This window comes from Paraburkholderia sediminicola (genome assembly GCF_902859805.1).
GTDB lineage: Bacteria > Pseudomonadota > Gammaproteobacteria > Burkholderiales > Burkholderiaceae > Paraburkholderia > Paraburkholderia sediminicola.
Genome location: NZ_CADIKC010000020.1, coordinates 1 through 56,005 on the forward strand (window position 1 = coordinate 1; position 56,005 = coordinate 56,005).

Below are 56,005 nucleotides of genomic sequence, written 5' to 3' on the forward strand. Positions count from 1 at the left end.
CCCTTCCCATCCCGAACAGGACCGTGAAACGACTCCACGCCGATGATAGTGCGGATTCCCGTGTGAAAGTAGGTAATCGTCAGGCTCCCCTGCAGCATCAGAAACCCCACCACCAAAAGGTGGGGTTTCTGCGTTTACCGGCCATGAATTCAGCGCCAGGAATCTGACGTCCTAGCGAGCACACGCGCGGATTCTTAACCCGCGTTCCCAACCCGCGGGATAACGCATCTCCATTCCGAGAGGCGCGTCACGAAAAAACTGCCACTATCTGGCAGGCCATCGATACCGTCACAAATGGCCCGCCACTTCGTTACATCCACAGGCGCGGCCAACTCGTCAGCTAAAACACTGCGTCAGTGCATAGCGTCCTCACCATCCCCAATGCTAGCCGCACGAACAGGCGCCGCTTCATCGCCGGCATCCATCTGGCCAACTTCCGCAAGTAACGCTTCGTCGCGTGCAATTACCTTCGGTAGATGCGTGCGTAAAAATTCAACCCACGTCCGAGTCTTCGCATCGACGAACTTGCGTGACGGATACAGCGCGTAAACATTCATCTTCTGCAGCGTATATTCAGGCAGCACGCGGACCAAGGTCCCGTCACGCAGTCCGGCAATCGCCGCATAGAGCGGTACCATACCAATGCCCATTCCCTCGCGAATCGCGACGATCAGCGATTCCGCAATATTCACTTGGACGGGGCCGTTCACTTCCATCGTCTCGCTGCCATTGGGGCCGTCGAGCACCCATTCGTAGGCCGGAAATGCTGGCGTGTGCAAGATCAGACACTCGTGATGCGCCAGATCGCTTGGCTGTTGCGGCGCGCCATGAGCACGCACGTAAGCAGGCGATGCGCACAAGATGCTGAACGTTGTGCCAAGCGGCAGCGAAACGAGGTCGGAATTCGGCAGAGTCGAGGCGCCGATAACAGCGACGTCAGCGCTGCCTTCGAACAGGTCGGGCATGCGCTGTGACAACGTCAGCTCGACGGTCACTTCGGGATAAAGCGCGCGATACCGGGAGATGGCCGGCAGCACATAATGCTGGCCGATGCTGGCAAAGCTGTGCATCCGCAAAGGGCCAGCAGGGCGTTCGTGGGCGCAGCTGGCTTCTTCTTCCGCTGTGTCGACATCTGCAAGGATCTGCTGAGAGCGTTTCAGGTAACGCTCGCCCGCTGTGGTGAGCGCGAGCCGCCGCGTCGATCGGTTCAGCAAGCGGGTACGCAGATGAGCCTCGAGTTCCGAGACCGCGCGCGACATTGCGCCAGTCGTCGAATTGAGCGACTGCGCGGCAGCGGTAAAACTACCGGCTTCAACCACGCGCACGAACACTCGCATATTTTGTAGCGTATCCATCGATCCTTCTATTTCACGGCAGAAGCCGTATTGTCCGCCTGTCCCGCAAGCCCATTGTTGTTCATTCTGGAAGGGACGTTCCGCGGCCGTCCTATTAATACGCGCAGCACATGCTCTTACAATCGGCGCCTTGCCAGCCGGTGTGCATAGCGTTTGCCGGGGCTTCTTCTAGCGACAAACCGGGACGCGTTGCTTTCTGATGAAACGCCAACATGCGATCAAACCGACGGCGGATTTTCGCCGGCAGTGGCGCGTCATGTTGCCGGCGCTCAGTCCGGCCGTCCGCGACTGGGCGAACAGCGACGGTCTGATCTGGCTGCATCTGCTGAAAACGGTCACAGCAGGTTTGCTGGCGCTGGGCATCGCCATGTTGCTGGATCTCCAGCAGCCGCGAATCGCGATGACCACGGTGTTTGTGCTGATGCAGCCGTTCAGCGGCATGGTGCTCGCCAAGAGTTTCTACCGGATTCTCGGCACCGCAGTGGGGGCGGTCGCTGCCCTCGTACTCGGCGCGCTGTTCGTCCAGCAGCCTGAGTTGTACATGCTCGGCATGATTGGTTGGGTCAGCGCCTGTATCGCGGCAGCGGTCCGGTATCGGCATTTCAGATGGTACGGCTTTGTGCTGGCCGGCTATACCGCCGCTCTGATCGGCATCCCGAATGTCACGGCGCCTCACGACCTGTTTCTGGCGGCGCTCACGCGCGCAGCGGAAGTGGCGGTCGGTATCGTGTGCTCGAGCGCAGTCAGCGCGTTGATCCTGCCGCAGCGTTCCAGCCTTGCGCTGCGGCGCGCACTTCATCTTCGATATACAAATTTTACTGCGTTCGCTGCCGAGGTGTTGGCCCGTGGAATCGACCGTTGCCAATTTGAGCGGCGCTTTGCGGCCCTCGTCGACGAGATCGTCGGCTTCGAAGCGACGCGAACATTTGCTGCCTTCGAGGATCCAGCCATGCGTTCGCGCAGCCAGCATCTCGGTCGTCTGAACGGCGAGTTCATGGACGCGTGCGCGCGGCTGCATGCGCTGCACCAGTTGCTCAAACGTCTGCGCGTAAGCGGCCCAAGCTGGAGGGTCGACGCTATCACGCCGTACTTCAGCGAGCTGTCGGCGCTGCTGGAATCCACCCGGGATGCCGATGCAGCGCAAGTAGCCGCTGGTTTGCGGCTCTTTCAGGCGAGCTTGCCAAGGCGCGTGCACGAAACGAGATGGCCATTGGAAGCCGCGCCCGCTGAATCGCTAGCGGACTTCGATACTGCCGCGGAACTGCTATATCGATTTGTTGATGAATGGATCCGCTACTCCGAGACCTACGCGTCTTTGGCGCGACGCAAACCGGGAGCTGGACCGCGCACCGCCGGCCGCTACATGAGCAGGACGAACGGCTTCGTGGTCGCGTTTGCTTTCGCCAGGTCGGCGACGGTGATGGCGATCGCCGGCTGGTTCTGGATCGCCACCGATTGGCCGAGTGGCGGCCTCGCAGTGATCGGCGCGGCGCTGGTTTGTGCATTGACGTCGACCGCGCCGAACGCAGCGAAAATGGCCGTGCAGATGGCCGTCGGCGCGGTGCTGGCGACCATGACCGGCTACCTTTTTACGTGCTACGTGTATCCGAACATCGACGGCTTTCCGCTGCTTTGCGCAATGCTCGCCCCGGTGCTCGCACTCGGCGCCTTCATCGCATCGCGCAAACTCTCGGCAGGGTATGGCATCGGCTTTTCCGTGTTCTTCTGCCTGCTCGCCGGACCGGACAACGTCGTCACGTATGCGCCCGATCTGCTGATCAACAATGGTATAGCGATCACGGCGTCGCTCTTGCTTGCCGCGATCGTTTTCTCGGTGGTGTTCCCCGCGGATATGCCGTGGCTCACCGAGCGAATCAAGGGTGATTTGCGCGCGCAGGTCGTGTCTGCATGTAAGGACGAACTGCCCGGACTCAATCAGCGTTTCCAGTCGAGCACACACGATCTCACCTCGCAGTTGCGCATGCCGCTGACGCGGCGCTCCCGACACCGCCGTGATGCATTGCGCTGGATGCTCGTCACCCTCGAAGTGGGGCATGCCGTGATCGATCTGCGCAACGAAGCAGCGCGTGCGAGCTACGCGCAACCCCTCCATCCGCATTGGAGCAGCGGCCTCACGCGGACTTGCGACGACCTCGCGCGCCTCTTCGCGCGACCGGACGCGCATGCGCTCGAGCGCGCGCTCGTATCCGTGCGCTCGGCCAGGTGGATCGCGCAGGACCTGCTGGAAACCGTCCACGCCGACCGCGACCAGCGACACGACCTGCAACGCATCCTGAGTTGCCTGCACTTCATCCGCACGGCGTTGCTCGACAAAGACGCGCCTTTCAACACGCGTTGATCCGTGTCCTGGATCGGGCCTACGCCCGATCCTTCTGCCAGATGGAAAGGTCCCTTCTGTCCAGCCCCGTTTATCTGCGTAGGTGGCGGTCATATAGTTTCGTCACCGCCGCGCAGTCCTCAAAAGGGACTTCCTGCGGGACGGAATCGTAAGAACTGGAGAACGAAATGAATGTGTTGAAGATTGCCCTGATTGCCTGCACTTTGTCCGCTGCTGTCGCTCATGCACAGACGGAGCCTGCCGCCCCGGAACAAGAGGTCGCACAGGCGAATGCACCGCGCGCGAATAGCGTCGCCGAGCAACGCCGTGTCGCAGTACCGAAGGCCAAAGCTGAAGAGTGCGTCGGGCCTGTGAGTTTCTGCAATATTTTCTTCGGCAGCTAAGCAGCGCCACGCGCAACACGCAACACGCAACACGCAACACGCAACACGCAACACGCAACACCAGCAGTACCTGTAAGACCTGTCGCGAGAATGTTGCACGCGCGACGAAACGCCTGGCCGCGACGCCGTCCCATCGAGACGCCGCGGCTGGTGCGACAAGCTGGCTACTGAGCGAAGCACACCGCAGACGTGCGCACCGGTAGACTGGACGGGCGAATATGGAGAGACTCGATTTCATGTACCAGGACCGGATTCGTTGCTCCGCGCTGCGCGGAAAGATTACTTCAGCCGCCGAGGCGGCGCTTCTGATCAAGGACGGCATGCGCGTCGGCGCAAGCGGCTTTACGCGCGCGGGCGACGCCAAAGCTGTCCCGGTCGCACTCGCTGAGCGGGTCCGTCAGGAAGGCAAGCCGCTGCAAATTACATTGATGACCGGCGCATCGCTCGGTCATGACGTGGATCGCATGCTCACCGAGGCACATGTGTTGGCGCGCCGCTTGCCGTTTCAGGTCGACAAGACCCTGCGCGATGCGATCAACCGCGGCGAAGTGATGTTCGTCGATCAGCATCTGTCTGAAACTGTCGAGATGCTGCGCGCGAATCAGCTCGGCAAACTCGACATCGCCATCATCGAAGCTGCTGCGATTACCGAAACCGGCGGCATTGTGCCGACCACGTCAGTCGGAAATTCGGCCAGTTTCGCGATCCTCGCCGACAAGGTTATTGTCGAAATTAATCTTGCCCAGCCGCTCGCGCTCGAGGGACTGCACGACATCTGGATTCCGGGCCGCAGGCCGAATCGCGAACCGGTGCCGATCGTGCATCCGCGAGACCGCATCGGAACGCATGCCATTGAAATTTCGCCAGAAAAAATCGCGGCGATCGTGATCACCGACAAGGCGGACAGCCCGTCCACGGTGCTGCCCGCGGATGCGGAAACCGAACTGATTGCGCGCCACCTGATTGAGTTTTTCCAGCGCGAAGTGTCATGCGGACGCATGCCTCCGCAATTGCCGCCGTTGCAGGCGGGCATCGGCACGATTGCCAATGCGGTGCTGGCCGGTTTCGTCGATTCGCCTTTCGGCGCCTTCGAAATTTACTCAGAAGTACTGCAGGATTCGACCTTCGATCTGATGGACGCCGGCAAGGTGACGTTCGCCTCGGGTGCATCGATTACGTTGTCGGCCACGCGCCAGGCGCAAGTGTTCGGTGATCTCGAGCGCTATCGTGATCGCCTGGTGTTGCGCCCGCAGGAGGTCAGCAACCATCCTGAAGTGATTCGCCGGCTCGGTCTGATTGCGTTGAATACCGCATTGGAGTTCGACATATACGGCAATGTGAATTCCACGCACGTCGGCGGTACGCACATGATGAACGGCATTGGAGGCTCGGGCGATTTCGCGCGCAATGCGTCATGCGCGATCTTTGCGACGAAGTCGATGGCGAAGGGCGGCAGCATTTCGAGTGTCGTGCCGATGGTGCCGCACTGCGATCACAACGAGCACGATGTGGACGTGGTCGTGACGGAGCAGGGCCTGGCCGATTTGCGCGGACTAGCGCCGCGGGAGCGCGCTACGCTGATCATCGAAAACTGCGCACATCCGCTCTATCGCGATCTGCTTCGCGACTACTATCGGGATGCCTTGCAATGGGGTGGACAAACGCCGCATCGGTTGGACCAGGCTTTCACCTGGCATACGCGGCTGCGTGATACCGGCTCGATGTTGCCGGCAGTAGAGGCGCGTCTCTAAACACCAGGTAAAACCGGCGTCAGGTGGCATTCGCTCCCGACGCCGTAAGACATCAGGTGCTACGCTCAGGTGCCGCGCCGGACAAGCCGGATAAGAAACAGCAGAATAACGGCGCCGATTACGGCGGTAATGATCGAACCGATCCAGCCGCCGCCGAGCGAAATGTGCAGCACACCGGCAAGCCAGCCGCCGATGAATGCGCCGACAATCCCGACAATGATGTCAACGATCAGGCCGAAGCCGCCGCCCTTGACGAGCACGCCAGCCAGCCAGCCGGCGATTGCGCCGATGATGAGCCATGCAATGATGCCGTGTTCCATATTCGAGACTCCATGGTTGAGTGTGAAAAAATCACGGTGACAGAGCTTAGTCGAAGGTTATGGGACAGTCCATATTCAGGACGCGGAATTAACATTGTCTGAATCTATTGCAAGCTAAGTGTAGACGATGCGCGTGAATATGGGGAGCTTACGCAAGGTGACTCACTCCGGCGTCGGCTCCGCATCTTTGGCCGTCCAGCTGACGCTCGATACGCTCTTTTCCATGCTGATGCGGCTCGCCATCTGTTCGAGCTTCGGCTGGTCTTTCGGATGCAGCTTCAATGTCGCCGTAACGCGAATGCGTCCCGTATCGTCTTCGACGTCTTCGCTCGTCAGGCTCTGGAACGACAGCGGTGTCGAATACATTGAGTTGGATACCGCGGTCCGAATGTGAATCTCATCGGCCTCGCGGCAAACGATCGTCAGCACATACTCGCGCACGAGGTCGGCGTCCGAAACGGGCGCCGCGTTGATCGCACGGCTCACTTCACGCAGGACCGTATTGGTCAGCAGCACGACCGCGGTGCCGGCAAGGGCTGGGCCGTAGTGCCCCGCACCGCACAATACGCCGACCGCCGCCGAGCACCACAAGGTCGCGGCGGTGTTGATCCCCTGAATGGAGCCCTTGTCGCGCATGATCACGCCGCCGCCGAGAAAGCCGACGCCGGAGACGACATACGCGGCAATCTGCGTGATACCGGCGGTGCCGTTGCCGGTCAGCACGCCGAGCGTGACGAACAGGCACGCGCCGCTCGCGACCAGCGTGATAGTCCGCAGGCCGGCGTTGCGCTGGCGCATCTGGCGTTCGAGGCCGATCGCGACGCCGCAGCTGAAGGCGGCAAAGAGCCGCAAGACGAATTCAATTGTCATCGGTAAGAAAGGTTAAGGCGCGTGTTCGCACAGTGTGAACCATATGCGTGACAGCATCACGTATCCGCAGGCGGAACGCGAGCGCGGTCAGGCGTGACAAGGCATGCGAGCCGGGCTCGCGACGCAAAAGTCATGGAGCGTGCGCAAGGCATCGGGCCATGCGGCGCTTCACTTGCAGCAAGAGGGTAAAAGCGACGTGCACCGTCGGGCCCGAAGGCAAGACGGCGACAGACAAAGGCTGGCGCGGAAATCTTGCCGATCAGGCGATCGGGCGAATCGAAGCTCGACTGGTACTACTGCTACTGTCCAAGATCGTGATTCCGGTTAAATGAACTGGGCGAATTTTAGGCAGCTCTGCAAAGTTAAGTCAAGCCGGGATGAAGCAGGGCGGCGGAATGCGTTGTGGGTCGCTTGCTGAATTTTCCCCCGGCAAGCTCAGAATTTTCTCGCATAAATACGGACTCCGAATATTGACGAGGTCCGTCCCGGAAAACACACTGTTCACACACTTCGAAGCACGTGGTGCGGTTCCGGTGCTCAATTCACGTTTTATTTACCACGGTTTCGCCGAGAATTTTTTCGGTTGTCCTTGCCGTAGCTTGCGCATCCGATCCGCACCACGTCGGCTCTTTTCCGCTGTTCACCCCAATTGAGGAATGTATGAAAGATAAGGCTCTTGGCGTCATCGCCGTTGCATTGATTGCTGCGGCCCCGCTCGTGTCGGTCGCCGCTGGTTTGCCCGCGCCGTTTGAGGGCAGCAGCACGCTGCAGGCGGACGGAGTCGTGAAGTCGGTCGACCAGGCAAAACATTCCGTGACCGTGCTCGACGCACAGGGTGGTGAAGCTTCATTCACCATTACCGATACGAGCAACCTGGCGCAGATCAAGCAGGGTGGCAAGGTCCATATCCGGATGATGCGTAACGCCATGGTCAGCGTAACGCGCGGTGCCGACGGCCACGGCGCGGCTGTTGAGCCGGCACAGCAGAACACGGTACAGAACGTGACTGCCGAAGTGCAGGTGATCGATCATGCCTCCGGCATCATGGCCCTGAAGGGACCGAATGGCGCGGTGTTTCACATCCAGGGCCGCGAGCCGGCAAAGGTCGCCGATGTGACGCCGGGCATGCAAGTGTCGGTCGCGTACGCACCGCAGGTCAGCGTGGCCGTTGCGCCTGCTCAGTAACGCAAATTGGCTGAAGGGATGCGTCGGTGCCGAAGCGCGGATGTCCATTATGGAAGTCCGAGTTTCTTTTTTTTGCAGTGCAGTCCGCTATGACTTCAACGCGGTGATGTTCGGCACTCCAGTCCCGTGTCTTAGTCGGGCTCGCCGGGCACGAGGCGCAATCGCGTGATCTCCGAAGGGGCGCCCAGCCGCTTTGGCGGTCCCCAGTAGCCCGTGCCGCGACTTGTGTAAACCCACAGGCCGTTCAGCCGTGCGAGACCCGCCGTAAACGGCTGCTGCAAACGCACAAAGAAATTCCACGGGAAGAACTGACCGCCGTGTGTGTGGCCGGATAGCTGCAACGTGAAACCTGCGGCTGCGGCTGCTTCGGCAGAGCGCGGCTGATGTGCCAGCAGTACTTTGATCAGCACGTCGCCAGGCGCGCCCGCGAGGGCCGCAACCGGGTCGCTGCGATGCAACGGATCATGATGGCCCGCTGAGTAATCAGTCACGCCCGCAATAACGGCGCGCGCACCGTCGTGTTCCACGATCACGTGCTCGTTAAGCAGTACGTTTAACCCCAGGCGCCGGAATTCATCGATCCAGGCGTTCGCCCCGGCGTAGTACTCGTGATTGCCGGTCACGAGGAACGCGCCGTGACGCGCACTGAGTCGGGACAGAGGCTGTGTGTGCCTGGTCAATTGCGGCACGCTGCCGTCCACCACATCGCCGGTAACCGCGATCAGATCCGGCTTCAGACGATTCACCGCGTCGACGATCGCATCCACGTAACGGCCTTTGATGGTCGGACCGACGTGGATATCGCTGATCTGGACGATCGTGAAACCGTCGAGCGCCGGCGGCAGATCGTCGATCGGCACCTCGATCGTCACGACCTTGGCGCGGCGCCGTGCGTTGAACAGGCCGACGAGTGTCGAGAGCAGTGCAAGCAACGGTACCGCTGCCGCGGAGCCTATGCGCCAGTGCGCGATTGCTATCGTGTTCGGCCAGATTGCGTCGACGGTGAGCAGCGAGGCGAGCGCCAGATCGCGCGCGAACGTCAGAACCAGCAGCGACGAGAAGAAGCCCATCGCCAGCAGCCCGACCCACGCGAGGCGGTCGCTGAGCGGCTGCTGTTTGATAGTGCGCGCCAGCATGCCGAGCGGGATCAGAAAGATCGACAGCACCAGCCACAATGCGCACAGCCACCGGCCGGTGACGCTGACCGGCATATCGGGAATCAGACGAAAACCGACGTAGATATGCAGCAGGATGCCAATCAGGATGAAGCGAACAAGAAACGATGAGCGGCGCATAGAGAGGATAGGGGCGGGAAGGGGCCGGAAGGGGCCGGCACTAGCGGAGCAACGGCGGTGGCTCGCCAAGCGCAATCATGAAATAGCAGACGAGCCGGATCATTCTACCGAGATGTGCAACCCCTTGCCGAGGGCGCCAGATTTGCTTCCGCGCTGGCCGAGTTTGACGCGGCAAGCAGATCCCGCAACGCAGCAATTCTCGTTGCCGTATGCCGTCGTCTGAACTGCAGCGATGCTCTAATTAAATGGGCTTTGAATTGTGTTTCGCGTGCACTATTCTCAAATAGAACCGGCTCGTTTCAGGGCCATCGCGGCCCAGCGGCGGTTCGTTTTGTCCTCGGTTGAGGGTGAGGCAGGAGGCGCATCATGAAACTGCTTGGATCGGGCAATCACGTACGCCACGTACTTCATGGGCATCACGTCGGGCGAGAGGGCAGCCATGTCATGCTGCCGCTGGTCGGCATATCGCTGATGGCGCTCGCCCTGTACTTCGGCGTGCGCGACATCGACTTCTCCGAACTGGGAAAAAACGCGCTATTCGACGTCGTGATGGTAAGCGTTGCGCTTGGCATCGCGGGACTATTCGGCGTCGTCGGCGCGTGGTTACGTTCGAGTGGCGACGACGCCGATGAAGGCTTTTGCTTTATCGGTGCGGTGATCGGCGCAGTGGTGTTCTACGTGGCGCTCCTCAGATAAACGCACCGGCGGCTTAAGGGCTGTCAGACGATCTGGGCGGCTTCGTCGAAGGAGAAGCGCGGGCTGCGCGGAAACAACTTCGACGGGTCGCCGTAGCCCAGATTGATCAGGAAGTTCGACTTCACTGTCGTGCCGGCGAAGAAGGCCTCGTCGACCTTGGCGGCGTCGAAGCCCGACATCGCGCCTGTGTCCAGGCCGAGCGCGCGGGCGGCGAGAATCAGATACCCGCCTTGCAGCGTCGAATTGCGAAAAGCCGTATCCGCAATCGCCTTGTCGTTGCCGGCGAACCAGCTGCGCGCGTCGGCATGCGGAAACAGTTTCGGCAGATGCTCGTAGAACGCCATATCCATCCCGACGATCACCGTGACCGGCGCCGCCATCGTCTTCTCGAGATTGCCCGGCGACAAAGCCGGACGCAGCTTTTCTTTGCCCTCGGGCGTTTTCACATAGACGAAGCGGCCGGGGCTTGAATTGGCCGAGGTCGGACCGAGCAGCACGAGCTCGGTGAGTTGCTTGAGCACGGCATCGTCGACCGGTTTGGCCTGCCAGCCGTTATGCGTGCGCGCTTCGCGAAAGAGCAGATCGAGAGCCTGATCGGAAAGAATCATGGTGGTAGTCCCTTGAAGTAGCGGAGTGAAAAATCCGGATGACAGCGCAAGCCACAGGCGTGAGCGTTGTCGTCATTGCCGCCATAATAGCCAGGGTTCTAATTCGCGCACGTATCGCAGGCACAAGCACAAGCGCGAGCACAGGCGCAATCGCAATCAGGCAATTTCATGGCGGACCTTTTCGATGACCTTCCGGTGCCCGACGTGGACTGGTATCCCGAGTGGCTTGCGCCCGAGACCGCGGCGCACGCTTTAACGCAACTCATCGGCGAAGTGGAATGGCGCCAGGACATGATGGGCACGCCCGCCGGCCGTGTGCCGCTGCCGCGGCTGACGGCCTGGCAGGGTGAGCCGGATGCGGTCTACGTCTACTCCGGCATTCGCAACGTGCCACAACCGTGGACGCCGACCGTCGCCGAACTACGGGTCGCCGCGGAAGCAGCCTGCCACGCGCGCTTTAACAGCGTGCTGATCAACCGCTATCGCAGCGGCACCGACAGCATGGGATGGCATGCGGACCGCGAGCCTGAACTCGGCACCCAGTCGGTGATTGCGTCAATCAGCTTGGGCGTCGCGCGCACTTTCGACTTGCGGCACAACAAAACCGGCGCCGTGCAGTCGTTTTCGCTGAAGGGCGGCAGCTTGCTCGTGATGAAGGGCAACACGCAGGCCGACTGGCGGCATCGCGTGCCGAAGGAGCCGCGCGTGGCCGGCGAGCGGATCAATCTGACGTTTCGCTGGGTGACGCCGCGCGGGACAAACCGCTAGCGTTCTGGCCAGCCGTTAACCGTGCCGCTCTTGATCCGAAAGCCCAGAAACCCCAAAGCCCGGAACCCACTCGCTACCTGGCCCGAAGCCGCATCGACCACATCGAGCACGTAAGCGCATAAAAAGCATCTCCAACGCCACGCTCAATCGCCACAGACGTTCGAGCGAGCCCCGCAGCGTTGCCCACGTCCACGGCTACTGCCGATCCCGCCCGCTATACCAGAATTGGTATCGCGGACGCGAATCATATGATTGGACGGTTAACGCCCCAGACACTACGCTACATCACGATCCACGCACCGTGAGGGCCGCAAACACCGGGCGGGTTCGATGGATCGCCGACACAACAACGATCAGGAGACAGTCATGGCGAATACACGACGCGCCGCATGTCGTGCGTTGGGCGCGCTCGCGCTTTGCTCGAGCATCGGTGCGCTGGCGCTGACAGCGCCGGGCGCATACGCGCAGGACAAACAGATCACCCTCGGCTTCGCACAGGTAGGCGCCGAAAGCGCATGGCGAACCGCCAATACCGAGTCGGTGAAGTCCGCGGCGGCGGATGCGAAGATCAAGCTCAAATTCTCCGACGCGCAGCAAAAGCAGGAAAACCAGATCAAGGCGATCCGCTCCTACATTGCGCAGAAAGTCGATGTGATCGCGTTCTCTCCGGTTGTCGAATCCGGCTGGGAGCCAGTGCTGCGCGAAGCCAAAGCCGCAAAAATTCCGGTGATCCTGACCGACCGCAACATCGACGTGAAAGACACGTCTCTGTACGTGACGATGATCGGCTCGGACTTCATGGAAGAGGGCCGGCGCGGCGGTCATTGGCTGGCCGATCACTATAAGAATGATCAAGGTCCCATCAACATCGCCGAACTTCAAGGAACCGTCGGCTCGGCACCGGCCAACGACCGGCATTCCGGCCTGATCGAAGTGATCAAGAGCGATCCCAAATTCAAGATCATCGCATCGCAAAGCGGCGACTTTACGCTTGCCGGTGGCAAGCAGGTGATGGAAGCATTTATAAAAACTTATGGAAATAAAATAAATGTAGTTTATGCGCATAACGACGATATGGCGCTCGGCGCCATCCAGGCGATGGAAGAGGCCGGCATGCATCCGGGCAAGGACATCACCGTCGTCTCGTTCGATGCAACCAAGGGCGGCTTCCAGGCGATGGCCGCGGGCAAGATGAATGTCGATGTGGAGTGCAGCCCGCTGCTGGGGCCGCAACTGATGTCGGCGGTCAAGGATGTGGTGGCCGGCAAGCCGCTGCCCAAGCGTATCCTGACGGAAGAGACCGTCTTCCCGATGAGCGTTGCAGCGCAGACTTTGCCGACGCGCAAATACTGAAGTGGAGTGTGATGGCTAATTGATTAGCCATCCATACGATAGACGCAGAACGCAAACGAAGTACGGACAGATCGTAGGGGTTTCTCCAGTGGTGCCTGACCGCCTGACTGCTTCGGCAGCGGGCGGTCTCTTTTCCGCAGAATCAGATTGCGCCCAACGGAGCCAGTCTGAACCCACCCGACCAATGCACCGCCGATCGAGCGAGGTCTATGACGCATTCCGCATCGGAACCCAATTCGCCGGCCATCAAGGCCGTCACAGGCGACGCTCGCAACGGCGCCGCCTCAAATACACTTGAACCTATTCTGGCCACCACCGGCGTCAGCAAAACGTTTCCGGGCGTAAAAGCGCTGCAGGGAGTCGACTTTCGCCTGTTCCCCGGCGAGATTCACACGCTGATGGGGCAGAACGGCGCCGGCAAATCCACCCTGATCAACGTGCTGACCGGCGTAGTCGCGCCTGACGCCGGCACGATCCGACTCGGTGGCGAGATCGTCGCGTTTGCGTCGCCGCAGGAGGCGGAAGCGGCCGGCGTGCGCACGCTGTATCAGGAAGTGAACCTGTGCCCGAACCTGTCGGTGGCGGAAAACATCTTTGCGGGCCGGCAGCCAAAGCGTTTTGGCGCGATCGACTGGCCCGACATCAAGCGGCGCGCGCAGGCAGCGCTTGCTCGCCTCGACGTGACGCTCGACGTCACGCGATCGCTCGACGCCTATCCGATTGCCGTGCAGCAGATGGTGGCGATCGCGAGAGCACTCTCAGTCGACGCTCGCGTGCTGATTCTCGACGAGCCGACCTCCAGTCTCGATGACGGCGAAGTTGCTCAGCTGTTTAAAATACTTCGGCATCTTAAGCAGTCGGGAATCGCCATTCTGTTTGTCACACATTTTATCGAGCAGACCTACGCCATCTCCGATCGCATCACGGTGATGCGCAACGGCGAGCGTGAAGGCGAATATCTCGCGCGGGATCTGCCGGCCGATCAACTGGTCGCGAAGATGGTCGGTCATGAGCGCATGAGCGCGCGCTTGCGCGAAGCAGCACATGACGGCCACGCTGTTCATGAAGGACCTCAGAGCAAGGACGCGGTTCAGCCGTTCGTCGAATTGCGCGGCGTCGGACGGCGCGGCACGTTACAGCCGATTGATCTCGACGTGCAGCCGGGCCAGATTCTGGGCCTGGCCGGCCTGCTAGGCTCGGGCCGCACGGAGACCGCCCGGCTGTTGTTCGGGGCCGACCGCGCCGACAGCGGCACTATCCTGATCGAAGGGCGGCCTGTGCGGCTGCGTTCGCCTCGGGACGCGGTGCGCCACGGCATCGGCTATTGCGCGGAGGACCGCAAGAAAGAGGGCATCGTGGCCGAACTGTCGATCCGGGAGAACATTCTGCTGGCGTTGCAGGCGCGGCGCGGCTGGTTACGCAAGATCAAACGGCATCGCGCACAAGAAATCGCGGACATGTGGATCGAGCGCCTCGGCATCAAGGCAGCGGACGCCGAACAGCCAATCGGGCTGCTCTCCGGCGGCAACCAGCAGAAAGCGCTGCTCGCGCGCTGGCTCGCCACGAATCCCAAACTCCTGATTCTCGACGAACCCACTCGCGGCATCGACGTTGCCGCCAAGTTCGACATCATGGACCGCTTGCTGGCGCTATGCGCGAACGGTCTGAGCATCCTGTTCATTTCGTCTGAGATCAGCGAAGTGCTCCGCGTGAGCCACCGCGTAGCGGTGCTGCGCGACCGTCGCAAGATCGCTGAGGTGGCCGGCAAGGCTTCGAACGAAGACAACATTTATCGACTCATCGCGGGGAGCGGCGAATGAAGCTATCGAACTGGTTCGTGCGCGATGGTGCGGAGCGCCCATTGATCTGGCCGTGCGTCACACTGGTGCTCCTGTGCGCCCTGAACCTCCTGGTGAATCCAGATTTTCTTTCTTTGAGGATGCTCGACGGCCACCTGTTCGGCGCGCCGATCGACGTGTTGAATCGCGCCGCGCCGCTGGTGCTGGTTGCGACCGGCATGACGCTGGTGATCGCCACGCGCGGCATCGATATCTCGGTCGGCGCGGTGGTTGCGATCGCCGGCGCCGCGGCGGCCACGATACTTGCGACGCAAGCTGCGCCGAGCGCCGGATTGATCGCGCAGGCGCTGGTCGCGGCGCTGATCGTCGGTGTGTTGAGCGGCATGTGGAACGGATTGCTGGTGTCGTTCGTCGGCATGCAGCCGATCATTGCAACGCTGATCCTGATGGTCGCGGGCCGTGGCATTGCGCAATTACTGACGGCAGGGCAGATCATTCCGATCGGCGCACCGGGTTACCTGTTCGTCGGTGGTGGGTATTGGCTTGGCGTGCCGTGTTCAGTGTGGATCGCAAGCGTTGCGGTGCTCGCCACTGCCGGGCTCGTTGAAGGCACCGCGCTCGGACTCTTCATTCGTGCAATCGGTGTCAATCCGGTGGCGACGCGTCTCGTCGGCCTGCGCTCGAAAGCACTGGTATTCGCGGTGTACGGCTTCTCGGGATTGACAGCCGCGATGGCGGGCATCCTCATCAGCTCGAACGTGCGCAGCGCCGATGGCAACAACGCGGGCCTGCTACTCGAACTCGATGCGATTCTGGCCGTGACGCTCGGCGGCACATCGCTGCTTGGCGGCCGCTTCAGTCTCGCCGGCACCGTACTGGGTGCGTTGATCATCCAGACGCTCACCTATACGACTTATTCGATCGGCGTGCCGCCGGAAGCGACGCTCGTCGTCAAGGCGGCCGTGGTGCTGGCGGTGAGCGTGATCCAGTCGCCCTCGGCGCGCTCGCTCGCCATGTCGCTCTTCAGGCAGCGCGGGGTGGCACGATGAGACGACTCCTCGAGGCCTGGGCGCATATCGTCGATCCGCGCACGTTGCCGATCGCCGTCACTGTCCTGTTGTTTTGCGCGCTGTTCGGTTTCGGCTCGGTGATGTACACCGGCTTTTTCTCGTGGCAAGTGCTGCTCGATCTGCTGGTCGATAACGCTTTCCTGCTGATTGTCGCGATCGGTATGACGTTTGTGATCGTGTCCGGCGGGATCGATCTGTCAGTGGGCTCGGTGGTGGCGCTGACCACCATCGTCGAAGCGGTGCTGTCCGAACATATGCATCTGTCGGTCTGGGTGATCGTGCCGATCGTGTTGCTGATGGGCACCGTGTTCGGCGCGGTACAGGGAGCGCTGATTCACTTTTTCCGCTTGCAGGCGTTCATCGTCACGCTGGCGGGCATGTTCTTCGCGCGCGGCTTGTGCTTTCTGATCACGACGCAGTCGATCACGATCAATGACCCGACGTTCCAGAAGATTTCCGCGTTCCGGCTCAATATCGGCGTCGGCTCGGTGACGGCCAATGTGCTGATCGCCCTCGTCACGCTTGCCGCGGCGATCTATGTCGCGCATTTCACGCGTTTTGGGCGCAACGTGTATGCGATCGGTGGCAATCCGCGCTCGGCGTTGCTGATGGGCTTGCCGGTCGCGCATACGCGGATCGGCGTGTATGCGCTGAGCGGCTTCTGTTCGGCGCTCGGCGGCGCGGTGTTCACGTTCTACGTGCTATCGGGATATGGGCTGCAAGGGCAGGGTATGGAGCTCGACGCGATCGCCGCGACGGTGATCGGCGGAACCTTGCTGACGGGTGGTGTCGGCTACGTGATCGGCTCACTATTCGGCGTCGGCATTCTGGGCACGATCCAGACGCTGATTACCTTCGACGGTACGCTCAGTTCGTGGTGGACCCGCATCGTGATCGGCGCTTTGCTGTGCGCGTTCTGTCTGCTGCAGCGGCTGATCGAGCGGCATGCGAAATCAGTGGGGCGTCCAGGTGGCACCGGCGCTGTTGTGACGCCAGGCCGTGAGCACGGCCGGGGCGATGCAGCTACGGCGTCCGATTCACATGTGATCGGACGCGCGCCGGAGCAGGCGTTATAGCGCGGCTTGGGCGTTGAGTTCACGCCCGCGGGTTTCCGGCAGCGTCAGCGCGGCGAGGATCACGATACCGTAGGCCGCGGCGGCGAATACACCGATCGCGTGACCGAGCGTCATAGTCTGCGAGACGTAGCCGATCAGGAACGGAAACGTCGCGCCGACCGCCCGCCCGAAGTTGTAGCAGAAGCCCTGGCCGGAGCCTCGAATGCGCGTCGGGAACAGCTCGGTGAGGAACGCCCCCATCCCCGAGAAAATGCCGGACGCACAGAAGCCGAGCGGGAAACCGAGCACGAGCATCGTGAGGTTATCGAGCGGCAGTTGCGTGTAGATCAGCGCGATCGCACACGAGGCCAGCGCGAACGTGATGAACGCGCGTTTGCGGCCGATCTTGTCGCTGACGTAAGCGCCCGTCAGATAGCCGCAGTACGAGCCGACGATTACCACGCCCAGATAGCTGCCGGTGCCGATCACGCTCAGATGCCGTTCGGTCTTCAGATACGTCGGCAGCCAGGTGGTCACCGCGTAGTAGCCGCCTTGCACGCCGGTCGCGAGAATGGACGCACGCAGCGTCGTCCAGACGATATCGCCGCGGAAGATATCCAGCAACGAAGGACGCGTTTGTGCCGCGGCCTGCGCTTCCTTCTGCTGCCGATGCACCTCTGGCTCTTCAACGAAGCGGCGGATCCAGATCACGAACGGCGCCGGCGCAATACCGATCGCGAACAACGCACGCCACGCGTAATCGGCCGGTATCCATGAAAACACGGCCATAAACAGCAGCGTCGAGACGCCCCAGCCTATCGCCCAGCCTGCCTGTACGAGACCCACCGCCTTGCCGCGGTCACGCGGGCGGATGACTTCGCCGATCAGCACTGCGCCCGCCGTCCATTCGCCGCCAAAGCCGAGCCCCATCAGGCCGCGCGCCCACAGCAACTGCGAGAAGTTCTGCGCCAGCGCGCAAGCCAGCGTGAAAACCGCGAACCAGAGAATCGTGATCTGCAAGGTCTTCACCCGGCCGATGCGATCCGACAGCACACCGGCTGCCCAGCCGCCGAGCGCGGAACTCAGCAGCGTGACCGTTCCGATGAGACCCGCATCGCCGCGCGTGATGCCCCATGTCGCGATCAGCGTCGGAATCACGAAGCTCAGGAATTGCGTGTCCATTGCGTCGAGCACGTAGCCGATCTTGCAGCTCCAGAACGCACGCTTCTCGCTAACGGAAATCTGCTGATACCACGCAAACGGGTTTTTGCCTGTGCCGGGCGCGCTGTAGCGCTCGGTGTCTGCGGTCAACTGCGCTTCGGTTTTCATAGCCGGGCTCCGGTCGTAGTCAGTGGCCGCGTCTTGCCGCGCGGCTTGTAGTGGGACAACTCAAAAACGCTGCGGCTAGAGCATCGCCAGCGTGGTGTTGGGAATGTCGGTAACGAGCATGTGTCCTGGCTTGTGCGCGATTGCAAACGGCAAACGCGCGCTTTCTATCGCGGCTTGCGGCGTGACGCCACAGGCCCAGAACACCGGTAACTCGTCGCTGCGCACCTCGACTGCGTCGCCGAAATCGGGCCGCGTAATGTCGCGAATGCCGATCAGCGACGGATCGCCGATGTGAACCGGCGCGCCATGTACTGCGGGAAAACGGCTGGTGATCTGGATAGCGCGGATCGCGTCGGCGGCTTTCATCGGCCGCATCGAAACTACGCGATTCCCGCTGAACACGCCTGCGGCCACGTTACGTTCCCGCGTGCGATACATCGGCACGTTGACCTGCTGTTCGATATGGCGCAGCGGAATACCTTCGCGCCGCAACATTTCTTCGAACGAAAACGAGCAGCCGATTGCGAACACCACCAGATCGTCGCGCCACAGTTCGTCGAGACTCCGGACCTCCTCGGCACGTTCGCCGTGGCGGTACACATAAAACGCGGGGACGTCATTGCGAATGTCGAGATCGGCGCCGAGCGACGGGACGCGCCATTCGCCGGGTTCGCCGATGCCGAGCAACGGGCAGGCCTTCGGATTGAGCGTGCAGAAGCGCAGGAAGTCGTCGGCGTATTGGCTGGGCAGGATGGCGAGATTGGCTTGCGCATAGTCGCCGCAGTAGCCCGCAGTCGGCCCGGACAGGCGGCGGCTGCGAATCTGCTGACGAAACTCGGATGGCGTGTAGGACATGAACGGCTTGACTCCAACTAGGTCCGGGTGACCGATGGGAGCCAGATTAGTAACGCCAAAAATATCCATCCAGCGAGTTATTCTTGTGTTTCGTTAAATTAAACTTAACAGCATCGCAGGCGATTTTGCGGTGATGATCGAGTCTTTCGCGGCGCTGTTGGAGAGCTAATGCAATGAATACCCGCTTTGTCGAAACGTTTCTGACGCTCGCCCGTCTAGGCAGTTTTCGCGCGACTGCCGCTGCCATGCACGCCACGCCCGCTGCGATTTCGCTGCGTATTAAAACGCTTGAAGCCGAGTTGGGCGTCGAGTTGATCGAGCGCGACGCCGCCGAGTTTCAGCTCACGGCGCATGGCGAACGGCTGCTCGCGCATGCGCGCTCGGTGGTGCAGGCCACGCGCTCGCTGCAACTGGCCGCGCAGGACGAAACCCAGGTGACGAAGCGGTTGCGGCTCGGCGTCATCGAAACGGTGGTGCACAGTTGGCTGCCGGACTACATCCGGATGCTGAACGCCGAGTACAAGCGCATCGTCGTGGACCTGACGGTCGATTCGAGCGCTGTGCTTGGGCCTCGTTTGCGGGCCGGCGAACTGGACCTCGTCATTCAGGTGGAGGAAACCGGCGAGCAGGAAGCGTCGATCGTATCGACCTTGCTGGCGAGCTATCCGGTGCGCTGGATCGCGCGCAACGATCTGATTCCGGCGAGCCGCGCGAAGCATGTGCAGACGGTCTTGCAGAAACCCGTGCTGACGTTCGGCCGTGGCACCGCACCGCAAATCGCCGTGGAAGCGATCGTGGAGATGCTCGCGAAGCGCGCCGGTGTGCCGCTTGCGGATACTCAGGTGACCTGTATGCCGTCGGTGGCGGTGATCGTGAAACTGTTGCGCGATGGCTATGGAATTGCGGCGGTGCCGGCGCTGTTCGTCGAGCCGTTTCTGAGCAGCGGCGAACTGGGGCAATTGCAGGTGCGTCCGCTACCGCCGCCGATCGACGTTGCAATGATCTATCGCGACGACGCCGACGTCGGCGTGCTGGCAGCATCGCGCGTGGCGCGCAGCGCGTGTGATCAGTATGCGAAGGCGATGGGGCGTCAGTTGATTGAGAGGCGGTGAGGCGGGGCTCGAGTCAGCCGAATGGCCGCGTCTTAAATTCCATCCATACCGAGCCGCCTACGCGTCGTAGCGACCAGCTTGTCGAACGAAAAGGCGCTTGTGGCAAGCGCGATGGCGTCGGGAAAATTCTCGCGCGCAATGTCCGTCAGCACCTGGCCCGGCGGCGCTTCGATCAGCACGCGGGCGCCCATTTCCTGCATAACGGTGAGCGCATCGAACCAGCGTACGGTGTAGCGCATATTGGTCGCGAGATCGTCGCGAATGGCCTCTGCCGTATACAACGGGCGGCCGCCGCGATTGCCGATATAGGTAGTCTGTGGCGTGTGGAAGGGGACGTCTTTTGCGTACGCAACGAGCTCGTCGGTGGCATGTGCGAGCAGTTCGCAATGTGACGGCACGCTTACCGCAAGACGGACGGCCTTGCGTGCGCCTGCCGCCAAAGCGCGTTCGATAAACGTGTCCAGCGCGCCATTCGCTCCCGCCATGACGATCTGACGCGGCGCATTTACATTGCCAACGTAGACACGTTGATCGCCCGCATCTGCATGTTGAGCGGCGAGTGTCTCCAGTTGGTGCTCGGTCAAACCCGACACGGCCGCGAGACCGTAGCCGGATGGGTACGCCGTCTCCATCAACTCGGCGCGCTTGCGAACCATCTTTAACGCGTCGTCAAAGTGAATCGCGCCGCAACTGACCGCCGCGGCATACGCGCCCACCGATAGGCCTGCGCTGATCTCCGGCGTGAGTTGTTCATCCGCTAGCGCCCGCGTGATCGCCACGCCCGCGACGGTCAAGCCGATCTGAACAGCTACGGTTGAGCGCAGGGCGTCTGGCGTATCGAGGGCGAGTACGTCGATGTCGAGTACTTGAGACGCTTCTTCGAGGGTGCCGGTCACAGCGTGATGTTGCGGCAGACGGTGCAGAAATCCGTCCGACTGCGCGCCCTGGCCCGGAAACAGAAGGGCCAGCATCAGGCATTGCCGTGAGCGGGCGCCCACGGATCGGTGACCAACTGCGGCCCGAGAGCATGGCGCACCATGACGCGTGTTTTGTCCGCAGCCCACTCGGCCAGCGCAACGCCGCCTGCGGGTGTTTCCAGTTGCGCATCCACACGAATGCCGGCATGTTGTGCGATTGCTTGCAGATAGTTCAGCAACTGAATGGCGGCGTGATGCGAGAGCTTTTCCGGCGCGCGAATCAGCAGATCGAGATCGCTCGAAAGAGTGACCGTGGGAGTCTGCGTTGCCAGTTCGAAACCTGCGCTGCCGGTTGGTCCCCAAACGAATCCAGCCAATGCGCCGGCTGTATCGCGTTGTAGTGCGGCAAGGGCCGCGAAAGCAGGCAACGCATTGCGCGACTCAAGCGGGCTGCGTCGCGCCAACGTTTCCGGCGGCACGGCAATTTCAATATCGTCCCGATGCGCCCATGCACCGTAACGCTGCGACCGCTCGGTGCCGCGCAAGCCGATCGCCACGAAGCCGTCGGCGGCCAGTGCGCGTCGTACAACCGCATACGGCGTGCGCTCGAAAGCCCCGCGAACCCATGCCGGCTCGCCGTCAAAATGTGGCAAGCGGTGTAAGCGCAGCAGATCATGCGGCTGCCAGCGCGTGTCGCACGACAACGCGTGATCGGCTGCAAACGGCGGCGCTGCGCAGGCCTGCATTACACGGCATCCCATTGTTCGGCGAGACGCCGCCGCACTTCAATCGACGCTGCGCGATTCTTTTGAGCCGCGGCCGATTCAAGACGATGCGATAAATCGCGACCGCCAGCGCGCGCGCTGTGGATCTGTTCGGTCAATACCTGACGCACGCGCTCGATTTGCGCGGCATCGGGTGCGTCGGCGTCGACGCCTTCGATCAACTGGTCGAGCAGGCCAAGCTTGGCGAACGACGTCATCGAATAGGACATCGGCACAATGGTTTCGCCGAGCGCGTCGAGTGCTTCGACGGTGCGCCGCGTAACGCGTGCGGCCGCTTCCTTGCCCATTGCGTGAACCATCGTGCCCGGCGCGTCGAGCGCGACGATCCGGTTTGCCTGATAGCCGTGCGCGAGGAATGCGCCCGACATGGCGGGCCCGACGATCAGCGCGATCACCGGATGCCCGGCCTCGCGCGCCGATGCATAGGCATCGACCGCAGCCGCGCAGGCGAGGTGAATGCCGAGCATCTCTTCGCGGTAACCGTACGCCTGGCTTTTCACATCGACGATCGCGACGATCGGGCGGCGCGTACCGCTCGCTTCGTCCTGCGCGATGACTTCGCGTACAGCGCGTGCGAGCAGCCAGCCTTGTTCGAGACCGACCACGTTATCGGTCGCGCGCGGAAAGCGGTTGTCGGGATCGGGGACGACCGCAATGAAGTGCGCGGTCTCGCCGCCGAGCGACGCGTCGCCGCTCCATACGGGCGCTTTACCGGACGCGTTACCGGACGTTTCGCCGGCAAGTGCATGGAACCAGCGTGCGCCGCGGCTGAGGGTGGCATCGCTCATGCCTGCTCCTTGCGCGCGTTGTTCTGCGCATGTGGGTTGTACACGTCACGCATCGTTTCCGGCGTCACGCTGGCCGGGTCGATTCGCGCGAGGCGGTTGAGAAAAACGTCGACCTGTTCGCTGCGATGCGCGGCCGGTAGTCCTTGAATGAAGGCTGAGCGCACGGCGGCGCGCACCGCGTCGGCATCGTCGTCGACCAGTTGATCGGCGAGCGAGGTTGCATCCCGTTGTTCGCCGCCGATCAGTTGCCACACGCGGCGCCGATCGCTCGCGTCGAGCTCTTCGATACCGGCTTCCTGTTCGATCACTTCAGGGCCGTTCATGCCGAGCCGCCCCTGTTTCGTCACAACGAGATACGAGCACAAAGCCGCTGCAAGCGACATGCCGCCAAAGCAGCCGACCATCCCCGCGATCACGCCAACTACCGGTACATGCCTGCGCAACGCGACGATCGCGGCCTGAATTTCGGCGATCACCGCAAGGCCGAGGTTAGCTTCCTGCAGCCGCACGCCACCGGTTTCGAACAGCACGACAGGGCGGACGATCTTGCCGCGTTCGCAGTCGCGCAAGGCCATGTCGAGCGCGGCGGCGATCTTACTGCCGGACACTTCGCCGATACTGCCGCCCTGGAACGCGGACTCGATTGCCGCGACCACGGCCGGCTCGCCGTCGATGGTGCCGCGTGCGATCACGCAGCCATCATCTGCCTGGCAGACGACCCCTTGCAACGGCAGCCACGGCGATTCGATCTTGTCGAACGGTCCGAGCAGTTCGCGGAACGTGCCGGCGTCGAGCAGCGAGCGGGCGCGTTCGCGGGCGGACAGTTCGATAAAGCTTTCGCGCAACATCGGCGCGGGGTGTGCGGTGGCGACTGTGGTCATGCGGCGTCTCCCCGTTCTGCCGCTTCAATGGCCTCCGCGAGCCGCAGCGCGACGACGCCCGGTGTCGCACCGAAGTCGTTGATTTCGATTTGCGCCGCGCCGTCGTAGCGCGTGAAGAAGCGGTCGAGCACGCTCTTCCAGATGTGGCTGTAGCCATCGACGCTAGTCCGCACGACCACATGCGCGCTCAGGGCCGCGCTGTTTTCGGCTGGCGACAGGAGGACTTCCAGATCGCCCGAACCGACCACGCCAACATGCGCGCGAGTCGTGACGGCGCGTTGCGCCGGATAGTCGAAGGTCAGATGTTCCATGAGGCTGAGCTCCCGCCGGCGTCGTGATGCGCCAGCATATCGAGAAAGAGGGTGGCGGCGAGCAGATCGGCTGCGCCACCAGGGGATGCGTTGAGCGACAGCAATGCGTGTTCGAGCGCGACGAGCGCGGTGTGCCCATCCGGCGTCGAGCTGCCGCCTGCTTGCAGTACGCGGCGCGCGCCGTGTTGCGCGGCGTGCAAACCGGGCAAACCCGCGCGATGCAGCAGACAGGTGTCGTCGAGCGACACCATGATCGAGAGCAGGGCGTCGATGCGCGCGGCGTTTTCGTCGACGCCTCGGGCTCGCGCTGCGAGTAAAGCGGGCAAGCCGATCTCGATGACATGCGGGAAACCGTCTTGTGCTTCACGGCGCGCTCCGCCGACCTGATAGCGCTGCCGCGCGCGCTCGCCGTGACTATCGGCGGGGGCGGCGAAACGATCGGGGAAACAGGCAGTTTGTGCGGCGAGGGTGCAGACATGCGATGCGTTCAGACGCGTGGCGTCGCCTGTCATTGCAGCACCCGCTACCAACAGGCCGACGATCCAGATTGCACCGCGATGCGCGTTACTGCCGCCGGTGGCCTGCAGCATGTCCTGTTCGCCGACGCGGCCGATTTGCGCGAGTTCGGCACGCAACAGCGCGGACGGTTCAGCGCGGCGGCGCGCTGTGCGTGCGAGCGCCGCAAAGGTCGGTTCAAGCGCGTGTGCCGAGCGCAGCATGGTGGCGAGATCGAGGTCGCGATGCGCACCGCTGCCGCGCCGGTCGACCAGCGCGGGTTTCGGCGTGAGTTGCGCTTCTTCGATCAGCGCGGACACCGCGAAGCGCGCGAGTTGCGCATCGGACGGTGCTGTCCGTACCCTAAGCGCCTGCCTTTCTACCGCGCCTGCCGCGTGCAAGAACGTGGCGCTCTGGCGTGTCGGGGCGATGCGCGAGAGCACGTCGACCTCAGCCACTGGTTCGGCATACGTCGTGGACCTGACCGTGCCCGTTTCTCTCCCAGTCAGCGCGGCAGCACGGGACGCGAGTTCCGCCTTCGCGTCCGGCATGGCGTCGGCCTCGCACTCGCACTCGAGCAAAACAGCGGGCGCCATCGTTACCAGCTCCTGAAGCGAGCCGGTGGCTCGTACAGGCCGCCCGACCACGTCACCAGATCGTCAATGCTGCGTGCGGCCAGCAATGAGCGCTTCGCTTCGCCGCGACGAATGCCGAGATCTTCCGGATACGCGACGATGCCGCGCCGGCGCAATTCTGCGGTTTTCTCCGGCTTCGCGCGCAGCCCGATCGGCGTGACGCCGGCTACTGCAGCCAACGCCGCACGCCGCTCGTCGATCCCTTCGGCCTTGTGCAAATGCGCGATGCCTTCCTCGGTGACGACATGGCTTACGTCGTCGCCGTAGATCATCACAGGCGCGATCGGCATGCCGCTCTTCGCGCCGACGGCGACCGCATCGAGTTCATCGACGAAGGTCGGCTCGCCGCCCTTCTTGTAGGTTTCGGCCATCTGCACGACCAGCTTCTGTCCACGCGATACCGGCCCCTGATCCTTCAGCAGCTTGAGCCATGCTTCGCTTGAATGACGCCGTCCGCGCGGATCGTGGCCCATGTTCGGCGCACCGCCGAACCCGGCGAGACGCCCACGCGTCACCGTCGACGAGTTGGCGTCCGCGTCGATCTGCAAGGTCGAGCCTATAAACAGGTCGACGCCGTATTGCCCAGCCAGCTGGCACAGCACACGGTTCGAGCGCAGGCTGCCGTCGTTGCCCGTGAAAAAGACATCGGGACGCGCTTCGATGTACGCCTCCATGCCGACTTCGCTGCCAAAACAATGGATGCTGTCGACCCAGCCCGATTCGATCGCGGGGATCATGGTGGGATGCGGATTGAGCGTCCAGTTGCGGCAGATCTTGCCTTTCAGTCCGAGCGATTCACCGTAGGTGGGCAGCAGCAACTCGATCGCCGCGGTATCGAAGCCGATGCCGTGATTCAGCGAGCTCACGCCGTACGGCTCGTAGATGCCACGAATCACCATCATCGCGGTGAGCACCTGCAGGTCGCCGATATGGCGCGGGTCGCGCGTGAAAAGTGGCTCCACGGCGAACGGCCTGTCCGCCTCTACGACCACGTCGACCCACGAACCCGGAATATCGACGCGCGGCAGTTCATCGACGATCTCGTTGACCTGCACGATCACGATGCCGTGCCGGAACGCGGCGGCTTCGGCGATGGTCGGCGTGTCTTCAGTGTTCGGGCCGGTGTACAGATTGCCGTGACGGTCCGCCTTTTCCGCGCACAGCAGCGCGACGTGCGGCGTGAGATCGACGAACATCCGCGCGTACAACTCGACGTACGTGTAGATCGAGCCGATTTCCAGTTGCCCGTCTTCGAGCAGTTGCGCGACGCGCAAACTCTGCGGTCCCGCGAACGAGAAATCGACCTTGTGCGCGATGCCGCGCTCGAACAGCGTCAGATGTTCAGGACGGCCGATGCTCGATATCAGCAGATGCACGTCGTGGATCTTTTGCGGATCCACCTTGGCGAGCGCGCGCGACAGGAAGTCGGCCTGTTTCTGGTTGTCGCCTTCGAGTGCGACGCGGTCGCCCGGCTGAATCAGTGTTTCGAGGGCGTCGACGATACGGTTGGTCGGCAGGACGCCGTCTTCCAGCCACGGTGCGATGGCCGCGAGGCGACGGTTCTTCTCGTCGCGGCGCGTGGTCCAGGAACGTGCGTTGGTGGAAGCTTCGGTGGCTTCGGCGGATCGGTTCATCGGCGGATTCAGCTCCCGGTGGTGGTGCGCGTGCGTCTGGCGCGCGGCTTGGGTTGATTCGCAAGCGCGGCTTCCGCCTGCGCGCGGTCGGTCAGGAAACGATGGAGCAGGTCGCCGGTGCCGAGCAGATGCGCGACAACCAGCGACTGTGCAGCGGGAATATCACGACGTTCTACGGCGTCGAGCAAGGCGGTGTGTTCGTTGTCCGACTCGCCCTTGTACGACGGCAAACCGAACTTCAGGCGCAGATAACGTTCGCCGCGCCGATGCAGCGTGCCGATCATGTCCTCGAGCTGCGGACGGGCAGCGGGCGCATACAGGCTCATATGAAACGCCTCATTGCGCCCGACGTACAACGATGGGTCCGACTCGCGTTCCGCGGCGCGGCAGAGGGCGGCGGATTCGCGCAGCGTGGCGGCGGTGTGCTTCGGAATCGCGAGGCCGATAGCGAGGCTCTCTAGCGCGGAGCGAATCTCATAGATTTCGCGCGCTTCATCCGCTGACAACGGCGCGACGGTCGCACCTTTATGCACGGCGGCTCTCGCCCAGCCTTCGCTTTCGAGCTGGCGCAAGGCCTCGCGCACGGGAATTGCGCTGACTGAGAAATGCCGCGCGATCGCGTCCTGCCGCAGCGGCGCGCCAGGCGCCAGCGTGCCGTCGACAATCGCCGCGCGCAGCGCCTCTGCGATCACGCGGGACGTGCTCTCACGGGGCGCTGCCGCGGGTAAAAGCGGGCTGCGCGCCGGGGCGTCCAGGGGAAAACCATCTATTGCGTCGCTCATGATATTGAATATTATATATGAAATTGCGCACTTAACAGACGGGCAAATCCGGAAAGTTTTTCACCGCCCGGCGGCCTGCGATGTCCTCTCATCGTTATACGAGGCACATCGATCCACTAGCAAGCGCGCCATCTCGTCGTTCCCTTTATGTAAGCCAAGTACGTCAACCGCAGGGCCGGAGGAGCATGATGAATTCACTAACCGACCGCACGCCGGTCGTTCGGCGCCGCACGCCGCTCAATCGTTCGCAGATCGCAGGATTTTGGGGAGCGTGGGCCGGCTGGACGCTCGACGGGATGGACTCGTTCATCTACGCGCTCGTGCTGACGCCGGCGTTGACTGAACTGTTGCCGCGCTCCGGGTACGCCGCGACGCCCGCGAATGTCGGCCTCGCCGGTTCGATTCTGTTCGCGCTGTTTCTGGTCGGCTGGGGGCTGTCGTTCATCTGGGGACCGCTGGCGGACCGCTTCGGCCGCACCAAGGTACTGGCAGGCACCATTTTCACGTTCGCCATTTTCACGGGACTTGCGGCGACCTCGCACAACGTGTGGGAGCTTGCCATCTATCGCTTCATTGCCGGGGTCGGCATTGGCGGCGAGTGGGCGTTGGCGGGGACGTATGTGGCCGAGTCATGGCCGGAAGATCGCCGCAAGATGGGCGCGGGCTATCTGCAAACGGGCTATTACGCCGGGTTCTTTCTGGCGGCCGCGCTCAACTACACGATCGGCGTGCACTACGGCTGGCGCGCGATGTTCCTGACCGGCGCGGTGCCGGTCGTGGTCGCGATTCTGGTGCTGCTGCGTGTGAAGGAGACGGAGAAGTGGCAGAAGGCGGAAGCCGGCACAGTGCGCACCAAACCGCTGCGCGAAATTTTTGGACCGACGTATCGGCGCCGCACATGGGTCGCGTGCATTCTGCTGACGATCGCGATTATCGGTTTGTGGGCGGGCGCGGTGTACGAGCCATCGGCTGTGATCCAGCTGGCGACGAAAGCCGGCATGGCGAAGAACGATGCGATCCGGACCGCGTCGCTGGCAACCGGCCTGCTGTCGATTTCGACGATTCTCGGCTGTCTCGCGTTGCCGCCGCTGGCGGAGCGCTTTGGTCGCAAGAAGACGCTGGCGTTTTACTTCGCGGGTATGGCGGTGGCGATTGTCGGCAGTTTCGGCTGGGCGTTTTATTTGCCGAATGGGCTCGCGCCATTTATTGCGTGGCTTTGCGTGCTGGGTTTCTTCGGCGGTAATTTCGCGCTGTTCAGCTTGTGGCTGCCTGAGCAGTTCGAGACCCGCGTACGGGCCACGGCGTTTGCGTTCTGTACGTCGTTCGGACGGTTCGTCGGGGCTGGCGTGAACTTTTTGCTGGGCGCGGCGGTGTTGCATATGCATACGCTGGGCGTACCGGTGGCGCTCACGGCGCTGGCGTTTATCGTCGGTCTGTTCGTGATTCCGTTTGCACCGGAGACGAAGGGAGAGGTGTTGCCGCAGTAAGGTTGGCCGTTTGGCTGAGTGGCGGGCGTGGGCGGCGGCAGGCATGCTTTCTATTGGTTAGACGACGCGTTCCTCCGCCGTTTTGGGTTTGTTGATTTGTACGGTAATCTGTACAATGATTGCTGTTGCGCAGATATGTTTTTTCTTCTGGGCCACCGGTTCATCTGCCAGCCGCCACGGTGCAAGAAATCAACTCGGCGGTGGAATCGTGTCTAACTTTTGACAGGAGCGACTGGAGGGAAACCTCTCAGATCGATAAAACGAATGAACGTCCTTACTTACAGCGAGGCGCGTGCCGGCTTTAAGCAAGCGATGGACGACGTCTGCCGCGATCACACGCCCATGCTGATAACCCGACAGGGCGGAGAAAATGTGGTCATGGTTTCGCTCGAGGATTTCAATGCGATGCAGGAGACCTTGTATCTGTTGAGTTCGTCGAAGAACGCCCAGCGGCTCGCTAAATCTATCGCTCAATTGAACGCCGGCGGTGCGACTGCGCGCGAACTGCTGACCGATGAACAAACAGAAAAGCCGCAACGAGGAGGCCGCAAAGGCTGATAGTGTTTTTATGTTCACCGACGACGCGTGGCACGACTATTTGTATTGGCAAGCTACTGACCGAAAAGTCTTGCGTAAGATCAACACGTTGCTAGAGGAATGTCGGCGCGATCCTTATCGCGGTACTGGAAAACCAGAGGCGTTAGTTGGAAGCTTAAGCGGGTTCTGGTCGCGACGTATTACGCACGCAGATCGTCTGGTCTACTTGCCGAGAGACGGAAAGATCTACGTGATTGCCTGCCGTTTTCACTACGACGACTAAAGCAGGAAACCGGGCACATGGCCCGGTTTCTTCGTTTATGGCATCAATGCGTGCAGCACACGCCACGCGTCACACCCCTCACATATGCCACCTTGCCGACACCGTCAGCGTACGCGGCGCGCCCGGCATGTTGTACATATCCGCGTTGCCATGCGCCGCGATGAAATATTTGCGGTCGAACAGATTATCCAGCGTCAATGCAACGTCCACATTCTTGCCGTGATACCCCGCGCCGAGATCGAACGTCACGAACGAAGGCAACGTAACCGCGTCGCTCGCCGAGGTATAACGCGCCGACTGGAACTGCGCACCGCCTGCCGCGTAGAACCCGTACTTCAGATCGCGCTTGATCCACACGCTCGCGCTATGACGCGGCATCAATCCCGGCGTGTTGTTGTGCAGCACCAGCCCGGCTGAACTCGCTTGCGGCGAGCCGTCCACATTCCCGTTCAGGTACGCATATCCTGCGTACACGGACCACTTCGGCGCGATTTCACCCGTTGTGGATAGCTCCAGCCCGCGCACGTGCTGCGTGCCGATCGGCAGCGCGTAAGTCGGGTTGGACGGATCGGCGATCTGCTGATTGGTCTGCTTCATATCGAACAGCGCGACACTCGCGCTTGCGCGGCCCAGATCGAATTTCGAGCCGATTTCGAAGCTGGTGGTCTTTTGCGGCGCCAGCGCCGAACCGTTGGCGAACGCGCCGCTGCTGATCAGCGTATCGGCGAGCGGCGAGAACGACTGGCTATACGACGCGTACAGCGACACCCAGTCGAGCGGTTCGTAAATCAGACCGACACGCGGACTCCACGCGCGATCCGTGCGGTCCAGATTCACATGAGCCGAGGTGTAGTCGTTGCGGGTCTGCGTCAGGTAGTCGAAGCGCAGGCCGGCAAGGATCTTCCAGTGTTCAGTCAGCGAGATCAGGTCCTGCGCGTAGACGCCGGCGAGTCCCAGGACGGTCGATGCATTCGTCTTGGCTGCCGTGCCCGGCTTCACACCCGGCAAATCGATGAGTTGCGGATCGTACAGGTTGTACGTTGCGACCTTGTTGGTCGAATAGATGGTGTCGAATTTCTGCTGTTGTGACAGCTCGACGCCGTATAGCAGTTCGTGCTTCATGCCGAACAGCGTCGTTTTCTGCGTCAATTCGAACAGGCCGTCCACGCCGTGATCCTGGCGGAAGCGGGTGCTTTGATCGAGCGTGACGACCGGATTCGACGCCGTTTTGATCGGCTCATACGTCACGTAGTTTTTGCGTTCGAGCGAGAAGTCGTACGCGCGCACCGCAGTGTGCAACGACAGCGAATCGTTGAAGCGGTGATCGAGCGACACAGTCGCGCTCTTCGCATCCACGTCGTTATAGGAGGTGTTCGCTGCGTCCGCCGAACCGTAATACGTGTTGATCGGCACATTGACCGAACGGCCGAGATAGGCGGGCAAGCCCTGATCCGAGGTACGGCGGTCGTGCAGATAGTCGGCTTCGATATTAAGGATGGTGTCCTTATCGATGCGGAATTGCGCGGACGGCGCCACTGCCTGTCGATTCAACTGGAACTGATCGCGAAAGCTGTTCGAGTTTTCGGCAGCGCCGGTAATACGAAAACGCGCCGCATCGTTCGCATTCCAGCCGAGATCGAATTCGCCGCGCCGTTCGCCTTCGGTGCCGAGCGTCACGCCCACAGCCTGCTGTGGATTCGCCGTCGGCTTCTTCAGTACGCGGTTGATCAGGCCGCCGGCCGAGCCGCGTCCATAGAGCACGGCCGCCGGTCCCTTCAGCACGTCGACGCGTTCGACGTTCGACAGATCACGGTAGTAGAGCGCGTCGTCACGAATACCGTCGACGTATTGATCGGTGATGTTGTTGAAGCCGCGCAGGGTGATCTGGTCGCGCTGACCATCGCCGACCGAAAAGCCGATGCCCGGTACATTGCGCAACGCGTCCTGCAGCGAGGTCGCGTTCTGTTCGTCGAGCAGTGCGCGCGGCACAACGTTGACCGTTTGCGGCACGTCCATGAGCGACATGTTCATCTTCGTCGCGGTATTCGAGGTGCTCGAATCGTACGAGCGATCGGCCGCGGCCTGGACTGCGATGGCAGGCAGCGTGCTGTCGGCCGAGGCGGCAGCGGATGAAGCTTCCTGCGCCAGCAAAGGTTTAGCGCTGGCAAGAGAGGTGGCGAGCAGCAGCGCCCGGTAAGTATTCTTTTTGACGTTCATGGCGACGTTCTTCGAGTATGGATCGGTGGTGTTTTTGGTTTTGGCGTACAGCGGAAGCGGTGCTACAAAAACGCGAGGCGGGCGCAAAACGAGGCGCAAAGCGAGGCACAAGCAGATGCGCACGGCAAGGCAAAGCCCGCGTGGTCGGTCAGGCGAGACGAAGTGGCAATTTCCCCTGTTGCTGTTGAATGAATTCGAAAATCGAAACGGCCGGGGCGCCGTGCGTCAACGCGAAATGCGCTGGCGTGACATCGGCTGCCTCGGAATGGCATGTCGATGTGGGGATGGGAGGTGCTGCAGAAGCCGGATCAGTGCCCGGCTTGTAATATTTTGAAAGTATAAACGAGAACGATTCTCGATTGTGCGGAATGAATGGAAAATGTGGGTTTTTTGCAGGGATTTTCGCGGTGAAACGAAAGCAACAGCCGGGAACGCGGGCCTTCGTGAGGAGCCAGTCAGCGGCCTGCGCCAGGCGTGCAACCCACTCGGCGCGGCCGGCCTACTGCTTAAGGCTCAATCGGCGTGACGCCGTGCACGTGCGCCGGGGCGCAACATCGAAAGCAGCGGCCAGCCGAGATTCACGCCGAGACTCGCGATGACGATCAATGCCATGCCCGCGAGTTGCGGCAGCGAGAGCGCCCGTCCATACACAACCGCGTCGACCACGATCGCCGTCAGCGGATAGACGAACAGCAGCACAGCGATGATCGGTGTGGTCAGTTTCGGCAGCGCGCCGTAGATCAGCACATACGACAATCCGGTATGCAGCACGCCCATGCCGACCAGCCAGAACCACTGCATCGGCCCGATATGCACGGCGGTAAGCGGCGCAATGAAGGGCAGGCACACCACGCCGACCGCGCATTGGGCGAGCGTCAGCAGATGCGGCCGCAAATTGCCGAGTCCTTTGGCAATCAGCGTGACGCTCGCATACAGCACCGAACCCGCCAATGCTTCGCCGATACCGATCAGATAGCTCGAATGCCCCTGTAGATTCGCGGTAGCCGCGACGCCCGAGGCCAGAACAAGCCCGACGAACGCCGTTGCGATCCAGCCGAGCCGGTCGACGCCGAGTCGCTCGTTGAACAGCGCCGCGCCCATCAGCACGACCCAGAACGGCTGCACATGAAACACCACGGTCGCCACCGCAATGCTGGTGCGGTGAATTGCATCGAAGAAGCCGACCCACTGCGTGACCATCAACACGCCGGAGATCAGCGCGAGCGCGACGGTGCGGCGCGTGAAATGCGCACGCGTGAAGAAACCTTTCCACGCGCAGTACGCCGCGAGCGAGAGGAAACCGAACAGGCAGCGAAAGAACACCAGCGTCAGCGCGCCGAGCCGCGCTTCCTCGACGAAGATACCGAGCGTGCCCATCAAAAGCCCGCCGCTGGCCAGCGTAATGGCGCCTTGTTGACGTTGGGTGAGGGACATGCGAAGCGGCTCCGGAAGTGGGTCACAGAAGGTGGAGCCACAAGTATTGCGCGCCTTGCGCGGCATCGACAAACGAATTAAATTGAGAAATTCCATAAGCTGGATTGATAAATCATGCACCCCGAATTCGACGTCGATTTATTGCGAACTTTCGTCGCGGTGGTGGAAACGGGCAGTTTCACGAAGGCTTCGACGACCGTGCATCGCTCGCAGGCGGCGGTCAGCATGCAGATCAAGCGGCTCGAAACCATGCTCGGCACCACGTTGTTCGCGCGCAATACGCGCAATCTCTCGCTGACGCGGCCCGGCAATACGCTGCTCGAATATGCGCGGCGTGTGCTGGCGCTGCATGAGGAGGCGTGGTCGGCGATCGTGCGGCCCGAGGTAACCGGGCGCGTGGTGCTGGGCGCACCGGACGATTACGTGTCGTCGCTGCTGTCGCCGGTGTTGCGGCGCTTTTCGAATCTGTATCCGCACGTGGAGATCGAGATCGTCTGCGCGCAGAGCACGTCGCTCGCGCCGATGCTGGCGGACAACAAGATCGATCTCGCCTTCGTCACGCGTGACCGCAAACTGCGCGGCGAATTCGTGCGCAGCGAGCCGATGGTGTGGGTGGGGGCGTCGGTGGATACGCCGGTGTTGGCGGCATCGCCGTTGCCCGTGGGGCTTTACGAGCCTGGTTGCGTCGCGCGCCAGCATACGCTGGCTGCGCTGGACGGCGCGCGTATCCGCTATCGGGCGGCGTTCAGCAGCGCCAGTCTGATGGGTTTGGTCGCGACGGTGGACGCGGGGCTTTCGGTGATCGCGCTCACGCGTTGCAGCGTGCCTGCGCGGCTGGCGATTCTCGGCGAAGCGCAAGGCTTGCCGAAGATTGCGCCGCTGGAAATCGTGGTGGCGCGCAGCGCCAAATCGGATCGTCCCACGTGCGATTATCTGGCCGCGCAGATGGTGCAGGATTTGTCGCTGCGTGCGCAGGCGCGCGGAGCTTGACCGCGCCGCTCAGCCTCGCGGATAAGCCGTCACCTCGCCATCCACCGCAAGCCGCACGTGTTCGCCCGGCCGCGGCGACAGATAACCCGGCACGCGAGCGCGCACCACGGTCCGTGCGCCGGACTGCAATTGCAGCGCGACGCCCGCGTCCTGCCCCTGAAAGATCACCTCCTGCACGACGGCGTCATGGGACGCCGCGCCATTCGGCATCGTTTCTTCAGCACGCAGCAGACGGATCTGTTCAGGCCGCACCATCACGTCGACTGCGCCATTGGCCATCGGCTCGCACAGCGGCAAGTCGCCAAGCTCGCAGTCGACGCGATCCTGCTTGACCACGCCCGGCAACAACACCGCTTCACCGACGAACGACGCGAGTTCACGCGTCACCGGCCGACGGTACAGCGTTTCCGGCGTCGCTGTCTGGATCAGCCGGCCGTTCCACAGCACCGCGACCTCATGACCGAGCGACAGCGCTTCCGATTGATCGTGCGTGACGAGAACGGCAGTCGCGCCCGCCGCGGCCAGGGCGCTTGCCACCGCTTGCCGCGTTTCGAGCCGCAAGGCGGCGTCGAGCGAGGAGAAAGGTTCGTCGAGCATCACCAGCGTCGGCGACGGCGCGAGTGCGCGAGCCAATGCCACACGCTGCTGCTGACCGCCCGACAATTGCTGCGGCGCACGCGTGCCGAAGTTCGCCGGCAAGCCGACCAGCTCCAGCAATTCAGCCACGCGATGACGTGCGCGCCGCTGCGTCCGCGGCAAGCCGAACACGATGTTGTCCGCCACGGACAGATGCGGAAACAGCGCGCCTTCCTGCGGCACATAGCCGATGCGACGCTGCTCTGAAGGCATATGCAGGTTGTCGCCGGCTACACGGCGGCCGTCGATTTCGACGCTGCCGCTATCCGCGCGTTCGAAGCCGCACAACAGACGCAGCAAGGTGGTCTTGCCGCTGCCGGACGGTCCGAGCAGCGCGAGCAACGTGCCGCGCTCGACGGAGAGATCGATGCCGTGCAGCACCGGATGGCCGTCGAACGATTTTTGCAGGCCGCGGATACGAAGTTCGCTCATGAAAATCCGATGTCTAGGAGCAGGGCGATAGTGTGCAACGTTTAGTTGCGTTCGCCGAGTAACGCCGACTTGCCGAGCAACGCGAACAGGAGGCCCGAGGCGAACAGCGAAATGCCGGTGAGCAGAGCGGCATAGGGCGCTGCGGCGGCAAATGCCATCGTTGAAGTATCGGCCCAGACCTGGGTCGCGAGTGTTTGCGTGTCGATGGGAGAGAGCAGCAGCGTCGCATTCAACTCGGTGACGACCGAAATGAATACCATCGCCGCAGCCGCGCCTAGACCAGGGCCTGCGAGTGGCAACACCACACGGAACAGGGTCTGCGTCCAGGTCAGGCCGAGGGCGCGTGCTGTCTCTTCAAGGCGCGGCTGCGCCTGCATGAAGGCGGCGCGCACGCTCACCAGCGCCACCGGCATGAACAGCATCGCGTAAGCGATCACCAGCAGCGTCGCGCTTTGATAAAGCGGTTGCAGCGCGTGCACCGCGAGCGACACGATGGCCAGCGCGATCACCAGCCCGGGTATGCCTTGTGCCAGAAACACGGTGCGTTCGAACAGCGTCGCGAAACGCGTTGGATAGCGCACCAGCAGAAACGCGAGCGGCACGACCAGCAGCGTGGTCAGCAATGCAGCGGCGAGCCCGAAACCGAGCGACGAGATCGTCGCGTTGAACAGCAGTTCAGGCGACACGTCGGCCGGGGTGACGGCAGCCGCGCCCGGTTGCGTAAGCCAGAAGCCGATCATGCCGAGCGGCACGCCGAGCGTCGCGATCGCCAGCGCGGCAAAACCGGCGACGACAATCCAGCGCCATGCACCAAGGTCGTAGCGCAAGACCGCGCGACGTGTGCCGCGATCGACGCGTTCATAACGCGCCGCGCCGCGTACCCGAAACTCGAACGCCAGCACGACGAGGCAGATCACGATCAGCAGGCACGCGAGCAGCGAAGCACCGCCGCCATCGAAACTGGTGCGATATTCCGCGTAGATCTGCGTGGTGAAGGTGCGAAAGCGCAGCAGCGTAAACGCGCCGAATTCAGACAGCACACCGAGCGCCACCAGCAGCATGCCGCCGAGCAGCGCAGGGCGCAGTTGCGGCAGCACGACGCGAATGAAGGTGGTCCAGCGGTTGCAGCCGAGCGCGCGCGCGCTTTCTTCGAGCGCCGGGTCCATGCTGCGCAACGCTGCGGCCACCGGCAGATAGACAAGCGGGAAATACGCGGAACTCAGCACCAGCAACGCGCCGTTGAAGTCTTGCAAATCCAGACTCAACGACACCCAGGCATAGCTCGAGATGAAGGCCGGCATCGCGAGCGGTGCAGCAGCGAGCACGGCCCAGACGCGACGCCCCGGTAAATGCGTGCGTTCGACAAACCAGGCGGCCGCCGTGCCGACGGCTGCGCAGACGAGCGTGGTCGATACGGTGATCAGCACCGTGTTGACCAGCAACTCGCCGACCAGCGGCCGGAAGATCAGATCGACCGCTTCGTCGATACCGAAGCTCGCCGCACGCCAGAAGGTAAACGCAATCGGCAGCAACACCAGCAAAGCGCTGAGTGCTGCTGCCGCAAACAAACCGCGCGGCGCGCGCGAACGGGCGCGCGCCGGGGCGGGGGTCACAGCCGGAGGCCCGGCTGACACGGCATCGCTCATTTACAGCAGACCTGCCTGACGCAGCAGTTTGCCTGCCTGGCTGTCGTCGCCGAGTTGCTGGATCGTCAGCGCCGGTGGGCTCAGTTCAGCGAAAGGCTTGAGGATCGGGTCCGGTGCAACGCCTGCGTGCAGCGGATACTCGAACATGACGTGACTCTTCGCCATCAACTCCTGTGCGCGTTCGCTGACCAGATAGGCCAGAAACTTCTGCGCGCCGTCCGTGTTGTGGGCCGACTTCAGCACCGCTGCGCCCGACACGTTCACCATCGCGCCGGCGTCGCCGTTGCCGAAGTGATAGATCGCGCTGCGGGTTTTGGCATCGCCGATTTCAGCGTGCAGACGCGCCCAGTAGTAGTTATTGATGATGCCGGTCGCGACGCCGCCGCGATTGACGGCTGCCACCACGCCTTCGTCGTCGTCGAAAATCTGCGCGTTGGCTTTCAGGCCCTTCAGCCATGCGACGGTTTGCGCTTCGCCCTTCAACGCGAGCACGGCGCTCACCAGCGGCAGGAAGTCGCTGTCGCTCGGCGCAATGCCGACCTTGCCTTTCCATTCCGGCTTGGCCAGGTCAAACAGCGATTGCGGCAGTTGCGATGCCTGCAACTTGGCCGTGTTGTAAGCCAGCACGCTTTCGCGCGCGGTCACGCCCACCCATGCACCGGTCGGCGAACTGAAGCGCGCCGGCACGGTGGCGAGCGTCGAGCCGTCTACCTTGTTCAGCAGGCCTTTCTCTTCGAGCAGCATCAGCTCGGGCGAATTTTCCGTGAAGTACACGTCGGCGGGCGTTGCTGCGCCTTCCGCGACGATTTGCGCGGCCATCGCCGGACCTTCGCCGTTGCGGATCTTCACCGAAATGCCCGACTGCTTTTCGAAGTCCTTGGCGAGCAGATTGACGACCTGCTCGTGCTGCGCGTTGTACAGCGTGATCGACGCAGCGTGTGCCGTCGACGGCACGGTTGCGAACGCAGCCAGCGTGAGGGCGGCGGCGCTGCTGACGAGGCGCAGGCGGGTGCCAAACCAGGAATGAGCCATGATCCTAAAATCCGTTAGTGATGTTGTTGTTGGTCTTCGAAGCGCCGCCAGCCTCACGGCCGGCGGTTGACTGCGGCCTGTATTACGTCTCGAACAATCCCGCGCCGATATAGGAACCCGGCTTCGCGCCCGGTGGCACAGCGAATACCGCGCTGCCTACGTGCGTCGTGAACTGGTTCATCATGTCGAACTTCGCGAGCTTGTCGTTGATCGGAATGAAGCCGGTACGCGGGTCGCTCTGGTGAGCGACGAAAATCAGCCCCGCGTCGTATTCGGTTTCCTGACGCCATGGCGGCCAGCGCTCGATGTAGAAGTTCGTGCCGTCGTTGTACGAGTACGAGCGGCGCAGAATCTGCGCACCGTTGTTGCTCGCCTGATTCGACAGACGCACATGCGAGTTCTCCGGAATCACCGGATTGCCGTCCTTGTCCTCTTCCTTCAGGTCCACGGCGTCGAACTCGTTCTTCTTGCCGATCGGCGCGCCGCTGTATTTGTGGCGGCCGAACACCTGCTCCTGGAAGTCGACTTCCGTGTTGTCCCAGTGTTCGAGCGTGATGCGGATGCGCCGTACTACGGTGTAGGTGCCGCCTTCCATCCAGGGTGCGTCGGCGGTGGCGCCGGCCCAGACGAATTCGTTCATCAACTGCGGTTTCGCGGTCGACGGATTGTTGGTGCCGTCCTTGAAGCCCATCAGATTGCGGGGCGTCTGACCGCGCGGACCCGACAGGAAACCCGATTGGCCCCAACGCATCGCTGCGGTGCCGTACGCGAGACGCGCCAATTGCCGGACCGCATGAAACGCGACCTGCTGATCGTTCGCGCAGGCCTGGATAAACAGGTCGCCGCCGGTTTTTTCGGCGATGAGTTGATCGCCGTTGAAGCGCGGCAGATCGACGAGCGCGGCGGGGCGGCGCGAGGCGAGGCCGTAGCGGTCCTTGCCGTCTTTCGTAAACAGGCCCGGGCCGAAACCGAACGTGATCGTCAGACCGCATGGGCCCAGGCCGAGCACGTCGCCGGAATCCGGCGCGGCTTTGGTGTTGACCGGGCTGTAGGCCGTGTTGTTGGCCTTGGGGTCGGCCTTCGCATCGGCGTTCGTATCAATCTTGGTGTCGGTCAGCGCCACTTTGGCCGCGACGCCGGTCGGCAGCGGCGCGGCCGTGGCGCCTTGCGTCAGGCGCGCGGCAGCGTCAGTCCAGGCGCGCAGCAGCGCGATCACGTCTTCGCGTTTCTCGGTCGTCAGATCGAGTGCGGCGACATACGTGTGACTCTGCTGCGGCGTGACGATGCCGCCTTGATGCAAACCGTAGAACGGCTCGACCGCCGTCTGCGGATCGGCGCCGTGCGCCGGCGTCTTGCCGAGCGCGGCCTGGGCGACGCCGGTCGCACCGAGGCTCGCGCCCGCTGCGACCGCCGCACTGCCGGCCTTCAGAAAACCGCGCCGAGAGGGCCGCGGGGGTTGATCGTTTGCCATGGTTCCTTCACCTTCATTTGGCCGTGGGTGTGCCTGAGTTGCGTTCCGGCTCGTTGGCCGGATCTGCGTCTGTCTTTGCTGCTTTTACTTCGCGAGCACCAGGGTGTTCACGTCGTCCTGCACGTAGTAGAAACCGTCGCCTTCAGGCGTCATTGCGAGACCGAACAGGTCGCCATTGCCCGGGGGCGATTGCGCCTTGTCGGTGTCGATCCAGCGTGCGTAGATCTGCTTGCCGCTGGCCGGATCGATTTCGACGATCTGGCCGTTCAGCGCGTTCGTGACGAGCAGGTGGCCGTTCGGTGCGGTGACCATTGCAAGCGGACGGTGCAGCAGACCGTCGGCGGTCAGCTGGCGGCCTACGCCCGCGCTGGTGTCGCGCGTCATCGGTTCGTCGATTTCGGTGATGCGGTTGCCGATTGCATCGGACACGTACAGCAGTTTCTGATCGTTCGAGAGCGCGAGTCCGGTCGGGCCGACGAGGAACACGCCCTTATCGGCCTGCGCGCCGAAGCCGCTGCCCACCACGGTTTCCTTCCTGACGACGGGCGGCTTGCCTGCCGGCACGTCGAGGTCCAGACGCAGCACGGTGGCCTGCTTGAACACCGGCGGATTGCCGTCCGCACCGCCCACGCCGAAGCCGGCGTTGCTGACGAACAGCGTCGCGCTGGTGCCGTTGTCGACGACCGCCATGTTGCCCCATGGATCGTTGATATTCGGGCTGCTGATGGTCGACGCAACCTTGCCGTTCGGATCGATCACGATCAGGCAGCCGGCGCCCTTGGTGCCGGTGGTGCCGTCATTGCTCGGCGTGCTGCCGACAATCACGTAGCCCGACTTGAGCATCGTCATCGCGGTCGAGAGACCAATGCCGCCCGGGCATTCCTTCAGATCGCGCGGCACTGTGGCGAACACCGTCATCTCTTTGGTGTCCGGGTGATAGTTGATGATCGTGCTGCCGGTGCCCTGCAGATTGGTCGAATTATTGAAGTTGCCGACCAGGACGTCGCCTTGCTTGACGCTGCCTGCCGTGACCGGAGCGACCACCACCGCGTACGGATTCTGGTCGCCGTTCCCCGGCACAGTGTTAATCAGCGTGGTGTGATGCTTGACGGTTTCGAGGAAACCTTGCGGCTCGGCGTGCGCGACGCTGGCCGTTGCGAATGCGGCAGTGCTGACTGCGGCGGCGATCAAGGCGCGCGCGGCGCGCGGCGAAAACTTGCGCGTGGGATTGTTCATGAGTGGGCCTCGGTGCCTGCGCACAAAGCGGTAGTTGCGGTCATGATCGAAAGCATGGGATTCGATGGGTTTTGAGCGTGTGTGGTGATGGCAAACGGCATCAGAACGTAATGTTGGTCCGCACGCCGATGACGAACGTGTTGCGCAGCGGCTGCGTCGGATCGCTCGGGTTCTGGCCGGCGCCGGCATTGAACGTGTATTGCGCGTCGGCCTGCAGTTGCCACCACGGGTTGACCTGATACTGGTACGTCGCTTCGAGCGTGGTTTCGCTGGTGCGCACACCGTAAGGGCCACCGCTAAATGCCAGGTTATCCTGATCAAGACCATTCGCGTGGTTGCCGATCTTGATGTACGTGAGGGCGATGCCGGCGCTGTCGTTGTCGCGCCCGGCGAACGGCGCCTTCAGCACGACGCCGAGGTTGGCGGCAACGCTCACCAGGTTGCGGTCGCCCGGCGCGCCCATCACGCGCGCGAAGACGTTGAGGCTGCGCGGTTCGTCCGGATCCGGGCGCCAGATCATCTGGTCGGCAACCGCGTAGAAGCTGTAGTCGCCGTGATGATTCTGCGCAACGCCGGTACTTGCCGGGTTCGCAAGCGAGAGGCCGGTGTTGTCGTAGCGCAGATCGGCGAAGCTGCCGTTGTTGTACCAGAGGCCGACCTTGTAGGTGCCCGGCAAACCGCCGCCGCCTGCACTGACCATTTCGCCGTCGGCCGGCTGGTTGATCGCGTACTGCAACTCGCCGATGAACAGCGTGCCGTTGTGCAGGTTGAAGTTGGTACCGCTCTTGTTGTTCGGGTTGTTGCCGAGCGGATCGCCGTCGAATACGCCGGCGAGCGCCGTCAACGAAGGCGTGATCTGTCCGCGCACGCGCACACCGAGGTCGGCCAGCGGATAAGCGGGGCCGCCGGAAGGCATGTCGTAGGACGGCAGGGCAGGCCAGCCGAACATCGTGTTCACGAACAGCGCCGAATTCGTGCTGGTGATGAATTCCTGGTCGATACTTTGCTGACCGACTTTGACGTCGATACGCTTGTTCAGGAACGACTGCTGGTACCACAGTTCCCACAGGCGCGTGGTGTCCTGGGCTTCGATGCCGCTCGCCGTATTCAGCGTGCCGAGCTTGTTGGCGCTGAGGTTGGCCCCGTGGATCTGCAAGGCGCTGACGTTGAACAGGCCGCCCGGCAAACCGAACGCCTTTTGCGTGTCCATCTGGACGGTCGCCGTGGTCAGGCCATCGTAGTCCGCACCGCGCGCGAGACCGCCGCGCACATTGGCGAGCACTTCGCTGGTTTCAGTGAGTGCGAACGTCACGCCGTATTTGCCCAACCAGGGGCGCAGACCGCCAATGTCGCCGAGCATCGTCTGGCGATTCCAGAAACCGGTCCACTGATTCGTCTGCGTTGCCTTGATGTTCAGGTCGGCTTCGGGCGCTTCCGGTGCGGCATCGGGATTGGCTTCCGCCATGGCTGCGCCGGCGGTCAACGAGGCCCACGCGAAAGCCGTGCAGAGCGCGGCGCGGCGCAACGAAGGCAAACGCGAACGGCGCGTGGCGCCGCCGTGCAGGGCGGAGTCGTGAAGCGAACGCGCCTGAACGGCGGGCTCGACGGAGTGAGCGAACTTCATCGAAATCCTTATTTGTGTTGTATCGACTGATCTGACTATCGCGGCATAACGTCACCAGGTGCCTGCGATGTGCCGCATCGGTTCGCGACGCCTGATGCGGCAGATGGCGAGATCGTACGCATGCGGAATAGGTGCGTCAACACAAATGAGAACGATTCGCATCAATATTACTGGGATGTAATTTTGAGCTTTACGTACTGCTACTAAAGGTTCTTTGGATGTAAATAAAACAGAATAAATACGTAATGTAGTTGTATGGTTTCGATCATGTCGGACTGGTGCCGGAGCCCGGCTCCAGGGCAGACATCAAAAGACGCTATGATCATCTTCCGAAGCCGCGCCGCAGCGCGACAGCCTTAAGTGCCTGGCGCCCAACACCATACCGGGACGACACCGATGTCACACACAGTGAATCTGGATAACTATTTCACCCGCATAGGCTACAAAGGACCTCGCGCGGCGACGCTGGAAGTGCTCCAGGAACTCCACAAGCTGCACCCCAGAGCGATTCCCTTCGAGAACCTGAATCCGCTCACACACCGCGCGGTGAAACTGGATCTCGAATCAGTCGAACAAAAGCTGATCGCGCAAAAACGCGGCGGCTATTGCTTCGAGCAGAACGCACTCTTCGCGAACGTCCTGACGCAGTTGGGCTTCAACATAACGCCACTGCTAGCCCGCGTTCTGTGGGGCCGCGAATCCGGCGCAATCCCGCCTCGCACGCACATGGTGTTGCGCGTCGACATCAAAGACGAAGCATGGATCGCCGACGTCGGTTTCGGCAGCGTGACATTGACAGCACCGTTGCGCCTGATCGCCGGCACCGCGCAGCCGACGCAACTGGGCACGTTCCGTCTGGCCGATGCATCGCACGACGCGCTCTACCTCGAAGTCCAATCGCACGACGACACGTGGGCTCGCGTCTACCGTTTCGATCTGCACCCGGTCGAATGGATCGATTACGAGACCTCGAACTGGTACACCTCCACTGCACCGGATTCGATCTTCCTGAACCATCTGATCGTTTGCCGGGTCCTGGCAGAGTCGCGGCTGACCTTGCTCGACGACCAACTGAACGAACGCGCCGCGAACGGCCAGGTCATCCGCGAACGGCAGCTGAAAAGCGCGGACGACCTTGCAACCTGTCTGCGCGAACAATTCGGTCTGAACACGGAAGACATCGACATGGCAGACATATTCGGACGCGTGCGCTCACCCGCGCCGGCCTCAGCCTGAGACAGCCGCGTATAAACGCATGCCAACAACCAACTACTAATAGCGGGCACGAACTCACCATGATCACGCGCCTTGTCCTGCAAACGACAGCCTGGCTGGTATGCATGGGCGCGCTGCTGTTCGGCGCCGCGGGTACGCTCGCGTGGCCCGCCGGCTGGTGGTATCTGATCGAGACCGGCGGGATGAGTTTGTGGGTCGGTTTCTGGCTGGCGCGCCACGATCCCGGCCTGCTTGCCGAGCGTCTTGCGCCGATCGTTCAGGCGCAACAAAGTCGCTGGGACCGCTTCTTTATGGTGGCCGTTGCAGTGATGTGGAGCGCCTGGCTGGTCTTGATGGCGCTCGATGCAATGCGCTATCGCTGGTCGGCACCGCTGCCGGTATGGCTGGTGAGTGTCGGCTCGCTGAGTATCTTTGTCTGCATTTTCATGTGCATGATCGTCTTCCGGGCCAATAGCTATGCCGCGCCCGTCGTGAAGATCCAGGCCAGCCGCGGTCACAAAGTCATCGACACCGGCCCCTACGCGTTGGTCCGTCATCCGATGTACTCGGCCGCGCTGCTGTTGTTCATCGGCACGCCCTTGCTGCTCGGTTCGTGGTGGGGGCTTGCCTGCGTGCCGTTACTGGTGATCGGGATTGGCTGGCGTGCCGTGCGCGAGGAACGCGTACTGGCGGCGCAACTCGAGGGCTACACCGACTACACCACACGCGTGCGCTATCGCTTCGTGCCGTTCATCTGGTAGGGCGCGCGAGGCGCCAACCCGGGGCGCGTGCGCTCCTTTCACGCCAACCTGTCTAGACAAAGTGCACCATGCTGGCGCAACCGGCAGAGGCCGGTGCAGCGTCTTCGCCCTTTCAAAACTCCCTTAAAAGCCTTATCGGACGGCCTCGTCTAGGGGCTTACCCGATGATTTCGGCGATTTCGAAGAAATCTGCTTGCGATGGCTTTTTGACTCATGCAAGCTTGTCTATACAAATTAGACGGCAGTTAAAAATCCAGCTCGACGGTTTCCTCAATCAAAGGAGTTTCGACGTGAAAGTGAAGCGCACGACGTTAGCAAAAGCATTGATGGGCGCCGTGCTCGGCGCCGCGACAATTTTCGCGGCACCGGTGCAGGCCAAAGACTGGAAAACGGTGACGATCGCGCTGGAAGGCGGTTACGCACCCTGGAACCTGACCTTGCCGGGCGGCAAGCTGGGCGGCTTCGAACCTGAGCTGGTCGCCAATCTGTGCGAGCGCATCAAGCTCCAGTGCAACCTCGTGGCGCAAGACTGGGACGGCATGATCCCCGGTCTGCAAGCCGGCAAGTTCGACGTCCTGATGGACGCGATCTCGATCACGCCGGAACGCGAAAAAATCATCGCGTTCTCGAAGCCGTACGCCGCCACGCCGGCCACGTTCGCCGTGACTGACGCAAAAGTGCTGCCCAAGGCCGTGCCCACCGCGGGCGTCATCAAGCTGTCGGGCGATCCGAAGACCGATCAACCCACCGTCGACGCCTTGCGCAAGCAGCTGAAGGGCAAGACCATCGGCATCCAGTCGGGCACGGTCTACACCAAGTTCATCAACGACGGCTTCAAGGACGTCGCCACGATCCGCGTCTACAAGACCTCGCCTGAGCGCGACCTCGATCTGGCCAACGGCCGTATCGACGCTTCGTTCGACGACGTGACCTACTACGCCGCCAACATCGACAAGAAAGAGACCGCGTCGATCGTCATGGCCGGCCCGAAGATCGGCGGCCCGATCTGGGGGCCGGGTGAAGGTCTCGCGTTCCGCAAGCAGGACGCCGACCTGAAAGCGAAGTTCGATACCGCGATCAGTGCTGCGCTCGCCGATGGCACGGTCAAGAAACTCTCCGCCAAGTGGTTCAAGACCGACGTCACGCCTTGATTCACCTGAGCGTTCTGAGGTAACGGCAGGCGCGGCGTGAAAAACCGCGCCCGTCGACTGGTTCGATCCGCCGTAATGGATGAGGGGTAGGGAATGGCTCTGATAGAGATGCTCGGTTTCGGGTCGGAAGGCTGGGGCGGCGTGTTGCTGCTTGCGGCATTGATGACGGTCGCGCTCACGCTGGCAGCGCTCGCGGTCGGCGCCGTGTTCGGCGCACTGATTGCGGCGGCCAAGCTGTCGCGGTTTCGCACGCTGCGCGTGCTCGGCGATGCGTACACCACGGTGTTTCGCGGCGTGCCTGAGTTGCTCGTTATCTATCTGTTCTATTTCGGCGGCTCGACGCTCGTGACCACGATTGGTCAATGGTTCGGCGCGGACGGCTTTGTCGGTGTGCCGCCGTTCGTGATCGGCGCGCTCGCGGTCGGCATGATTTCCGGCGCGTATCAGGCCGAGGTGTATCGCTCGGCGGTGCTCGCGGTATCGCGCGGCGAACTCGAAGCGGCGCGCTCGATCGGCATGCCCACCATGACGATGGCGCGCCGCATTCTGGTTCCGCAAGTGTTGCGTTTCGCGTTGCCGGGCATCGGCAACGTCTGGCAATTGAGCCTGAAAGACTCGGCGCTGATTTCCGTCACGGGGCTGGCCGAACTGCTGCGCGCCAGCCAGGTGGCGGCGGGTTCGACCCATCAGTACTTCACGTTCTTCGTGGTGGGCGGCGCGCTGTATCTGCTGATGACCAGCATCTCGAACCGGGTCTTCAACCACGCCGAAGCGCGCGTGGGCCGATCCTTCAAGCGCAACTTCGCGCGCAACTGACGAGGACCGGACATCATGCATTTCGACTTCGATTTTCTGCTCGACACGCTGCGGCAACTGATCGCGGCCGTGCCGACCACGCTCGGGCTGTTCTTCTGCTCGTTGATTCTCGGCGGCTTGCTCTCGCTGGTAATTGTCACGATGCGCGTGTCGCCGCACTGGCTGCCGAACCGCTTCGCGCGTGCTTATATCCTCGTGTTCCGCGGCTCGCCGCTTCTGATCCAGATGTTCCTCGTCTACTACGGCATGGGCCAGTTCGGCGTGATTCGCGAGAGCTTCCTGTGGCCGGTGTTGCGCGAGCCGTACATGTGCGCGGTTTTATCGTTGGCGCTGTGCACTGCTGGATATACCGCCGAGATTATCCGAGGCGGATTGATGGCGGTACCGGTCGGTCAGATCGAAGCGGGCTATTCGATCGGCCTGTCGGGTTTCGCGCTGCTACGCCGCGTGATCGGTCCGATTGCGTTGCGCCAATGTTTGCCCGCGTATTCGACTGAGGCCGTGCTGCTCGTCAAATCCACCGCGCTCGCCAGTCTCGTCACCGTGTGGGAAGTGACCGGCGTCGCGCAACAGATCATTCAGCAAACGTATCGCACCACGGAAGTATTCATCTGCGCCGCGTTGATTTATCTGTTCCTGAATTTCGTCATCGTGCGTTTGCTCGGCTTCCTCGAGACGCGCCTGTCGCGCCATCTGCGCGCGGCGCCCGCGCAAAGCTCGCCGAGCCGGCCGGTTTCATCCACGACCGAAGCACGCCGCGCCGCGCCCTGAACGAACGCATATCTTGCAGAATCTGGAGAATCTCATGAACGCTACGGCACCTGTTGCACTGTCGGTCAAGAACATCCATAAGTCGTTCGGCGACCACCACGTGCTCAAAGGCATTTCGCTCGACGCCCATCAAGGCGATGTGATTTCAATTCTCGGCGCGAGCGGCTCCGGCAAGAGCACGTTCCTGCGCTGCCTGAATCTGCTCGAAACGCCGGATGACGGTTCGGTGGCGCTCGGCGGCGAAGAGCTGAAAATGAAGCGCCGTGGCGACGGCAAGCTGCAACCGAGCGACCGCCGCCAGGTGGACCGGGTGCGCTCGCAACTGGGCATGGTGTTTCAGAACTTCAATCTCTGGTCGCACATGACGGTGCTGGAGAATCTGATCGAAGGGCCGATGCGCGTGCAAAAGCGCAGCCGCGCCGAATCGGTTGAAGAAGCGGAAGCGCTGCTGGCGAAGGTCGGTCTCGCGGAAAAACGCGCTCACTATCCGGCCCATCTGTCCGGTGGTCAGCAGCAGCGCGTGGCGATTGCGCGCGCTTTGGCGATGCATCCCAAAGTGATGCTGTTCGATGAGCCGACCTCGGCGCTCGATCCCGAACTGGTCGGCGAAGTGCTGCGCGTGATGCGCTCGCTCGCCGAAGAAGGCCGCACGATGCTGGTCGTCACGCACGAGATGGGTTTCGCGCGCCATGTGTCGAATCGCGTGATGTTCCTGCATCAAGGTCAGGTGGAAGCCGACGGTACGCCGGACGAAGTGTTCGTCGAATGCAAGTCGGACCGTTTCCGCCAGTTCGTGTCGAGCCACCAGGATCGCACGACTAACTAACGCCTGTTGATCGGCATTCGCCGGTTACCACTTCATTACTTCACTGGGCAGAGCACCATCATGGCCGTGATCCGTTCCGATCGTCCTCTCGACTGGGCTCAGGTGGCGGCCATCGCCGCCGGCGAACCGCTCGAGCTTTCCGCCGATGCCCGCTCGCGCATCCGGGCGGCGCGCGTGCTGGTTGAGCAGATCGTCGAGCGCGGGATTCGCGCGTATGGCGTGAATACCGGCGTCGGCGCGTTGTGCGACGTGATCGTGTCGCCGCTCGAACAGCGCACGCTGTCGCGCAACATCCTGATGAGTCATGCGGTCGGCGTAGGCGCGCCGCTCGGTGTTGCCGAGACCCGCGCGATCATGGCCGCGGCCGTCAACAATTTTGCACACGGGCATTCGGGGATTCGCCTCGAAGTCGCGGATCAACTGGTCGCGCTGCTCAATGCCGATTGCCTGCCGGAGGTGCCGGCGTTCGGCTCGGTGGGTTATCTGAGCCATATGGCGCATATCGCGCTCGTCTGCATCGGCGAGGGGCATGTGCGCTATCGCGGTGAGCGTCTCAAAGGGCGAGACGCGCTGCAACTGCTCGGTCTCGAACCGCTGGTGCTCGAAGCGAAGGAAGGTTTAAGCCTGATCAACGGCACGCCCTGCGTGACGGGTCTCGCCGCGTTGGCGCTGGCGCGCGCCGCGCGTTTGCTCGACTGGACTGATCTGGTTTCCGCGATGAGCTTCGAGAATCTGCGCGGTCAACTCGCGGCCTTCGACGAAGACTCGCTGGCGCTGCGCATTTCGCCGGGCCTGAACCTGGTCGGCGAACGCATGCGTACGGCGCTCGCCGATAGCGGCATTCTTGCCGCAGTGGTCGGCCAGCGCACGCAAGATCCGCTGAGCATGCGGACTATTCCGCACGTACATGGCGCCGCGCGCGACGTGCTCACCGGGACCGCCGACGTGGTCAACCGCGAACTCGCGTCGATTACCGACAACCCGATCGTCGCCGGCACGCCGGAAAACCCGCGCGTCTATTCGCAGGCGCACGCGGTGGGGGCGTCGATCGCACTGGCGATGGACAGCCTCGCCACCGCAATCGCGCAAGTCGCGGCGATGGCCGAGCGGCGCCTCGACCGTCTCGTCAATCCGCTCGTGAGCGGCTTGCCGGCGTTTCTGGCGGAGCCGGGCGGCACCTGTTCGGGCTTCATGATCGCGCAGTACACGGCGGCCTCGCTGGTCGCGCAGAACCGGCGCCTCGCGATGCCCGCGAGTCTGGATGGTGGCATTACGTCCGGCCTGCAGGAGGACCACCTGTGCCATGCCACGCCCGCTGCGCTGAAAGCGTTGGAGATCGTCGACAACGCCGGGCGTATCGTCGCCATCGAATTGCTGGCGGCGGCGCAAGCCTACGATCTGCAAAGCATCGACGCACCGCGCGCGCCGCACACGGATGCGCTCTGGCAACGCATCCGCCGCGCTGTGCCGACCTATCGCGACGATCGGCCGCTCGCTGACGACATGAGCATCGCGTTTCGCATCATCGCCGATGAAACGCCGCCGCCGCTGCCAAACCCGGGTAATATTCGGCCCGGGCCGGAGGCTTCAGTCAACGGCGCAGCGCTTGCCGCATTGGCGAACGTGACGAGCGTGGGCGCCACAGGCAAGCTCGACGCCGACGCGGCAGCCAACGACGGGCGGGCAACTGCCCACGCAGGTTGACGACGCTCGTTGCTGCAATGGCGCGGCCGGCTCGAATGGATAGATTCGAATTGATGGATTCGGATTAATGGATTCGAATTGATGGAGACAGAGCTGGTGAGCGGGCTTACCCGCCGGTGAACCAGCCTAACGTGTACCACCCGCGTACCACCCACGAGGTCGACGTGAACACTATTACAAACGCGCAAACCGCAGACACGCAGGACCGCCCGGGTCGCACCGCCGAGACACCCGCCAAGGCGATGCCCGCCTATGAGCAGATCAAGCGCTATGTGATCAGGCGCATCAGCGAGGGTGACTGGAAGCCCGGCGGCCTGATCCCATCCGAAACGGAGCTGGTTAAAGAGTTCGGCGTCGCGCGCATGACGGTTTCGCGTGCGCTGCGTGAGCTCACCACCGAACGCGTGCTGACGCGCGTGCAAGGTTCCGGCACGTTCGTTGCGCCGCAGCGCTACGAATCCACGGTGCTGGAAATCCGCAATATCGCCGACGAAATCGCCGCGCGCGGCCATCGTCATTCCGCGCGCGTGCTGACGCTCGAACCCAGCGACGATCCGCATGCGCTCGAAGCGCTCGGCCTCGCCAACGGCCCGGCGTTTCACTCGTGCATTGTGCATAGCGAAGAGGGCGAGCCGATCCAGTACGAAGATCGCTACGTCAATCCAAAGGTGTTCCCCGAGTACCTGGAGCAGGACTTCACTGTCGAGACGCCGAATCACTACATGGTGCGGCTCGCGCCGATCCAGCGCGCGGAGTTTCGTATCTATGCGCAGAAGCCCGACGCGTACGTGCGGCGGCATCTGATGATGGATATCGGCGAGCCTTGCCTGCAGCTATGGCGCCGCACATGGGTCGGTGATGATGTGGCGACGTCGGTGCAACTGTGGCATCCGGCATCGCGCTTCCATCTGGCGGGCAACGTCTGAGTGGAGGCAAGCGGGCGAGGGCCCGGCGTTCGCGCCGCTAGCCCTGCCGTTGCGACAGATCCGGTGTGAATCGGCAACCCAGCCGATACCGCGAGCCCGGATGCACGAAACGCGCGAACGTGACCGCCACGCCGCTCGTCCACGTGCGGCGCATCAGCGTCAGGCACGGCTCATCGGCACGAATTTCCAGCCACTCGGCTTCGGCGCGCGTCGGCAGACCCGCATCGACGACATGCTCGACGTCGTGCGCCGGTACGGTCTCGTACAGATACTCGGACGGCCTCGTCGTGGAGAAATCCTGCTTCAGGAAATCCGGCGCCGTGACCGGATTGACGTAGCGGTCTTCGAGCTGCACCGGCAGACCGTTCTCGCGATGCACGCAAATCACATGAAACACGGAAGCGCCGGGTGCAAGCCCTAAAGCGTTCGACACGGTCACCGGCGCGGTTTCGCGTTGCGAGAGGACGGTGTCGTAGCTGTATTCGTGACCGCGCGAGCGGATCTCATCGCCGATATGGGCGATCATCAGCAACGTCGATTGCGGCTTGGATTGTGCGACGAACGTGCCGACGCCGGACACGCGGGTGACGAGGCCTTCATCGGCGAGCTCGCGCAGCGCGCGGTTCACCGTCATGCGCGACACGCCTAACGTCGCGACCAGGTCCAGCTCGGACGGCAGACGGTCGCCCGCTTGCCGCTCGCCCGATTCGATGATCTGGCGGATGTGATTCTTGACCTGTTCGTAGCGGGCGGCCGGTGCGTCGGCCACCACGCGCGCGGTTTTCATCGCCGCGGCGGGCGGGGTGTCGGGCGTTTTGCTGCGGACGGTGGAGGACATCGGCGGCCCTTGCGCTACAGTCCGTGTGAACTGCACGAGCCAGCCGAATCAGGAGGGCATTGGCGCGAGTTCATACCGGCTCCGCATCATCCGGACCGCGCGCCCAGAAGGCGTTGCGGTCTAAGTAGTTTTGCAGGAACTGCCGCAAACGCGGCTGCCCGGCATCGTGGAAGACTTCGCGCGGCTTGCCTTGCACGGCGATGCGCCCCTGGTCGATGAACATGACCTTATCGGCGACCTGCGCGGCAAAGCCCATTTCGTGCGTGACCACGGCCATCGTCATGCCGTCGCGCGCGAGCTGTTTCATCACTTGCAATACTTCGCCAACCAGCTCGGGATCGAGCGCCGAGGTCGGCTCATCGAACAGCATGATGTGCGGCTCCATCGCCAGCGCGCGGGCAATTGCAACGCGCTGCTGCTGGCCGCCCGAGAGTTTCGACGGGTAGGCATCGCCCTTATGCGCGAGGCCGACGGTTTCCAGCATCGCATTGGCGCGGCGGCGCGCTTCGTCGCGTGACAGATTGCGCACGCGCAGCAACGCTTCCATCACATTGCCGAGCGCTGTCATATGCGGCCACAGATTGAATTGCTGAAACACCATGCCGACGTTGCGCCGCACGCGATTGATCTCGTTTTGCGACGCTCGCACACGTTTTCCATTGCGCTCGCTATAGCCGAGCAGTTCGCCTTCGATGCGCACATCGCCCTGGTCGTAAGTTTCGAGCGCGGCGAGGCAGCGCAGAAGCGTGCTCTTGCCCGAGCCCGACGGGCCGATGATGCAGACCACTTCGGAGCGGGCGATCTCGAGATCGACGCCACGCAGTACTTCGACTTCGCCAAAGCGCTTGCGTAGATCGCGCACTTCGATCAGCGGCGCGCCGGGTGGCGTATCGAAGGCAGCAGTGGAAGTGGAAGACGGCATGTCGGCGATAGCGTTCATAAGATGGTCCGGATTCCGTTCATGCCATGAAGCGCGCGATGCGGGTTTCGGCCCACATGCCCGCGCGCGAGGTCAGTTCGACCAGTGCGAGATAGCACACGCACAGCACCAGTAGCGTTTCGACAAAAGCGAAGGTGGCCGAACCGATGCCGGTCAGGACGAACGTGAGTTCGGGGACGGTGACGATCGACAGCACCGCAGTTTCCTTGCTCAGCACGATAATCAGATTGGTCAGCGCAGGCACGATCAACACCAGCATTTGCGGCACCTGAATGCGCAGGACGGCTTGCCAGCGCGTGAGTCCGAGGCAGGACGCCGCTTCGAGATGACCCGCCGGCACCGATTGGAAACCGGAGCGGAAGGCCTCGGCGAAATACGCACTGCCATAGAGGCCCAAGCCGAGCACACCGGCTGTCATCGGTTCGAGCGTGAGGCCGAAAGACGGGCCGCCGTAGTACAGCAAAAACAGTTGCACCAGAAATGGCGTGCCGCGAAACAGTTCGATATAGAAGCGCAAGACGCCGCGCACCCAGCGTCCGCAAAAGAGCTGCAGCACGGCGATCAGAAAGCCGATCAGAATACCGATCGCGACGCCCGCGGCCCAGGTGCCGAGCGTGGTCGCGAGACCGGCGGCAATCGGCTGCAGGTTGTGCGTGATGACAGTGGGGTCGAGCTTTTGCATGGCCTATTTCAGTCTCACGCTCAAGGTGGGTCAGGCGTGCTGCAAACGGTATTCGGCGGCATGCGCGACGAGCGCCAGCGTGCCGCAGATCACGAAGTAAATCAGCCCGGCTGCGACGTAGGCTTCGAGCGGCCGATAGGTGCTGGCCGCGATGTTCTGCGCAGTGCGCGTCAATTCGGCCACGCCCACCACCGAAATCAGCGAAGAAGCCTTGATCAGCAGCACCATTTCGTTGACGAGCGAAGGCAGCGTCAGGCGAAACGCCTGCGGCACCAGAATGCGCCGCAGCATATCGAGCGGTGACAGCCCGAGAATGCGCGCGGCTTCCAGATGCCCTGGCGGAATGCTGAGAAAGCCGCCGCGCAGAATCTCGGCGATATAGGACGCGGAACACAGCGACACGGCGCTGATCGCCGCGACGATGGGCGATACGTTGATCCCGGCGAACGGCAGCAGGTAATACACCAGCAGCAGTTGCACCAGCATCGGCACCCCGCGAAAAAAGAACACATAGGCGCCGCCGAACATGCGCGCCCAACGTTTCGGGGAGAGACGTGCCGCACACACGCCGATCGCGACGAAGAAACCGATCAGGAGTCCCGTCAGCGAAATGCCGATGGTGGCGAGTGCCGCATGCAGCAGCAGCGGCAGGCCCTGGAGGAAGACGGTCGTACTGAACATAAGCGTCTCACCCGCTAGATCAATGCATCAATAGTTCGGCGCCGGCATCGTCGTAGGCGCATCCATTGCGACACCGAACCACTTTTTCTGCAAGGTCGCGAGGCGCCCGTCGTTGTGCATTTTCACGAGCGCGGCGTTGAAGGCGTCGGCGAGCGGCTTGCTGTCCGCGTCTTTACGCAGGCAGTAAGCAAAGTACACCTTTGCGCCAAACGGCGGCTGCACCACGGCGAAGGTTTCAGGGCGTTGTTTGGCGACGTACGCGATATTGGTCATCGAGTTCGCGACCGCTGCGATGCGGCCGGCGGCGAGATCGGCGTAGGCCTGATTGTTGTCGACGTATTCGCGGATTTCAGGCGGTTTCGGCAAGGTGGCGACGTAGGCCTTCAACTGATCGAGCTGGGCCGAGCCTTTGCCCGCGCCGACCGTCTTGCCGGCGATATCCGACGATTGCTTGACGGCGGAGTCGTTGGCGCGCTTGAGCAGCGCGTCGGTGGCGTCCGCGATTGGCAGCGTGTACGTGTAGCGTTCCATGCGCGCCTTCGTGACCGTCAGCGGGCCGCCCACCATATCGAACTTGCCGGCTTCGAGACCCGGCAGCACGCTCGGCCACGGCAGGTCGATGAAGCGCACCTTCACGCCCATTTCCTTACCGACCTCAGCGAACAGGTCCTTATTGAAGCCCGCTTGCTGGCCGTTTTCAAGGAAGTCGAACGGCGCGAACTGCATCTCGGTGCCCACCACCAGTTCGCCTGCTTTCTTCACTTTGGCGAGTTGGTCTTCCGCGTGAGCGGTGACGCTTGCCGCGCACAACGCTAGCATAATCAAACGACACTTCCAGCCTGCAAGGATGCTCATGGGATTCTCCGGTTGGCAAAGCGGTGTCGCGCGAAAGCGGTTCGTCAGCAGGGACCGGCGCGAGTCATGCGATGCAGTATATACCGCAGTTTTCGTGCGAAATAAATAAACTCGCGAGTAGAGAAAAGCCCTTACGTGAAGGCGTGCAAAGCAACTTGCGAGTCCGCTTTTGGCGGTATATACAACTGGAATGCACGAGGCGCGCGAACCTGTCGCGAATGATTCATCAGCCTCTTTCGTCGGTTGAATTGACTAGCCCATCAGGGAGCAACGCAATGCCCGTGACCCGCATTCCGATCATCGACCTTGCCGGCGTGCGTGCCGGCGACCCGCAGGCTTTGACGCGCGTGGCGCACGAAATCCGCGAAGCGTGCACGACGATCGGCTTCTTCTACATTGTCAATCACGGCGTGCCGCAAGCGGCAATCGATGCGGCCGAACAGGCGGCGCGCACGTTCTTTGCGTTTCCGGTGGAGACGAAGCGGCGCGCGGCGGTCAATCAACGGCATCGTGGTTTCAACGCGCTCGGCGACGCCACCATGTATCAGGCCAAGCGCCCCGACTACAAGGAGTTCTTCAGCATCGGCCTGGAGTTGCCTGAGGACGATCCCGATGTGAAGGCCGGACAGGCGCTGCGAGGGCCGAACAACTGGCCGGATTTCATGCCGGAACTGCGGCCTGCGCTCTATGGCTATTACGAAGCGGTCGCCGCATGCGGTGCTGACCTGTTGCGTGCCGTGGCCGTGAGTCTCGGCGTCGACGAACATTTCTTCGCACCGCGCTATACGAAGCGGATGCAGCGCACGCAGATGGTCTACTACCCGCCGCAGCCGCCTCAATCGGACGCGGATCAATTCGGCGTCGCACCGCATACCGACTACGGCTGCATTACCCTGCTATGGCAGGATCGGGTGGGGGGCTTGCAGGTGCGCGAGATCGCCAACGATACGTGGGTCGATGCACCGCCGATCGAGGGCAGCTTCGTGGTGAACGTCGGCGATCTGCTGGCGCGCTGGACCAATGATCGTTTCCGCTCCACCTTGCATCGCGTGATCAATGCGTCGGGGCGCGAGCGCTATTCGATCGCGACGTTCTATGATCCCACGTATGGTGCAACGGTTGACCCGCGCGAACTCGGTACGAGCGATGCCGAACTCAAGTACCAACCGGTCGCCGCGGGTGACTACATCCTCGGGCGAATCAACGATTCGATGGGTTATCGCAAGAAACGGGCAGTTGAAGGAACGCAAGGAACCCCCGCATGACAGATAACAGTTTGGCAAACGGCGCAACCCATAGCGCAGCGCCGCTTTCCGCAACGCTAGACGCGCTGCGCGCCGCGCTCGGCGCCGACGCAGTGCGCGTTGGCGAGCAGATCGGCGAACACGCGATGACCGACTGGACCCGCCACGATCCGACGCGT

53 protein-coding genes and 1 rRNA gene (1 of these 54 cut by a window edge) are annotated in these 56,005 nt (G+C 62.4%); 26 read left to right on the plus strand and 28 right to left on the minus strand.

Translation table 11 applies throughout. From position 1 onward, the window contains the following. Positions 1 to 85, plus strand: a 5S ribosomal RNA gene (rrf, locus tag R8871_RS38950); the annotation flags it as partial. 268 nt (positions 86 to 353) lie between these two features. Here the strand turns inward: rrf and R8871_RS36665 are convergent. Continuing rightward, positions 354 to 1,355, minus strand: coding sequence for a LysR family transcriptional regulator (locus tag R8871_RS36665; protein WP_175054797.1), 1,002 nt, complete (start codon positions 1,353 to 1,355; stop codon positions 354 to 356). 199 nt (positions 1,356 to 1,554) lie between these two features. On the opposite strand from R8871_RS36665, the gene R8871_RS36670 reads away from it, so the two are divergent. The 3 genes from R8871_RS36670 to R8871_RS36680 all read left to right on the plus strand — a co-directional run bounded on the left by R8871_RS36670 (position 1,555) and on the right by R8871_RS36680 (position 5,848). Further along, on the plus strand, positions 1,555 to 3,714 hold the full coding sequence (locus R8871_RS36670) for an FUSC family protein (RefSeq protein WP_175054798.1): 2,160 nt from the start codon (positions 1,555 to 1,557) through the stop codon (positions 3,712 to 3,714). A gap of 167 nt (positions 3,715 to 3,881) precedes the next feature. Further along, a complete protein-coding gene (locus R8871_RS36675; RefSeq protein WP_175054799.1) occupies positions 3,882 to 4,097 on the plus strand; it encodes a hypothetical protein in 216 nt (71 codons plus the stop codon). A gap of 236 nt (positions 4,098 to 4,333) precedes the next feature. Then, complete coding sequence (locus tag R8871_RS36680) at positions 4,334 to 5,848, plus strand: acetyl-CoA hydrolase/transferase family protein (RefSeq protein WP_175054862.1); 1,515 nt, start codon at positions 4,334 to 4,336, stop codon at positions 5,846 to 5,848. A gap of 65 nt (positions 5,849 to 5,913) precedes the next feature. Here R8871_RS36680 and R8871_RS36685 read toward each other — a convergent pair whose 3' ends face one another. Together R8871_RS36685 and R8871_RS36690 are read right to left on the minus strand one after the other, a co-directional pair. Then, positions 5,914 to 6,168, minus strand: coding sequence for a GlsB/YeaQ/YmgE family stress response membrane protein (locus R8871_RS36685; RefSeq protein ID WP_028197420.1), 255 nt, complete (start codon positions 6,166 to 6,168; stop codon positions 5,914 to 5,916). A 162-nt stretch (positions 6,169 to 6,330) separates the two neighbouring features. Continuing rightward, entirely contained in the window at positions 6,331 to 7,038 is a 708-nt protein-coding gene (locus R8871_RS36690) for an MgtC/SapB family protein (protein WP_154565796.1), read from the minus strand. Positions 7,039 to 7,698: 660 nt separating this feature from the next. On the opposite strand from R8871_RS36690, the gene R8871_RS36695 reads away from it, so the two are divergent. After that, positions 7,699 to 8,223, plus strand: coding sequence for a hypothetical protein (locus tag R8871_RS36695; RefSeq protein ID WP_175054800.1), 525 nt, complete (start codon positions 7,699 to 7,701; stop codon positions 8,221 to 8,223). A 131-nt stretch (positions 8,224 to 8,354) separates the two neighbouring features. Here the strand turns inward: R8871_RS36695 and R8871_RS36700 are convergent, their stop codons facing one another. Beyond that, positions 8,355 to 9,518, minus strand: coding sequence for a metallophosphoesterase (locus R8871_RS36700; protein ID WP_175054801.1), 1,164 nt, complete (start codon positions 9,516 to 9,518; stop codon positions 8,355 to 8,357). Between the two features lie 366 nt (positions 9,519 to 9,884). Here R8871_RS36700 and R8871_RS36705 point away from each other — a divergent pair, with 366 nt between their 5' ends. After that, positions 9,885 to 10,214 carry a hypothetical protein gene (locus R8871_RS36705; RefSeq protein WP_175054802.1) on the plus strand — a complete coding sequence of 110 codons (330 nt, stop codon included), beginning with the start codon at positions 9,885 to 9,887 and terminating at the stop codon, positions 10,212 to 10,214. Positions 10,215 to 10,237: 23 nt separating this feature from the next. Here R8871_RS36705 and R8871_RS36710 read toward each other — a convergent pair whose 3' ends face one another. Beyond that, on the minus strand, positions 10,238 to 10,822 hold the full coding sequence (locus R8871_RS36710) for a malonic semialdehyde reductase (protein WP_175054803.1): 585 nt from the start codon (positions 10,820 to 10,822) through the stop codon (positions 10,238 to 10,240). A 168-nt stretch (positions 10,823 to 10,990) separates the two neighbouring features. Here R8871_RS36710 and R8871_RS36715 point away from each other — a divergent pair, with 168 nt between their 5' ends. The 5 genes from R8871_RS36715 (at position 10,991) to yjfF (ending at position 16,888) form a co-directional block, all read left to right on the plus strand. Continuing rightward, the gene (locus R8871_RS36715) at positions 10,991 to 11,590 is read left to right on the plus strand and encodes an alpha-ketoglutarate-dependent dioxygenase AlkB family protein (RefSeq protein ID WP_175054804.1); all 600 of its coding nucleotides are present in this window, start codon (positions 10,991 to 10,993) and stop codon (positions 11,588 to 11,590) included. 366 nt (positions 11,591 to 11,956) lie between these two features. Continuing rightward, positions 11,957 to 12,943, plus strand: a complete 987-nt coding sequence (locus tag R8871_RS36720; protein WP_175054805.1) for an ABC transporter substrate-binding protein — start codon at positions 11,957 to 11,959, stop codon at positions 12,941 to 12,943. Positions 12,944 to 13,152: 209 nt separating this feature from the next. Continuing rightward, on the plus strand, positions 13,153 to 14,763 hold the full coding sequence (locus tag R8871_RS36725; protein WP_175054806.1) for a sugar ABC transporter ATP-binding protein: 1,611 nt from the start codon (positions 13,153 to 13,155) through the stop codon (positions 14,761 to 14,763). Next, a complete protein-coding gene (locus tag R8871_RS36730; RefSeq protein WP_175054807.1) occupies positions 14,760 to 15,791 on the plus strand; it encodes an ABC transporter permease in 1,032 nt (343 codons plus the stop codon). The genes R8871_RS36725 and R8871_RS36730 overlap by 4 nt, the downstream gene beginning before the upstream one ends. Next, a complete protein-coding gene (gene yjfF, locus R8871_RS36735) occupies positions 15,788 to 16,888 on the plus strand; it encodes a galactofuranose ABC transporter, permease protein YjfF (protein WP_175054808.1) in 1,101 nt (366 codons plus the stop codon). The genes R8871_RS36730 and yjfF overlap by 4 nt, the downstream gene beginning before the upstream one ends. Here yjfF and R8871_RS36740 read toward each other — a convergent pair. Beyond that, on the minus strand, positions 16,883 to 18,196 hold the full coding sequence (locus R8871_RS36740) for an MFS transporter (RefSeq protein ID WP_175054809.1): 1,314 nt from the start codon (positions 18,194 to 18,196) through the stop codon (positions 16,883 to 16,885). The two genes, yjfF and R8871_RS36740, sit on opposite strands and share 6 nt — an antisense overlap. Before the next feature lie 75 nt (positions 18,197 to 18,271). Further along, complete coding sequence (locus R8871_RS36745; RefSeq protein WP_175054810.1) at positions 18,272 to 19,051, minus strand: putative hydro-lyase; 780 nt, start codon at positions 19,049 to 19,051, stop codon at positions 18,272 to 18,274. A 173-nt stretch (positions 19,052 to 19,224) separates the two neighbouring features. On the opposite strand from R8871_RS36745, the gene R8871_RS36750 reads away from it, so the two are divergent. Then, the gene (locus R8871_RS36750; RefSeq protein ID WP_175054811.1) at positions 19,225 to 20,163 is read left to right on the plus strand and encodes a LysR family transcriptional regulator; all 939 of its coding nucleotides are present in this window, start codon (positions 19,225 to 19,227) and stop codon (positions 20,161 to 20,163) included. 32 nt (positions 20,164 to 20,195) lie between these two features. Here the strand turns inward: R8871_RS36750 and mdcH are convergent, their stop codons facing one another. The 8 genes from mdcH to R8871_RS36790 are packed head-to-tail and all read right to left on the minus strand — an operon-like array spanning position 20,196 to position 27,391. Next, positions 20,196 to 21,134 (minus strand): malonate decarboxylase subunit epsilon, encoded by a 939-nt coding sequence (gene mdcH / locus R8871_RS36755; RefSeq protein ID WP_175054812.1) that lies wholly within the window; start codon positions 21,132 to 21,134, stop codon positions 20,196 to 20,198. Next, the gene (locus R8871_RS36760; RefSeq protein ID WP_175054813.1) at positions 21,134 to 21,826 is read right to left on the minus strand and encodes a malonate decarboxylase holo-ACP synthase; all 693 of its coding nucleotides are present in this window, start codon (positions 21,824 to 21,826) and stop codon (positions 21,134 to 21,136) included. Before R8871_RS36760 ends, mdcH begins: the two co-directional genes overlap by 1 nt. After that, a complete protein-coding gene (mdcE, locus tag R8871_RS36765) occupies positions 21,826 to 22,653 on the minus strand; it encodes a biotin-independent malonate decarboxylase subunit gamma (RefSeq protein ID WP_175054814.1) in 828 nt (275 codons plus the stop codon). The genes R8871_RS36760 and mdcE overlap by 1 nt, the downstream gene beginning before the upstream one ends. After that, positions 22,650 to 23,534, minus strand: coding sequence for a biotin-independent malonate decarboxylase subunit beta (locus R8871_RS36770; RefSeq protein WP_175054815.1), 885 nt, complete (start codon positions 23,532 to 23,534; stop codon positions 22,650 to 22,652). The genes mdcE and R8871_RS36770 overlap by 4 nt, the downstream gene beginning before the upstream one ends. Further along, positions 23,531 to 23,845, minus strand: coding sequence for a malonate decarboxylase subunit delta (locus tag R8871_RS36775; protein WP_175054816.1), 315 nt, complete (start codon positions 23,843 to 23,845; stop codon positions 23,531 to 23,533). The genes R8871_RS36770 and R8871_RS36775 overlap by 4 nt, the downstream gene beginning before the upstream one ends. Then, a complete protein-coding gene (locus R8871_RS36780) occupies positions 23,833 to 24,936 on the minus strand; it encodes a triphosphoribosyl-dephospho-CoA synthase (protein ID WP_246288021.1) in 1,104 nt (367 codons plus the stop codon). The genes R8871_RS36775 and R8871_RS36780 overlap by 13 nt, the downstream gene beginning before the upstream one ends. A 2-nt stretch (positions 24,937 to 24,938) precedes the next feature. Further along, positions 24,939 to 26,609, minus strand: a complete 1,671-nt coding sequence (gene mdcA / locus R8871_RS36785) for a malonate decarboxylase subunit alpha (RefSeq protein WP_175054817.1) — start codon at positions 26,607 to 26,609, stop codon at positions 24,939 to 24,941. A gap of 8 nt (positions 26,610 to 26,617) precedes the next feature. Beyond that, on the minus strand, positions 26,618 to 27,391 hold the full coding sequence (locus R8871_RS36790; RefSeq protein ID WP_175054818.1) for a GntR family transcriptional regulator: 774 nt from the start codon (positions 27,389 to 27,391) through the stop codon (positions 26,618 to 26,620). A 188-nt stretch (positions 27,392 to 27,579) separates the two neighbouring features. On the opposite strand from R8871_RS36790, the gene R8871_RS36795 reads away from it, so the two are divergent. From R8871_RS36795 to R8871_RS36805, 3 genes are all read left to right on the plus strand, one after another. Next, positions 27,580 to 28,878 (plus strand): MFS transporter, encoded by a 1,299-nt coding sequence (locus R8871_RS36795; RefSeq protein ID WP_175054864.1) that lies wholly within the window; start codon positions 27,580 to 27,582, stop codon positions 28,876 to 28,878. 264 nt (positions 28,879 to 29,142) lie between these two features. Next, positions 29,143 to 29,436 (plus strand): type II toxin-antitoxin system Phd/YefM family antitoxin, encoded by a 294-nt coding sequence (locus R8871_RS36800; protein WP_175054819.1) that lies wholly within the window; start codon positions 29,143 to 29,145, stop codon positions 29,434 to 29,436. Between the two features lie 10 nt (positions 29,437 to 29,446). Further along, positions 29,447 to 29,698 (plus strand): Txe/YoeB family addiction module toxin, encoded by a 252-nt coding sequence (locus R8871_RS36805; protein WP_128576678.1) that lies wholly within the window; start codon positions 29,447 to 29,449, stop codon positions 29,696 to 29,698. Positions 29,699 to 29,776: 78 nt separating this feature from the next. Here R8871_RS36805 and R8871_RS36810 read toward each other — a convergent pair whose 3' ends face one another. Beyond that, positions 29,777 to 31,915, minus strand: coding sequence for a TonB-dependent receptor (locus tag R8871_RS36810; protein WP_175054820.1), 2,139 nt, complete (start codon positions 31,913 to 31,915; stop codon positions 29,777 to 29,779). 513 nt (positions 31,916 to 32,428) lie between these two features. Beyond that, positions 32,429 to 33,349, minus strand: a complete 921-nt coding sequence (locus tag R8871_RS36815; RefSeq protein WP_175054821.1) for a DMT family transporter — start codon at positions 33,347 to 33,349, stop codon at positions 32,429 to 32,431. A gap of 114 nt (positions 33,350 to 33,463) precedes the next feature. Between R8871_RS36815 and R8871_RS36820 the strand changes: the two genes are divergently transcribed. Next, positions 33,464 to 34,339, plus strand: a complete 876-nt coding sequence (locus R8871_RS36820) for a LysR substrate-binding domain-containing protein (RefSeq protein ID WP_175054822.1) — start codon at positions 33,464 to 33,466, stop codon at positions 34,337 to 34,339. Positions 34,340 to 34,348: 9 nt separating this feature from the next. Here R8871_RS36820 and R8871_RS36825 read toward each other — a convergent pair whose 3' ends face one another. From R8871_RS36825 to R8871_RS36850, 6 genes are all read right to left on the minus strand, one after another. Beyond that, positions 34,349 to 35,407, minus strand: coding sequence for an ABC transporter ATP-binding protein (locus R8871_RS36825; RefSeq protein WP_175054823.1), 1,059 nt, complete (start codon positions 35,405 to 35,407; stop codon positions 34,349 to 34,351). 41 nt (positions 35,408 to 35,448) lie between these two features. Then, on the minus strand, positions 35,449 to 37,053 hold the full coding sequence (locus R8871_RS36830; protein ID WP_175054824.1) for an ABC transporter permease: 1,605 nt from the start codon (positions 37,051 to 37,053) through the stop codon (positions 35,449 to 35,451). Then, entirely contained in the window at positions 37,054 to 38,085 is a 1,032-nt protein-coding gene (locus R8871_RS36835) for an iron ABC transporter substrate-binding protein (RefSeq protein WP_175054825.1), read from the minus strand. A gap of 82 nt (positions 38,086 to 38,167) precedes the next feature. Beyond that, entirely contained in the window at positions 38,168 to 39,556 is a 1,389-nt protein-coding gene (locus tag R8871_RS36840) for a Dyp-type peroxidase (protein ID WP_175054826.1), read from the minus strand. Between the two features lie 84 nt (positions 39,557 to 39,640). Beyond that, positions 39,641 to 40,792 (minus strand): NHL repeat-containing protein, encoded by a 1,152-nt coding sequence (locus tag R8871_RS36845; protein ID WP_175054827.1) that lies wholly within the window; start codon positions 40,790 to 40,792, stop codon positions 39,641 to 39,643. 100 nt (positions 40,793 to 40,892) lie between these two features. Next, positions 40,893 to 42,416, minus strand: coding sequence for a carbohydrate porin (locus R8871_RS36850; protein WP_175054828.1), 1,524 nt, complete (start codon positions 42,414 to 42,416; stop codon positions 40,893 to 40,895). Between the two features lie 396 nt (positions 42,417 to 42,812). Here R8871_RS36850 and R8871_RS36855 point away from each other — a divergent pair, with 396 nt between their 5' ends. The 8 genes from R8871_RS36855 to hutC (R8871_RS36890) all read left to right on the plus strand — a co-directional run bounded on the left by R8871_RS36855 (position 42,813) and on the right by hutC (R8871_RS36890) (position 50,586). After that, on the plus strand, positions 42,813 to 43,652 hold the full coding sequence (locus R8871_RS36855) for an arylamine N-acetyltransferase family protein (RefSeq protein WP_175054829.1): 840 nt from the start codon (positions 42,813 to 42,815) through the stop codon (positions 43,650 to 43,652). A 59-nt stretch (positions 43,653 to 43,711) separates the two neighbouring features. Continuing rightward, positions 43,712 to 44,392 (plus strand): methyltransferase family protein, encoded by a 681-nt coding sequence (locus R8871_RS36860; protein WP_175054830.1) that lies wholly within the window; start codon positions 43,712 to 43,714, stop codon positions 44,390 to 44,392. Positions 44,393 to 44,718: 326 nt separating this feature from the next. Beyond that, positions 44,719 to 45,543, plus strand: a complete 825-nt coding sequence (locus tag R8871_RS36865; RefSeq protein WP_407673255.1) for a transporter substrate-binding domain-containing protein — start codon at positions 44,719 to 44,721, stop codon at positions 45,541 to 45,543. Between the two features lie 93 nt (positions 45,544 to 45,636). Then, a complete protein-coding gene (locus tag R8871_RS36870; RefSeq protein WP_175054832.1) occupies positions 45,637 to 46,359 on the plus strand; it encodes an ABC transporter permease in 723 nt (240 codons plus the stop codon). 15 nt (positions 46,360 to 46,374) lie between these two features. Then, the gene (locus tag R8871_RS36875; RefSeq protein WP_154567711.1) at positions 46,375 to 47,130 is read left to right on the plus strand and encodes an ABC transporter permease; all 756 of its coding nucleotides are present in this window, start codon (positions 46,375 to 46,377) and stop codon (positions 47,128 to 47,130) included. Positions 47,131 to 47,164: 34 nt separating this feature from the next. Then, positions 47,165 to 47,956, plus strand: a complete 792-nt coding sequence (locus R8871_RS36880; protein WP_115777702.1) for an ABC transporter ATP-binding protein — start codon at positions 47,165 to 47,167, stop codon at positions 47,954 to 47,956. Between the two features lie 60 nt (positions 47,957 to 48,016). After that, positions 48,017 to 49,660, plus strand: a complete 1,644-nt coding sequence (locus R8871_RS36885) for an HAL/PAL/TAL family ammonia-lyase (RefSeq protein ID WP_175054833.1) — start codon at positions 48,017 to 48,019, stop codon at positions 49,658 to 49,660. Between the two features lie 242 nt (positions 49,661 to 49,902). After that, entirely contained in the window at positions 49,903 to 50,586 is a 684-nt protein-coding gene (gene hutC / locus R8871_RS36890; protein WP_175054865.1) for a histidine utilization repressor, read from the plus strand. A 37-nt stretch (positions 50,587 to 50,623) separates the two neighbouring features. On the opposite strand, the gene hutC (R8871_RS36895) is transcribed toward hutC (R8871_RS36890), so the two are convergent. The 5 genes from hutC (R8871_RS36895) to R8871_RS36915 form a co-directional block, all read right to left on the minus strand. Beyond that, positions 50,624 to 51,424: a histidine utilization repressor gene (gene hutC, locus R8871_RS36895; protein WP_175054834.1), complete on the minus strand. Its 801-nt coding sequence runs from the start codon at positions 51,422 to 51,424 to the stop codon at positions 50,624 to 50,626. Between the two features lie 70 nt (positions 51,425 to 51,494). Beyond that, positions 51,495 to 52,364 carry an amino acid ABC transporter ATP-binding protein gene (locus R8871_RS36900; protein ID WP_281370277.1) on the minus strand — a complete coding sequence of 290 codons (870 nt, stop codon included), beginning with the start codon at positions 52,362 to 52,364 and terminating at the stop codon, positions 51,495 to 51,497. A gap of 19 nt (positions 52,365 to 52,383) precedes the next feature. After that, positions 52,384 to 53,046 carry an amino acid ABC transporter permease gene (locus R8871_RS36905; protein ID WP_093646389.1) on the minus strand — a complete coding sequence of 221 codons (663 nt, stop codon included), beginning with the start codon at positions 53,044 to 53,046 and terminating at the stop codon, positions 52,384 to 52,386. Positions 53,047 to 53,076: 30 nt separating this feature from the next. Continuing rightward, a complete protein-coding gene (locus R8871_RS36910) occupies positions 53,077 to 53,727 on the minus strand; it encodes an amino acid ABC transporter permease (RefSeq protein WP_175054835.1) in 651 nt (216 codons plus the stop codon). 27 nt (positions 53,728 to 53,754) lie between these two features. Further along, complete coding sequence (locus tag R8871_RS36915; RefSeq protein ID WP_175054836.1) at positions 53,755 to 54,582, minus strand: transporter substrate-binding domain-containing protein; 828 nt, start codon at positions 54,580 to 54,582, stop codon at positions 53,755 to 53,757. A 275-nt stretch (positions 54,583 to 54,857) separates the two neighbouring features. On the opposite strand from R8871_RS36915, the gene R8871_RS36920 reads away from it, so the two are divergent. Further along, positions 54,858 to 55,847, plus strand: a complete 990-nt coding sequence (locus R8871_RS36920; protein WP_175054837.1) for an isopenicillin N synthase family dioxygenase — start codon at positions 54,858 to 54,860, stop codon at positions 55,845 to 55,847. Continuing rightward, positions 55,844 to 56,005 carry the 5' portion of an FAD-binding oxidoreductase gene (locus R8871_RS36925; protein WP_175054838.1) on the plus strand. The gene runs 1,263 nt beyond the window's last position, so only the first 162 of its 1,425 coding nucleotides appear in the window; its start codon is at positions 55,844 to 55,846; its stop codon lies beyond the right edge, outside the window. The genes R8871_RS36920 and R8871_RS36925 overlap by 4 nt, the downstream gene beginning before the upstream one ends.

What these genes read in the sequence shown, in the direction of transcription:
- R8871_RS36665 (WP_175054797.1), bottom strand. Translation starts at nt 1,355, where the DNA reads ATGGATACGCTACAAAATATGCGAGTGTTCGTGCGCGTGGTTGAAGCC.
- R8871_RS36670 (WP_175054798.1), top strand. Translation starts at nt 1,555, where the DNA reads ATGAAACGCCAACATGCGATCAAACCGACGGCGGATTTTCGCCGGCAG.
- R8871_RS36675 (WP_175054799.1), top strand. Translation starts at nt 3,882, where the DNA reads ATGAATGTGTTGAAGATTGCCCTGATTGCCTGCACTTTGTCCGCTGCT.
- R8871_RS36680 (WP_175054862.1), top strand. Translation starts at nt 4,334, where the DNA reads ATGTACCAGGACCGGATTCGTTGCTCCGCGCTGCGCGGAAAGATTACT.
- R8871_RS36685 (WP_028197420.1), bottom strand. Translation starts at nt 6,168, where the DNA reads ATGGAACACGGCATCATTGCATGGCTCATCATCGGCGCAATCGCCGGC.
- R8871_RS36690 (WP_154565796.1), bottom strand. Translation starts at nt 7,038, where the DNA reads ATGACAATTGAATTCGTCTTGCGGCTCTTTGCCGCCTTCAGCTGCGGC.
- R8871_RS36695 (WP_175054800.1), top strand. Translation starts at nt 7,699, where the DNA reads ATGAAAGATAAGGCTCTTGGCGTCATCGCCGTTGCATTGATTGCTGCG.
- R8871_RS36700 (WP_175054801.1), bottom strand. Translation starts at nt 9,518, where the DNA reads ATGCGCCGCTCATCGTTTCTTGTTCGCTTCATCCTGATTGGCATCCTG.
- R8871_RS36705 (WP_175054802.1), top strand. Translation starts at nt 9,885, where the DNA reads ATGAAACTGCTTGGATCGGGCAATCACGTACGCCACGTACTTCATGGG.
- R8871_RS36710 (WP_175054803.1), bottom strand. Translation starts at nt 10,822, where the DNA reads ATGATTCTTTCCGATCAGGCTCTCGATCTGCTCTTTCGCGAAGCGCGC.
- R8871_RS36715 (WP_175054804.1), top strand. Translation starts at nt 10,991, where the DNA reads ATGGCGGACCTTTTCGATGACCTTCCGGTGCCCGACGTGGACTGGTAT.
- R8871_RS36720 (WP_175054805.1), top strand. Translation starts at nt 11,957, where the DNA reads ATGGCGAATACACGACGCGCCGCATGTCGTGCGTTGGGCGCGCTCGCG.
- R8871_RS36725 (WP_175054806.1), top strand. Translation starts at nt 13,153, where the DNA reads ATGACGCATTCCGCATCGGAACCCAATTCGCCGGCCATCAAGGCCGTC.
- R8871_RS36730 (WP_175054807.1), top strand. Translation starts at nt 14,760, where the DNA reads ATGAAGCTATCGAACTGGTTCGTGCGCGATGGTGCGGAGCGCCCATTG.
- yjfF (WP_175054808.1), top strand. Translation starts at nt 15,788, where the DNA reads ATGAGACGACTCCTCGAGGCCTGGGCGCATATCGTCGATCCGCGCACG.
- R8871_RS36740 (WP_175054809.1), bottom strand. Translation starts at nt 18,196, where the DNA reads ATGAAAACCGAAGCGCAGTTGACCGCAGACACCGAGCGCTACAGCGCG.
- R8871_RS36745 (WP_175054810.1), bottom strand. Translation starts at nt 19,051, where the DNA reads ATGTCCTACACGCCATCCGAGTTTCGTCAGCAGATTCGCAGCCGCCGC.
- R8871_RS36750 (WP_175054811.1), top strand. Translation starts at nt 19,225, where the DNA reads ATGAATACCCGCTTTGTCGAAACGTTTCTGACGCTCGCCCGTCTAGGC.
- mdcH (WP_175054812.1), bottom strand. Translation starts at nt 21,134, where the DNA reads ATGCTGGCCCTTCTGTTTCCGGGCCAGGGCGCGCAGTCGGACGGATTT.
- R8871_RS36760 (WP_175054813.1), bottom strand. Translation starts at nt 21,826, where the DNA reads ATGCAGGCCTGCGCAGCGCCGCCGTTTGCAGCCGATCACGCGTTGTCG.
- mdcE (WP_175054814.1), bottom strand. Translation starts at nt 22,653, where the DNA reads ATGAGCGATGCCACCCTCAGCCGCGGCGCACGCTGGTTCCATGCACTT.
- R8871_RS36770 (WP_175054815.1), bottom strand. Translation starts at nt 23,534, where the DNA reads ATGACCACAGTCGCCACCGCACACCCCGCGCCGATGTTGCGCGAAAGC.
- R8871_RS36775 (WP_175054816.1), bottom strand. Translation starts at nt 23,845, where the DNA reads ATGGAACATCTGACCTTCGACTATCCGGCGCAACGCGCCGTCACGACT.
- R8871_RS36780 (WP_246288021.1), bottom strand. Translation starts at nt 24,936, where the DNA reads ATGGCGCCCGCTGTTTTGCTCGAGTGCGAGTGCGAGGCCGACGCCATG.
- mdcA (WP_175054817.1), bottom strand. Translation starts at nt 26,609, where the DNA reads ATGAACCGATCCGCCGAAGCCACCGAAGCTTCCACCAACGCACGTTCC.
- R8871_RS36790 (WP_175054818.1), bottom strand. Translation starts at nt 27,391, where the DNA reads ATGAGCGACGCAATAGATGGTTTTCCCCTGGACGCCCCGGCGCGCAGC.
- R8871_RS36795 (WP_175054864.1), top strand. Translation starts at nt 27,580, where the DNA reads ATGAATTCACTAACCGACCGCACGCCGGTCGTTCGGCGCCGCACGCCG.
- R8871_RS36800 (WP_175054819.1), top strand. Translation starts at nt 29,143, where the DNA reads ATGAACGTCCTTACTTACAGCGAGGCGCGTGCCGGCTTTAAGCAAGCG.
- R8871_RS36805 (WP_128576678.1), top strand. Translation starts at nt 29,447, where the DNA reads ATGTTCACCGACGACGCGTGGCACGACTATTTGTATTGGCAAGCTACT.
- R8871_RS36810 (WP_175054820.1), bottom strand. Translation starts at nt 31,915, where the DNA reads ATGAACGTCAAAAAGAATACTTACCGGGCGCTGCTGCTCGCCACCTCT.
- R8871_RS36815 (WP_175054821.1), bottom strand. Translation starts at nt 33,349, where the DNA reads ATGTCCCTCACCCAACGTCAACAAGGCGCCATTACGCTGGCCAGCGGC.
- R8871_RS36820 (WP_175054822.1), top strand. Translation starts at nt 33,464, where the DNA reads ATGCACCCCGAATTCGACGTCGATTTATTGCGAACTTTCGTCGCGGTG.
- R8871_RS36825 (WP_175054823.1), bottom strand. Translation starts at nt 35,407, where the DNA reads ATGAGCGAACTTCGTATCCGCGGCCTGCAAAAATCGTTCGACGGCCAT.
- R8871_RS36830 (WP_175054824.1), bottom strand. Translation starts at nt 37,053, where the DNA reads ATGAGCGATGCCGTGTCAGCCGGGCCTCCGGCTGTGACCCCCGCCCCG.
- R8871_RS36835 (WP_175054825.1), bottom strand. Translation starts at nt 38,085, where the DNA reads ATGGCTCATTCCTGGTTTGGCACCCGCCTGCGCCTCGTCAGCAGCGCC.
- R8871_RS36840 (WP_175054826.1), bottom strand. Translation starts at nt 39,556, where the DNA reads ATGGCAAACGATCAACCCCCGCGGCCCTCTCGGCGCGGTTTTCTGAAG.
- R8871_RS36845 (WP_175054827.1), bottom strand. Translation starts at nt 40,792, where the DNA reads ATGAACAATCCCACGCGCAAGTTTTCGCCGCGCGCCGCGCGCGCCTTG.
- R8871_RS36850 (WP_175054828.1), bottom strand. Translation starts at nt 42,416, where the DNA reads ATGAAGTTCGCTCACTCCGTCGAGCCCGCCGTTCAGGCGCGTTCGCTT.
- R8871_RS36855 (WP_175054829.1), top strand. Translation starts at nt 42,813, where the DNA reads ATGTCACACACAGTGAATCTGGATAACTATTTCACCCGCATAGGCTAC.
- R8871_RS36860 (WP_175054830.1), top strand. Translation starts at nt 43,712, where the DNA reads ATGATCACGCGCCTTGTCCTGCAAACGACAGCCTGGCTGGTATGCATG.
- R8871_RS36865 (WP_407673255.1), top strand. Translation starts at nt 44,719, where the DNA reads ATGGGCGCCGTGCTCGGCGCCGCGACAATTTTCGCGGCACCGGTGCAG.
- R8871_RS36870 (WP_175054832.1), top strand. Translation starts at nt 45,637, where the DNA reads ATGGCTCTGATAGAGATGCTCGGTTTCGGGTCGGAAGGCTGGGGCGGC.
- R8871_RS36875 (WP_154567711.1), top strand. Translation starts at nt 46,375, where the DNA reads ATGCATTTCGACTTCGATTTTCTGCTCGACACGCTGCGGCAACTGATC.
- R8871_RS36880 (WP_115777702.1), top strand. Translation starts at nt 47,165, where the DNA reads ATGAACGCTACGGCACCTGTTGCACTGTCGGTCAAGAACATCCATAAG.
- R8871_RS36885 (WP_175054833.1), top strand. Translation starts at nt 48,017, where the DNA reads ATGGCCGTGATCCGTTCCGATCGTCCTCTCGACTGGGCTCAGGTGGCG.
- hutC (WP_175054865.1), top strand. Translation starts at nt 49,903, where the DNA reads ATGCCCGCCTATGAGCAGATCAAGCGCTATGTGATCAGGCGCATCAGC.
- hutC (WP_175054834.1), bottom strand. Translation starts at nt 51,424, where the DNA reads ATGTCCTCCACCGTCCGCAGCAAAACGCCCGACACCCCGCCCGCCGCG.
- R8871_RS36900 (WP_281370277.1), bottom strand. Translation starts at nt 52,364, where the DNA reads ATGAACGCTATCGCCGACATGCCGTCTTCCACTTCCACTGCTGCCTTC.
- R8871_RS36905 (WP_093646389.1), bottom strand. Translation starts at nt 53,046, where the DNA reads ATGCAAAAGCTCGACCCCACTGTCATCACGCACAACCTGCAGCCGATT.
- R8871_RS36910 (WP_175054835.1), bottom strand. Translation starts at nt 53,727, where the DNA reads ATGTTCAGTACGACCGTCTTCCTCCAGGGCCTGCCGCTGCTGCTGCAT.
- R8871_RS36915 (WP_175054836.1), bottom strand. Translation starts at nt 54,582, where the DNA reads ATGAGCATCCTTGCAGGCTGGAAGTGTCGTTTGATTATGCTAGCGTTG.
- R8871_RS36920 (WP_175054837.1), top strand. Translation starts at nt 54,858, where the DNA reads ATGCCCGTGACCCGCATTCCGATCATCGACCTTGCCGGCGTGCGTGCC.